We start from the raw sequence: 57,671 nt of genomic DNA, 5'->3' as shown, positions 1-57,671 counted from the left end.
GCGTTCGTCAGCCGCGCGGAAAACTCGCCGCAAGCCCTTGCCCCCGTCTGCAGCGTAGCCCCCGCCCTCATTCGTGCTGCGGCCCGCTTGTATGCCACGGGCGGCAACGCGGCGATCTACTATGGCCTGGGCGTCACCGAGCACAGCCAGGGCAGTACCGCGGTCATGGGCATCGCCAACCTGGCCATGGCCACTGGCAACATCGGCCGCGAAGGCGTGGGGGTGAACCCGTTGCGTGGCCAAAACAACGTTCAGGGCTCCTGCGACATGGGCTCCTTCCCCCACGAACTGCCCGGTTACCGGCACGTCTCCAACGAGGTGGTACGCACGCAGTTCGAACAGGCCTGGAACGTCACCCTGCAACCCGACCCGGGCCTGCGCATCCCCAACATGTTCGAGTCTGCACTGGACGGCCGCTTCAAGGGCCTGTACTGCCAGGGCGAAGACATCGCCCAGAGCGATCCCAATACCCAACACGTCACCGCAGCGTTGTCAGCCATGGAATGCGTGGTGGTGCAGGATATTTTCCTCAACGAAACCGCCAAGTTCGCCCATGTGTTCCTGCCGGGGGCCTCGTTCCTGGAAAAGGATGGCACCTTCACCAACGCGGAGCGGCGGATCTCCCGGGTCCGCAAAGTCATGGACCCCCTGGGCGGCAAGGCCGACTGGGAAGGTACGGTGGCCCTGGCCAACGCCTTGGGCTATCCGATGAACTACGAGCACCCGTCGCAAATCATGGATGAAATTGCCAGCCTGACGCCGACGTTCAGCAACGTCAGCTACGCCTCACTGGATCGCCATGGCAGCCTGCAGTGGCCATGCAACGCCGCGGCACCGGACGGCACTCCAATCATGCACGTCGAGGAATTCGTGCGTGGCAAGGGGCGCTTCATGCTCACCGGCTACGTGCCCACCGAGGAAAAGGTCAACAGTCGCTATCCACTGTTGCTGACCACCGGCCGCATTCTCAGCCAGTACAACGTCGGTGCCCAGACCCGGCGTACCGACAACGTCGCCTGGCACGATGAGGACCGCCTGGAAATCCACCCGACCGACGCCGAGAGCCGCGGCATCAGCGAAGGTGACTGGGTCGGCATCGGCAGCCGCGCCGGACAGACCGTACTGCGTGCGCGGGTCACCGAACGGGTTGCCCCAGGGGTGGTGTACACCACCTTCCACTTCCCTGAGTCGGGTGCCAACGTCATCACCACCGACAACTCCGACTGGGCTACCAACTGTCCGGAGTACAAGGTCACCGCCGTGGAGGTCAGCCGCGTCTATCACCCTTCCGAATGGCAAAAACGCTATCAGGCATTCAGCGACGAACAACGACGCCTACTCGACGAACGTCGCCATGAGCGTAGCGTCGGGACAAAGACACAGGTACGGCGATGAGTACGAACAACCTGATCAAGATGGCCAACCAGATTGCCCAATACTTCGCCAGCGAACCGGATCAACAACAGGCCGTGCTCGGTGTGCGTAATCATCTGCAGATGTACTGGACGCCCAGCATGCGCAAGGAGCTGCTGGCCTGGCAGATAGCACATAAGGGGGCAGACCTGCACCCGTTAGTGCAAGCTGCGGTAAAGGGGGCAGGCTGGGAAGCGTAGGTCCACGAAATCGCTTGGAATGCCCCCTTCCTGTAGGGGTAAGCCAAGGGGTTCATTCATCGCCCTCCCATGGGCTCAAGCCTCGAAACACGCCTATACGCCCGTCTGGTCAGGTCGCTCCTTCTGCCAGGCGCGGTGCAGCAGATCCATGACTTCATCATCTGTGGTCTGCGAAAAATCCACATACCAATAGCCGATTGAAACCAACCATTGGGGGCTTAGCGGACAAATCACCTCTTCGACTTCCCCCCCCAGCTGCTCCAGCGTCTCAAGCGGCGCCACCGGAACAGCGACGACAATTCGAGACGGTGCATGGGTACGCACTGCATGAACCGCGGCGAGCATCGAGGCGCCGGTTGCCAGTCCGTCGTCAATCAGGATCACGACCTGGTCCTTGAGGTACAAAGGTGATCGGTTACCGCGATACACCCGCTCGCGACGCAACAACTCTTGTTGTTCGCGGGCAAGGACAGCATCAAAACTGGCTTTGTCGGTCGGATGGGCACGTAGTGCTTCTTCATTCATGATCCGCACTCCGCCACTGGCAATCGCCCCCATCGCGTACTCTGGCTGCGATGGAAAGCCCAGCTTGCGGACCAGCATCAAGTCCAGGCGAACATTCAGTGCGCAGGCGACCTCGTATGCCACCGGCACACCGCCACGAGGCAACGCCAGGATAATCACGTCGTCTCGATTGGCGTACTTGTTCAGAGGCGCAACCAGACGGCGCCCGGCCTCGGGCCGATTGATAAAGAGGCTTTGGGGAGAGGGGCTAGTCGTCATAGAAATCTCCTGACTCGATACGGTGGCGACTCAACTGACGTCAGCACAGCACAATGGCTTTCGCCATGCTTACCCTTATCTGTGCGTCAGAGGCGCTCAGTTACGTCATTCGGGAAACGAGGGTGGCTGGGGCAGCGGGTTCTTTTCCGGCATATCGGTTATCGTCGCTTCTGTAAGCAGTAGGATGCCGGCGACAGAAACAGCATTTTCCAAGGCGATGCGCACGACCTTGGTGGGGTCTATGATGCCGGCGTCATACATGTCCACGTAGTCAATGGCGGCGGCGTCGAAGCCGATGCTACCTGACTCGGCAAGCATGCGAGCGACCACCACCCCCGAGTCCACCGCTGAATTCTCGGCGATCACCCACGCAGGGGCCTCCAGGGCCCGGCGCAATATTTGCAGTCCGGTCTTGAAATCACCCTCGTTGGCGACCTCCTCGGCCAGGATGTCGGGTACTGCCTTGAGCAACGCGAGGCCACCACCGGGCACGATACCTTCGGCAATGGCCGCACGGGTGGCCGCGATCGCGTCATCCAGCGCCTCTTTGCGGGCCTTCATTTCTGCTTCCGAAGGCGCACCCACCCGAATGACCGCAACGCCCCCGACAACCTGGCCAAGCGTTCCTTCAATTTCTCGCGGTCATAATCGCTCGTGATGGTTTCAATTTGCACCCGGATCTGCTGCAGGCGTGCCTGGATAGCGTCTTGCGTGCCTTTTCCACCAATCAATGCCGTACTGTCTTTGAGTACGACGACTCGATGAATTTGCCCCAGCTGGGCAAGCTCCAGTGTTTCAAGATCAACCCCCAACTCGGCGGACACCAGCGTTGCCCCGGTCAACACAGCGATGTCCTGGAGGATCTCCTTGCGGCGATCACCGAAGCCTGGCGCTTTGACCGCCACAGCACGCAACACGCCGCGGATATGATTGAGGACCAGTGTGGTCAGCGCTTCGCCATCGATTTCGTCGGCGATCACCACCAGTGGCTGGCCACTTTTGGCCACCTGCTCGAGCAAGGGCAGCAGGTCCTTGAGCACACCAATCTTGTGATCGCATAACAATACAAGGGCCTCGCTGAGCTCGACCTGCATTTTCTCGGTATCCGTAACGAAGTAAGGCGATACGTACCCGCGATCGAAACGCATGCCATCCATGATATCGACGACGGTTTCCGTGGTTTTGGACTCTTCGACGCTGACCACGCCTTCGACCCCCACTTTTTCCAGTGCATCGGCAACCAATTGACCGATCAAGGGATCGTTATGCGCTGACAACGTAGCCACCTGGGCTTTTTCCTTCAGCGTACTGACTGCGCGCGACTGTGCCTGCAGTGATTGCATGACCAATGCCAGCCCACGGTCCAGGCCACGTTTGAGGTCAATTGCGCTCGCCCCCGCGACGACATTGCGTACACCATCAGACAGAATTGCATGGGCCAGCACCGTCGAGGTGCTGGTGCCATCGCCGACGGCATCGCCCGTGCGCTCCGCAGCCTGGCGCAGCATCTGTGCGCCGAGGTTCTCTTCCGGGTCGGGCAGATCAACGCGCTTGGCAATGGAGACACCATCGTTGCATACCGTTGGCCTGCCCCACGCACTTTGCATCAACACCGACTTGGACTTCGGCCCCAAAGTCACGCGGACTGCCTCTGCCAATTGGGTGGCACCCTTGAGGATTTTTTCGCGCGCAGCGGATCGAAAGAGGATATGGCTGTGGGGCATTGCTTTGCACTCCTGACCGGCTCACTGAATACCCATGTATTCAGCTTCGCGCCGATGCCGCTCAGGAGTTTGATATTTATCAACTGAGGCGACAGTGCCGAGCGTCCCCTTGTGGAATAAAGCCTGGCTAACGTCGGTCCAGGGAACGGAACAGTTCTTCCTCTTGGTTGAAATGCAGGCTGACCAACGTGTCCAGGCGGATCAATTGATGCTGGATGTGATCGGCCGTCACGGTCGGAGGGATGGCGCTGAAATCATTGCTCATGCGAACCAGCAACTGGATCAGGCGGAAGATCTCCCGATGGGTGCTGCTCATGGCGAACAGCGGATCCTCCCCCGCCAGGCTGCGGCTCAGCAGCGGGTACAAGGTGCGTTCATCGTCGCGCTCGTGGCGGGCCAACAATGTCTGCAGTGCATCGACCAGCTTGCGCAGGTCAGCCTGCGCCTGGTCGCAAGGACGGAGGGCGAAGTCGCGGGCCATTTGTCGAAGATTGCTCAGTACCCCTGCCAACTGCTGGTGTTCGTTCTGCAACTGGTCGATGTGCTCCATGGCGATCCCTGCGCGCCTGGGTCCCAGGTGGGGCCCTAGGGCGCGCAAGGCATTGAGGATGATCGCCACATCGATGCCTTCCTGTAACATCGCACCGATCAATGGAGGCAGGTAGCCCAGCGCCGCCACGACCATGGCCAGCGCTGACAGGCCCATGCCCACCCACACCCCTTGCCGCGCGATGTGAACAGCATGACGGGCGATATCCAGCGCCTCGATCAGCCGATCCAGACGATCCACAAGCAACACCACCCCTGCTGCCTGCACAGAGGCCGTTACCCCGCTTGCACCCATGGCGATACCCACATTCGCGGCCGCTAACGCCGGGGCATCGTTGATGCCATCGCCGATCATCGCTGTGCTGCCATATCGACAACCTTCCTGCACGAGCCGAACCTTGTCTTCAGGGGTTAAACCAGCGCGAAGCTCGTCAATCCCGGCTGACAGGGCGACCATCTCGGCCGTTTGCAAACGATCTCCAGTGAGCATCACGATCCTTTCGATGCCACGGTTGCGCAGGCGCCGCAACGTCTGGGGCGTTTCCCTGCGCACCTCGTCGACAAACCTCAGTAAACCCGCCAGCCGCCCCTGGACAGCGACAAAACTGCCGCTGCAGGCCAGGTAATCCATCTGGCGCAAGTTGGCCAATGCCCAGTCGCTGACCGCTGCCTGCTCATGCACGTACGGCAAAGCCCCCAAGCGCACCGCCTGGCCGTCTACCTCACCGGATAACCCCTCCCCCGGGGTTTCCTGCACCCGTTGAGGTTTGCTCAGCGATAAATGATGCTGATGAGCGACATCGACAATAGCCCTGGCAATCGGATGGGTGGATGCCTGGGCCAGCGAAGCGGCTAGCCCCAGCAGGTGGAGTGGCTCATCCTGGCCATTTACCTCGATCGAAAGCAGGCTGGCATGGCCGCTGGTCAGCGTACCGGTCTTGTCGAGAAACACCTGCTTGATACCGGCCAGTGACTCCAGCGTCAGGCCATCCCTGACCAGTATCCCGCGCCGCGCCGCACGGGATATACCTGACAAAATGGCAACCGGCACAGCCAGGATCAGGGGGCATGGAGTGGCCACCACCAGTACCGCAAGCACACGTAAAGGGTCGTCACTCAAAAACCAGGCGAACCCGGCGGTCAGCACGGTCAGTGGGATAAACGCCAATGCATACCGGTCAGCCATGCGCACGAAGGGCGCGCGCGACTGACGCGCAGCTTCGGCCAGGCGTACGATACCGGCATAGGTGCTTTGGGCTGCGGTATGCGTGGCGACCAGCAGGATGGGGGCACCAGCGTTAGTGACCCCACTACGCAGTTGCTCACCGGCATGCTGCGTGACGGGCAACGATTCACCCGTGAGCGCAGACTCGTTCAGGTTGGCGACAGGGCTCTGCAAACGGCCATCCACCGGCAGCACCTCCCCCAGCCGTACCAGTACAATCTGTTCTGGCTTGACCTGCTCCACTGGAACCTCGCGCAGCCCATTGGCTTCCTGAATCGAGGCGTATCACGGTGCCCGCTCAATCAGCGCCCGCAGTTCACGCTCTGCGTACTGCTTGCTGAAGGATTCCAAGGTCCTTCCCGTGGCCAGCATGAGCGCCACAACCGCCGCCACGAGCATCTGTTCCAGCACGAGTGCGGCGCCGATCGACAACAAAGCAATCAGGTCCACACCGGCCTCTTTTCGGGCCAGGCGCTGGATGATTTCCATCATCAGCACCGCCCCCATTAAAAAGCTACCGGCCGCCCAACTGATGGAAGCCCATTCATACACGCGCGTGAGGTATGCGATCCCCCCCGTCACCAGGGTCAAGCCACAACACGCCAACAGCACAGGGTTGTGCCACGTGTCGAACCCAACTCGCCAGCGTTGCACTGTCATCGCGCAGCCTCCAACCGCAGAGTGTCCACTGCTTGCGCGTCAGCTCCTGCAGTAATGGCCCCGAGTATCTGACACTGCAAGCCCACCCATCTGATTTTTGTCAACCTTGCAAGCCCTGGGACCGCTCAGTACTGGGCCAATACCGACTTTGACTTAAGTCAATCGCGGCACGGTATTCAAGGGTAAACACTAAAGCGAGAGCCGTATTCCCCTCCCCCTTTTCCAGGCAGCAGGGCACCATCATGAAAGACCTGAACCTTCGCAAACTCGTTTTCGAAGAGCTGGAGTTTCAGCCTGACATCAACGCCGCCAACATAGGTGTAACGGTAGACAATGGCGTTGTCACGTTGTCAGGACATGTCAGCAGTTATGCCCAGAAAATCAGCGCCGAACGCACAGTCAAAGCGATCAAAGGCGTACGTGCACTCGCTGGAGAAATCGAGGTCAGGCTGAACAAAGGTGAAGGCACGGCAGATGACACTATTGCAAGCCGCGCGTTGAAAATCATCGCCTGGAGCTCGGACGCCGACAGGGATGCAATCAAAATCACCGTACGTAACGGCAGGATCACCCTTGAAGGCGAAGTGGACTGGCAGTATCAGAAAGAAGTGATGGAACGCGCCGTATGGCGCTTGTCAGGGGTGGTTGGAGTGGACAACCTGATCACATTGCGCCCGCGTGTGAGTGTGGCCGATATTCAGCAGCGTATCGAGGATGCGCTCAAGCGCCGTGCCGAGGTCGACGCCAACCGCATTCGAGTCATAGTCAATGGCGGTGAGGTTCGACTCGAAGGCAAGGTTCCCCTTTTGCGTGAGCGGCAAATCGCGCAGCGCGCGGCCTGGTCGGTACCCGGGGTCAGGAAAGTCGATGATTATCTACTGATTGCCTGACATGAAGGCTGTGCGCGCCAACAGACAAGCCCTTCTACCGGGCCTTTTTGCGTCAGGAACACGGTCATGAACAAAGATCAGCCATGGAAGTTGTACTACCTGGCGATCGCGCTTGCCGTGCTCGCGTTCATCCAGTTTGGCTTGTTTACCCGTCCGGCGGCGCAGGTCATACCGTACAGTCAGTTCCTGCAATTGCTAGACGAGCAGAAAGTCAGCGATCTACGGGTCGAGCAGAATCACATCGTTGGAAAACTGCTAGTGCCCATCGATGGTCATGATCAGTTTTCCACGGTGCGCGTCGCCCCGGCATTGTCAGAGCAACTCGGGCGCGCAGGCGTCACCTTCACTGGCGTCGCCGATCAATCTACCGCAGGGCCGCTGCTGGAGTGGTTGTTGCCCTTCATCATGGTGCTGGTGATTTGGCATTTCCTGCTGCGTGGGCTGGCCGATAAGCAAGGGTTGGGGGGCTTCATGACGGCGGGCAAGTCAAGGGCCAAGGTCTACGTATCGCACGATACCAAGGTGACGTTCGCTAACGTGGCAGGCATCGACGACGTCAGGGCCGAGCTGACTGAAATCGTCGCGTTTTTGAAAAACCAAGCATGGTACTCGCGCCTTGGTGCCCATGTCCCCAAGGGCACGCTGCTGGTCGGCCCTCCTGGTACCGGCAAGACCCTGGTTGCAAAAGCAATCGCTGGCGAAGCGGCCGTACCATTTTTTTCAATTTCTGGCTCCGAATTCGTCGAAATGTTCGTTGGCGTCGGTGCCGCCCGTGTACGCGATCTTTTCGATCAAGCGAGGAAGGCCGCGCCCTGCATCATCTTCATCGATGAACTGGATGCTCTGGGAAAAATGCGCGGCATCGGTGTTCTGGGAGGCAATGACGAGAAAGAACAGACACTCAATCAGCTCTTGGCGGAGCTGGATGGCTTCGACCCGCGGGAGGGGGTGGTTTTGCTGGCGGCGACCAATCGACCCGAGGTGCTGGACCCCGCGTTGCTGCGCGCGGGGCGCTTCGACCGGCAGATCTTGATCGACCGTCCTGACCGAAACGGTCGCCAAGCGATTCTCAAGGTTCATCTACGCAAGATCGTCTATGACCCTAGCCTCGATTGTGAGCGTATCGCAGAAATCACCCCCGGCTTGACGGGGGCCGACCTGGCCAATCTGGTGAATGAAGCCGCAATTGTCGCCACTCGCCGCGGGGCTCACAGCGTTGTGCTTGATGACTTCACCGTCGCAATCGAGCGACTGGTCGCCGGAATAGAACGCAAAAGCAATGTGTTGCGCGCCGATGAGCGTCAGATGGTGGCATACCATGAAATGGGGCACGCCCTGGCAGCAAGCAGCCTGCCGGCGATGGACCCGGTTCATAAAGTATCAATCATTCCCCGCGCCGCCGGCTCGCTAGGCTACACCCTGCAACGCCCCACCGACGACCGTTTCCTGATCAGTTGCCAAATGCTCAAGGATCGCATTGCCGTGCTGATGGCCGGGCGTGCCGCCGAGCACCTGGTCTTCGGCCAGATATCCACCGGCGCAGCCGACGACCTTGGCCGCGCCACCGATGTTGCCCGCCAACTGATCACACGGTTTGGCATGAGCGCTGAACTCGGACAGTCAGTCCTAGAACGTCAACAAGCCACTTACCTTGGCGAACCAGTCCACAGGCATGTGGACAAAGACTATTCGGAACAAACCGCCAGGGAGATCGACCTGGGCATCCGAGCGCTGCTTGACGAGGCCTACGCCAGAGCCACAACGCTGCTGGCACAACGGCGCGCGGATCTGGATGCCGGTGCCCAACTACTACTGACAAAAGAAACCATCACCCCCGAAGAGTTTCCCGCACTTTTGCCCACGACCCCGGAAACGACTGAGCATCGACTTCTGGATAAGCCAACGTGACCCGCCGCCGGACCAGTCCCCCCCACCGGTGAGCTACCGGGCAAAGAGGCATATATGGTTTCTGTCGCACTGATCAATACAGCGGTGGTCATTGGTGTCGTGATCATTCACTACGAATGCCTGCTGCGTTTGAACGACTGGTTGCCACGGCTCAGGCTCTGGAGCCGATTTCGGATCGTCGTGGGCGTCTTCGGCGCCCTGGTAGCACATGCGCTGGAGGTCTGGTGCTTCGCGCTGGCGTATTACCTCATGGCCAACGCGGCGGGTTGGGGGACGCTGAGCGGAAACTTCGACGGCTCGCTCATGGACTGCGTTTACTTTTCCTTCACGACCTACACGACGATTGGTTTCGGCGACATTGCGCCCAACGGTAACCTGAAGTACCTGACGGGGCTTGAGGCGTTGACCGGCTTAGTGCTGATCACCTGGACGGCGTCTTTCCTGTTTCTTGAAATGCAGAAATACTGGAAAGCCAAATAGCGTTAGCCCCGGGCATCTGCGCCATAGCCCTAAACTAAAGGTCCTGGGCGCGAACGTCGTGTTCAGCATGGCTTTTTGGCGAGTCAGCAGCGTCAGCTTATTCAGGTGCTGGGAGCGTCCTGCTCCCAGAACGACCTGCAATCGGTCTGTTATTTGCCGCTCTTGATCGGAATCACTTTTTCCGGCTGAATCGCTTCGGAGCGTTTGGGTAGACGCACCTGCAACACGCCCTTGGCAAACTGGGCGTTGATCTTTTCGGCATCGACCTCGCGCGGCAACTGGAATACGCGCTCGAAGCTGCCGTAGTGGCGCTCGGAGAGGTGATACTCCTTGCGCTTCTCATCGACTTCTTCGTGCTTTTCACCGCGGATAACCAGGTTGCCATTGATGAGTTTGATCTCAATATCCTTGTCTTCCACACCCGGCAGTTCAGCACTGATGCGGTACTCATCAGCCAGTTCACAAATATCCAGCGCCGGTAGGCCATGAGTGAACAGATCTCGTCGCCAGAATGGCTCGACATCGAATGGCGTGTGGCTGAAAGGCATACGCAACGGCCGCCGTCCGAAGTCCTCGAACAGACTATCGATCTGACGCCGTAACTGCTGAAACGGGCGCCACAGTTCGGGCTCGGTGCTTGATGGCACTGTCTTCGCAGAAGGGCTGGAAACTGACGTCACGGGTACTTTTTTGGCTACTTCGGACATGGTGACCTCCTCGGCTCGGTAAAGGCTGTCTCCCTTGGAGACAGCTTGATGTTGCGCCAGGCCCCTGCCCCGTGCTTGATCTTTATCAACTACGTTTACGTCATCATCGATAGCTGCGATCGCACCCTTTATTGATAAAACTCAATCGACGCTGTTGGCTGCGGTGTAGGAATAATCAGGCAGGAGAACACCACATGTTCAAAGCATTAACTCAGCGAGTCGAGAACCGGCACAACGATCCACCCGTTGGGGATGACGATCATGAACGCTCCTTCGCGCAATATGCTGGAGAAACTCTACGGCCAGCAGCATCACGTTGACAGGGCGCACATAGCCCCGTTGTTACGTCAATACGCCGAGCCGTTGCCGGCGCTGGACGCCCCCGCCTTTGGCGAAATGTTCGATCGCTACGCCGATGCGCGCATTGTGATGATCGGCGAGGCGAGCCATGGAACCCGCGAGTTCTATCGAGCCCGGGCCGCGATTACCCAACGGCTGATTGAGCAGCACGGCTTCAGTATCGTGGCGGTTGAAGCAGACTGGCCAGACGCCGGTCATGTCGACCAGTACGTCCGAGGACTGGCGCATTCAGCGTGGAAGCGCCATATCTTCAGTCGATTTCCGACCTGGATGTGGCGCAATAGCGAGGTGAAGGCATTCGCCCACTGGCTGCATCGACATAATCACTTGCAACCGCCTGATCGTCGCGTCGAGTTTCGCGGCCTGGACGTCTATAGCTTGCGTAATTCCATTCATGAAGTACTGGCTTATCTGGACCGGGTCGATCCGCATCTGGCCCATGAAGCCCGACGGCGCTATGGCTGCTTGACCCCCTGGCAGGATGATCCTGCGCTGTACGGCCATTTCGTCGAGCGTGGCGGTATAATGCCTTGTGAACAGCTGGTGGTCGAGCAGCTCAATATCATGCTGGCTGAGCAACTGACCGGGCTCATTCGCAACGACGAAGCGTTCTTCAATGCCACGCAGAACGCCCGGGTGGTCATGGCAGCGGAACAGTACTACCGCGCGATTTATAGAGGGTCGACAGCCTCTTGGAACCTACGTGACCGCCACATGTTCGATACGTTGCGTGCCCTGCTCGAACACCGGGGCCCACACGCCAAGGCGGTGGTCTGGGCACACAACTCCCATATCGGCAACGCGGGCGCCACGGAAATGGGCTGGAAGGGTCAGTTCAATATCGGTCAACTGTGTCGTCATGCATTCGGACGCGATGTTGCATTGATCGGCATGGCCACCGACCGAGGCAAAGTGGCGGCCGCCGATGATTGGGACGGCGAGATGTTGATCAAAGACATTCGCCATTCGCGGTCGGACAGCTGGGAGCATCAGTTCTTAACCGCCGGGGTTGCGGCCTCCTTGACCGATTGGCGAGACCCGCAGCGAAAAGATCTGCGCAGAGTGCTGTCCATCCCCTTGCTGGAGCGGGCGATTGGAGTGATTTACCGCCCCGAAAGCGAGCGTCTCAGCCACTACTTCGAGTCAGTGCTGGCTGACCAATTCGATGCCATGCTCTGGCTCGAGCAAACCAGCCCAGTCACCGCGCTGCCACTCCCGAAAACCCAGCAGCTGGAACCGGAAGACGAAACCTATCCGTTTGGCGTATGACGATGAGTGCTGGCCGTTGACTAAGACGTGCGGGGCTGGAGGTATCTTTCAGACCAGTCGCTGGCCAGTCTGGCGACTTCCTCCAAGGTTCCGGGCTCTTCGAAAAGATGCGTGGCGTCTGTCACCACCGCCAGTCGTTGCTCGCACCGCAGGGCCCGACTACTCTGGCGATTCAAATCTAACACCACAGGATCCTGTGCGCCGACCATCTGCAAGGTCGGTGCCTTCACCCGGGCCAGCGCTGGCCCTGCCAGGTCGGTTCGCCCTCCCCGACTGACCACCGCCCCTACCATGTCAGCGCGCTCGGCTGCCGCCACCAGTGCCGCGCCAGCACCGGTACTGGCGCCGAACAGACCGATGCGCAGCAAGCGCAATTAGCGGTCCCGGCCGACCCAGTCGATCACATCAATCAATCGCTTGGTCAGCAGCGGGATATCGAAACGCAACGCCCGGGTCTGGTTATCCAGGCGCTGCTCCGGTGCCGTGAGCAGGTCGAACAACAGCGAGCCCAGTCCCCGCTGGGCCAGGGCATCGGCCACATATTGATTACGCGGGCTTGAACGACCGCTGCCACTGCCATGTACGAAGATCACCAGGGCGCGAGTGTTCGCCGGCAAACGCAAGTCGGCGGATAATTCAACGCCCACCAGGTCGATGAATCGAGACTGAGGTTCAAACATCGAGAGTCTCCGGCGCGGCGATAAAGCCTGTCGCTTGGTAAGGTCAGGTCCCGGCTGCAACCTGATGCAGGACCTGCTCGGTCGTGCCGCCCAAACGCTGGTCCAAGCCATGCGCAGGTGGGTGGCTTGGGTTTTACGCAAGGCCACGTTGATGAGCGGGCGCCGGATCAAGCACCTTCTTTATCGATTCAGAATCCTCTGTCGCGTTGGCCTGTGCGTTGATTTTTATCAACCTGCACGATCAGGACCGAGCGTTGAGTTGCGCGCGATTGATCAATATCAATCACGCCAGTGCGAACCGGCCTACATTGATCAAAAACGCACTCGCAATGGTGGTGCCGAGGATGTCGAGGCTCGTCGGCTGCAGAAGGGGGACGCGGCCGGCGTCCGCCACAGCCTTGGGCAACACGTATTGATGGGTTACGGGCAGGAGAAGGCAATGACGATCCTACTGGCAAGTCAGCGGTTATGCCTGTATGACAGCAATGAGCTCGATAACGTGCTCCAAGCGATGGCGCGCAAGGCCGCGACCTTGCTACCCCCGGCTCATGCCGCACTGATTGGCATCCAACGCCGGGGGGAGCCTTTGGCGCAACGTTTACGCGGTTACATTGCGCGTCAGACCGCCCAACCAGAACTCCCTCTTTTCCCCTTGCGGGTCAAGCGCTACGCCGACGACTTGCAAGTGCTGCATACCTTTACGCAATTGACCGAGAACCCGGCGCTGGCAAGGTTGGACCTGGCCAATACCACCTTGCTGGTTGTCGATGATGTGCTGTTCGAAGGCCATTCGCTCCTACGTACTTGCGCGTACCTGGCACAACTGGGGGCACGTCGGGTGCATACCGCGGTACTGGTCGACCGGCACATCTGTCAGCAGCCAATCCGGGCCGACATCGTTGGCGTGCATCTGCAAGTCGCCGACACTGACATCGTCGAATGTCACGTGCCGCCCTTCGAACAGGAGTTTTGCATTGAAGTTGTGCGACATGGCGCCGCCCGCTGACGGCCCTCCCATCAGTTGCCGCCGCCAAGCCGCACGGTTGTGCGCGCTGATTAGGGGCGCAGTTTCCAGGCTGAGGGCAAGTTCCCGATCATACGCGCATGCCCACATTAGCCTTGGGGCTTGTCGACCTCGACACAACGGCCCAGTGCACCACTGAAGTCGGCATGATAATGCTCTGCGCCGAGCGCCTGAAGAATCCCCGCCCTGTCGAGCTTGCCGAGGACTTTCTCGTTGGCTTCACACAACTTCACGAGGATGTTGCGCTGACGCAGTTGCTCAATGACTTCGAGCAGCGTTTGTAAACCCGTGATGTCCATGAATGGCACTCGCTTTAATCGAATAATTAAAGTCCCAGGATCGGTGTGTGTGTGGGCCAGAACGCGCTCAAAGGTTTCTGCGGCACCAAAAAAGAGAGGCCCCTCAATGGTATAAACCAAAGTCCCGTGGGGAAGTTGCACGTGCCCATTCAGACGCAACTCTGTCTCTAGTTCTTTTTCAACCATTAGCTGAACCTCCACCGAGGAGGCCATGCGACGCATGAACTGAAGCATGGCAAGAATGACCCCAATGTTGACCGCCATCACCAGATCACTGAATACGGTCAGGCTGAAAGTAATGAGCAGGATGGCAACGTCGGCGTTGGGGGCTCGTTTGACCATGCGCGTGAAGTGTTTCAGTTCACTCATATTGTAAGCGACCACGAACAGGATCGCCGCCAGCACGCACAGCGGGATATCCGAAGCCAGAGGAGCCAAAAAAAAGATCAATACCACTAATGTGAGGGCGTGGATACAACCCGCAATCGGGCTGTTGCCACCATTACGGATGTTGGTCGCTGTTCGCGCAATCGCACCTGTTGCAGCAAAGCCACCCAACAAAGGCGTGACCAGGTTGGCAAGGCCTTGTCCGATTAACTCCTGGTTGGAGTCATGTTTGGTACCGGCCATCCCGTCCGCCACAACAGCCGATAGCAGCGACTCAATTGCCCCGAGCATCGCGATCGCAAACGCCGGGCCAATCAACTCGATGACCTGGGGTAGCGTGATTGCAGGCAGCCCCAGGCTGGGAAGACCTTGAGGGATACCGCCAAAGGCACTCCCGATGGTGGCCACGCCCTCGAACTGAAAGTAGTCATGCAACGCCGTGACAACCACCATGGCGATCAGGGGGCCTGGAACACGCTTGATACCGGGTAATCTAGGAGCGAGTATCATCAGCGCCAGGCTCAATAGCGCTAACAGGGTGGTGGCCACATGCAGGCTGGGCAGTGCCTGGATGAGGTTCCACAGCCGCTCGTGGAAATGATTGCCGTTAGTGTGCGGCAAACCCAAAAAGTCTTTCCATTGCCCGACCCAAATGATCACCCCGATGCCGGCGGTGAATCCCACAATGACGGGGTCAGGGATGAACTTGATGAGGACGCCCAGCTTGGTGAGACCAAGCAGTAATAAAATTGCCCCGGCCATCAATGTCGCGATCTGTAAGCCATCAACGCCGTACTTGGCTGTCACACTGGCCAGTATGACAATGAACGCCCCAGTGGGGCCAGCAATCTGAAGCCGGCTACCGCCGAACAGCGAAACCAGCGCTCCCCCGACAATGGCCGTGTAGACCCCCTGTTCCGGCTTGACGCCCGAGGCGATGGCAAATGCCATGGCCAAGGGCAGCGCCACGACGCCGACGATGACCCCTGAGACGATATTTCGAAGCCAATGCTCACGTCCTAACAAGCCCGCTTTCCAGGCCTCTCGTATGGCAATCATGACTAGACTCGCTCCGGCAGCGTGTGCAGGCGATTCACACTTAGTGATGATAGGAGTCTTTTTCAGCGTTTCCTTAGCGGTGCGTCAATACATCTACACGCCAGCTGGTGGAGAGCCACCGCAGCCGCAGTATCAGCCAAGTGCTGGCTTCGCAGGCTTGACAGCTAGCACGCTGCACATGGCCTGACCGACGACCCGCTCCGTGGTGTCGCCAATCAGCTTTGCCCAGCGTTTGGGCTGCACCGCCCCCATGACCAGCACATCGATCGCCAACACAGGCACTTGCTCTGCAATGATCAGAACAGGGGCACCTTGCAGAAAATACCGATGAGCCAGGGGAACGCCATGTGCGTGCGCCAATGCATCAAACGGGGCTTGCAGTGCTTCGCGCAATGCGTCGATCCAGGGTTTGGCGAGGCTGGCATTGGCCATGAGCGGTGCGGGCAGGTCATACACGGACAACAGGGAAAGTTGCGCGTTGCACTGCAATGCCAGGCCCTGGGCAGTGCCAATCAGCTGCTGATTGAATGCCTGCTGCTCCGGGCCAGGGTCCGATACATCCACCGCGATCACAATGTGTCGAGGCATGACCGGAGCATTGGCGGTAACGAAATGGATCAGCCCTTCGTAATGGCGCAATAGTGCATGATCAAGCGAAGAATGGAAGGCCCGTGCGAGCAACGAGGTTGGCTCGCAACGCTTGATCACCATGTCTGGATTGAACGCGGTGATGTAGTCCAACACCGGGCGATGCGAATCCTCGGCCTGTATCACCTCGTAGGTCAATTGCACGCTATGGTCTTGCTCCTCCATCAAGTCGTTGAAGGACGTCTTGAAATGCCCGAATGCAGCATCAACGACGTGGGTGGCTCCGCGCTCATGGGGCAGGCGCAGTTCAGAGGGCTCAAATACGCCCAACACATGCAAGGTCGCAGCGCAGGCCTTGGCCAGCGATACAGCTCGATGCAGCGCTGCTGATCTCGGATCGACCGCGTTGAGGATCAACAACAGCTGGCGGTATTGGCTCATTCGCTCTCTCCTGCATCGGACATCGCTGGGCCATGCAATTATCGAAGCTTGCCCAGCGCTTCTCTTGATAAAAATCAAGGCTTGGCAAGCCGACAACGTCAGGCTTGACGCATACCCCCGGCATGCCCGCCAGCGTCCTGCTCGCTACTTCGGCTAGCGCTTATGTTGGCATGAAACCCGCCAGTGGAGCCCCGTCATGCACAGCCACCGTCCACTCCTGTTTGCCCTGCGAGGCAGTGAAGCCTATGCGACTGGCGTGGCCAAGCGGCTGGGGTGGCAACTGGCGCCGCATGCAGAACGCAACTATGAAGACGGCGAGCATAAATGCTGGCCAACAGTGACGGTCAATGGCTGCCAGGTCGTAGTGATTCATTCGCTCTATGGCGATGACCAACAGAGTGCCCATGACAAGCTCTGTCGCCTTTTGTTCTTTTGCAACGCACTCAAGGACGCCGGTGCCTGCCAGGTAAAGGTGGTTACCCCTTACCTGTGCTATGGGCGCAAGGATCGCCGGGTCGAAACGCAGGACGCCACCATCACTCGCTACATCGCGGCCATGATGGAGGCCTGCGGCGTGGACCAGTTGATTGCGCTGGATGTGCATAATCCGGCCGCATTTGACAATGCTTTTCGCATCCCGACGTGGAGTTTGCAGTGCACAGCGTTGTTCGCTGAGTACTTCGCGCCGATTGTCGCCGACGGACCTGTGGTGGTGGCCTCACCAGACTCTGGAGGCATCAAGCGCACCGAACAGTTTCGCCAGGCACTTGAGCAACAACTGCGCCACCCCGTAGGCAGCGCACTGATCGAGAAGCATCGCGAACAGGCGATCCTCACAGGCACGCATCTGGTTGGCGACGTATCAGGCAGGACCGCCATTATTTTTGACGACCTGATCAGCACCGGCCAAACCCTCATCCATGCCGGCCACGCCTGCCGTAAAGCAGGCGCCACTCGCCTGTTCGCGGCGGCAACCCATGGTTTGTTCACCACAGGCCGCCAACTGTTCGATACCTCGCTGTTCGAACGCATCGTGATCGCCGACAGTGTACCGCCATTTCGTCTACCCACCGACTACGTGAACGGTCAGTTGCAAGTGCTCGACAGCACCGCACTGGTGGCAAACCTGCTGGTGTAAAGCCGCCCCTGCTTCACCTGGTGAGCGCCGGCGTCCATTGCCAATTCGACACTTCAGGCATGTCTTGACCATGCTCGATCAGGTAGAGCTTGTGTTTTTCCAGGGTGGACCAATAACGTGCCCTCGCCTGTTCCACGCGATCCTGCAACCGCGGTACCCGTTCGAAAACATCCAGCGCCAACTGAAAACGATCCAGGTTATTGATAACCGCCATGTCGAACGGCGTGGTGGTCGCCCCTTCTTCGCGAAAGCCGCGCACATGAAAGTGCTCGTGATTGGCGCGCTTGTACACCAGCCTGTGTATCAGCGCCGGATAACCGTGAAAGGCAAAAATAACCGGTTTGTCCTGGGTAAACAGCTCAGTGAATTGGTTGTCAGGCAACCCATGAGGGTGTTGCTGGGACGGTTGCAGCACCATCAGGTCGACAACATTGACCACCCTGATACGCAAATCCGCAACGTGCTCGCGTAACAAGGTCACGGCGGCCAGCGTTTCCAGCGTCGGCACGTCGCCTGCGCACGCCATCACCACATCAGGGTCGTCATCGTCCTGGCAGGCCCAGGCCCAACGGCCAATGCCGCGTTGGCAGTGACGGGCCGCCGCGTCGATGTCAAGCCATTGCCATTGCGGTTGTTTGCCCGCCACGACGAGGTTGATGTAGTTGCGACTGCGCAGGCAGTGATCGACCACAGAGAGCAAGCAATTGGCGTCCGGCGGCAGATAGATCCTCGCTACATCGGCCTTCTTGTTGGCCAGCAGATCGAGGAAACCCGGATCTTGGTGCGAGAAACCGTTGTGATCCTGACGCCAGACATGGGACGTCAGCAAGCAGTTGAGCGAGGCAACGGGTTTGCGCCATGGCACTTGAGCCGCTATTTTCAGCCACTTGGCATGTTGAATGATCATCGAGTCGACAATATGCATGAAGGCCTCATAGCAGGACAGCAATCCATGCCTGCCGGACAAGATGTAGCCTTCGAGCCAACCTTCACAGACCTGTTCGCTCAGTATTTCCATGACCCGGCCGTCGGCGGCCAGATGATTGTCGTCCGGAGATAGCAGGTCGATCCACACCTTGCCCGTGACTTCATAAACGGCATCCAAACGATTGGACGCGGTTTCGTCCGGGCCGAACAGGCGAAAATTATGCGATACCAGGTTGTTTTTCATCACATCGCGCAGGTATGTACCCAGTACACGCGTGGCCTCTGCCTGTAGGCGCCCCGGTGCGTCGAGACGCACCGCATAGTCGGTGACATAGGGCAGGTCCAAGGCGCGAAGCAACACGCCCCCATTGGCGTGGGAATTGGCGCTCATGCGCCGATGCCCTGTGGGGGCAAGCGCTGCGATCTCAGGCAGCAGCGCGCCATCAGTGTCGAACAGCTCGCCGGGGTGGTAGCTCTCCAGCCAATTCTGAAGCTGTAAAAGGTGCTGTGGCTTGTCGAGTTCGGCGAGCGGCAACTGATGTGCGCGCCAGGTGCCTTCCACCTGGTGACCATCGACGAACTTTGGCCCTGTCCAGCCCTTTGGCGTGCGCAGCACCAACATGGGCCAGGCAGGTCGCTCCATCTGCTGTCCCGTACTGGCTTTGCGCGCCACGCGCTGGATTTCCCGAATATTCTCAAGGATTGTATCCAATGCCCTGGCCAAGGTCCGATGGACCTCCAAAGGCTCATCGCCCTCGACGAAATAGGGGTCGTAACCATATCCGTACAATAAGCTGGACAGCTCGTCTTCACTGATTCTGGACAGCACCGTCGGGTTGGCAATCTTGTAGCCATTAAGGTGCAGAACAGGCAAGACCGCGCCATCCCTGGCCGCATTGAGAAATTTGTTGGAGTGCCAACTGGCCGCCAGTGCACCCGTTTCGGCTTCGCCATCGCCAATAACACACGCCACGATCAGGTCAGGATTGTCGAATGCGGCACCGTATGCATGGGCCAGTGCGTAGCCCAGCTCACCGCCTTCGTGAATGGACCCCGGAATCTGTGCAGAAACATGGCTGCCGATCCCGTACGGCCAGGAAAACTGCCGGAACAACCGATTCAAACCCAGGGTGTTGCGCTCCACTGCCGGATATAGCTCTGTATAGGTACCTTCCAGATAAGTCTGGGCGACGATTGCCGGGCCGCCGTGGCCTGGGCCAGCGATAAACATGATGTTCAAGTCGTGTTGCCTGATCAGGCGATTCAAATGTGTGTAGATCAGGTTCAACCCGGGCGCGGTACCCCAGTGCCCCAATAGCCTGGGCTTTATGTGCTCAAGGGTTAGCGGGACGCTCAACAAAGGATTGTCCTTGAGGTAGATTTGCCCGACCGTAAGGTAGTTTGCCGCACGCCAGTAGGCGTCCAGCAATTCCAGCTCTTCAGTGCTCAGAAAATCGCTCATGATCAACCTCTATGCGCCAGGAGTGCTGCCAATGCTCCAGAACGGTGGGAGCGTCCCGCTCCCAGCGTGACCGGTGATCCGCCTGCTATTTGCCGCTCTTGATTGGAATGACCTTTTCCGGATGGATCGCTTCGGCGCGCTTGGCTAGACGCACCTGCATGGCAGCAGACGTCACAGGTACCTGTATTGGGGTTACTTCGGACATGGGGACCTCCTCGGCACGGTAAAAGCCGTCTCCCATCGAGACAGTTCGATACTGCGCCGGGGTCCCTCCCTGTGTTTGACCTTTATCAACTAAGGCACCGTGGACATCGATTAGTCTGAACACACAGTCGGTGCGATTAGTGATGCCGCGTCCGAGGGTACCATGGCATGTAATGAACTTGGCCGGGTTCGGCTGGTGCAAAAACTGCCTGACGAAGGGGCGATTCAATACCTTCGTCTTGAGCTCCCGTACCGGGAAGAGACAGCAGCGATGCCCGGCCAATATTGCCTGTTGAGCAACCACGACAGCACACAACCCTGCAGTTATATCAGTCTTCCGGGCAGAGACCGGCGGTTTTGGGTAGCAACCGCCAAGGCGCGTCCACTCGATATCGAAGGCCAATGGCTGTCCTATTCCGGCCCGCTCGGCTCGGGATGGCCGGTCCCACTGCTGGGAAAACGACTGCTGGTGGCCACGCGCGGATACGGCATACTGCCGCTGCTGTGCGCGCTCGACGAGATCATGTGCTGGCTACCTTGGGTAGACATCCACCTACTGCACCAAGGGACCCGCTTGGCGCACCTGCCTGAGGAATGCAAGCATCTGCTGGCCCGTGTGAAGGCGTTCAACAGGAGCCTCTACCCGTTCCACTCGCAAGCAGACCTTAAACTGCACCTGCAAACGTTCAACCCCGAAATGGTTTATTGCTGCGCCCCTGCCCAACTGGCTTGCCAGATGGCTCGGCTCTGTACCGAACACGGTATCCGCGCTCAGCGCATCTGGATACGCGCCGATCATGTGCTATCGACTACAGGCGAATGGATTACATCATTGGACGGTCCGGTACACCGCTTCGATAGGATTCTGGCGGCACGGGGGGGGCCGGTCATGAGGATGAACTAACGCTCCAGGTGGCAAAGGCTGACCAGGCCTTGCTGGCTAAGCAAGCGTACTTCCCGCCCCCGGCACGCTATTAATTGGTCCCGGTTGAACCGGCTGAATAACCGGCTGACCGTTTCCAGCGTCAGGTCCAGGTAATTGGCGATGTCGCCTCGGGACATGGGCAAGTTGAAAAAGTCCGCGCGCAGGCCGCGTTCATGATAACGAGCAGATAACCCCAGCAGAAATAATGCAAGACGTTTTTCCGCACTTCCCTGGCAGCAGTCCAGGTGAGCCTCTTTGCCCTGAATACCCAAGCTGAGCATGTGCAGAAGTTGATAGCGCAACCCTGGAATTTGCCCTGACAGCTCCATCAGTTGATCGAGCTTGATTGAGCACACCATTGAGACGTCCAGCGCCACTGCAAAGCTTCGATAGTGACTCTCGCCAATAGCGTCCAACCCGAGCATTTCTCCCGGCAAGACAAACCCGGTAACCCTTTCGCAACCCTCGGTATCAAGCAGATAGTTTTTGATGGCGCCGGAACGAAGGGAAAACACCTGTTTCATCGGTTCATCGGCCTTAAAGAGATACTCGCCCTTCTTCAAAGGGCGATTGCGTCGAACAATGCACTCCAGCTTATCCACCTCGTCCACTGAAAGACTGGCTGGGAGACAGAGCCGACTGAGGGAGCAGGCAAGGCACTTTACCTGTGGTCTCGCGGTCGGAATTGGCTCTCCGGGCATGATGCCAACTCCCTACTCGCTGTACGGTAGTCTTTAAAGCATAGGTGTTTGGGTTCGTCAGATCGTAACGGCCCGACTAAAGGAGGGGCGCTTATCTAAGGTTTTGTTATTGCGGCGGTTTCTTCGGGCAACATGTCCAGTTGTTCGAGGCACCGCTGCTCATCCGCTTCGGTCACCTCGTTGAACTGCCCCACTTCAAGCAATGGTGTATCGAACAATGCCAGCCGTACCACACCATTGCGATCAAGGAAGACTTGGGCCAGGCACTGGCAGACGGGCTTGGCGATCACCGCAGCCAATGGCCCCCCACCGGGCACATCGACTTGAGCCTGAACATTCGCCTCGCAGGCTCTGACGATGTTATCTACCGAGCGCCCGGCTAACCACAGCAGGGATGTACCGAGCACGACCAGAAGCACCAGCATGCCCAGGAGGATATTCGACTCCCGCGCTGCGGCGTTGAGGAGTGCAAACTTGCGCTGCCAGCCTGAGGCATTCCTGGCAAAGATCGTTGCGCCGACACTGCGCATGAACCTTCGTTGCACGACCAGGCCCACCGCCGCACTGAACACCGTCAATGCCAGCAGGACCAAGGGCTCACGAATGGTCAGCAGCGACGCATGATTGAATGTCCTGTAAAGGGATGCCGATGCCACGAAGGCTGCAATAGCGGCCACCCACCCGAAGCTGCCGCCAGGGCGCCTCAGCCAGGCCCTCAGTTTTGCCCGTGCTTGAGTGTTCATCGGCACCCTCCTCAGGGTCGCACTATTCTGTTGGATCCAGCGCAACGGTTTCCCGGTACTCGGGGACCCAAACTTGCCAACCAAGCTCAAGGTGGATGCGCCGACGCAGCGCATCCGCCGCATGGGGTTCGCCATGGATGACATAGGTTTTCCGCGGCGGCCTGGTGAAGCCGCGTAGCCACTGCATGATTTCGTCCGCATCGGCGTGCGCAGACAGCGTGTCCATGGCGAAGACTTGGGCACGAACAGGTACATCTTCGCCATGCAGGCGGACGCTACGCGCGCCAGCGACGATATCGGCGCCGCGCGTGCCGCCAGCCTGGAAGCCGGAGAACAGAATGCTGTTGCGGGGATTGGGCGCCAATGCCTTCAAGTGATGAAGCACCCGACCACCCGTCGCCATTCCGCTGGCGGCAATGATGACTGCAGGTTCACGCAACTGGTCCAGACGTCGGGATTCGTCGATCGTGCGTATGATACGGGTATCTCGACAAATGGCTGCGCACTGCGCGGCAGTCAAGCGATGCTCACTTGCAAAGCGCTGGTACAAACTGGTGGCGTCAGTGGCCATCGGGCTGTTGAGGTAAACGGGAACATCGGGGATAAGCCTGTCGCGCTTGAGCTTGTACAGGTAGTACATCAGCAGTTGAGCGCGCCCTACGGCAAACGACGGCACGAGGGTAATACCATGACGCAAAAGGGTTTGATTGATCACCTGGGCCAGGTATTGCTCGGTCGACTCCGTAGGATGCGAACGATCACCATAGGTGGACTCCACCAACAATACATCCGCCGTATAAATCAACTCAGGCGCCCGCATGATTGGGTCCTGGGGGCGTCCAAGGTCCCCCGAACACACCAGGGTCTGGCCCTGGGCCGAAATCTGTACGGTAGCCGCCCCGAGGATATGCCCTGCCGTACGAAACAGAAGGTCCATACCTTCGGCAATTTGTGTGGGCTTGTGCAGTTCCAGCGGTCTAAACAAGGTCAACGCCCGCTTCGCATCCTGTTCGGTATACAACGGTCGGGCTGGCGAGTGCTTGGAATAGCCGTGGCGGTTGGCGTGATCGGCTTGCTCCTCTTGCAGGCGAGCGCTGTCGAGCAGCAGGATTTCGGCCAGGGCACAGGTGGCCGGGGTGGCGTAAATGGGCCCTCGGTAGCCTTCCCGGGCCAACACCGGGAGAAAACCGCTGTGGTCCAGGTGGGCGTGGGTGAGTACTACGGCGTCGAGCGAATGCAGTGCCGGGGGTAGCGGCTCCCAGTTACGCAGGCGCAGTTGCTTGTACCCCTGGAACAGGCCGCAATCGATCAGTATCCGCGTGCGGTCGCGGGTCAGCAGGAACTTACTGCCTGTTACGGTGCCGGTGCCACCCAGAAAGGTCAGCTGCATGATGTCGGCTCCCAGGTCAAGACCAGGTCAGGGTGGACGGCCAGTACGCTGCATGGCAACGTGCTGACGATACGTTCGGTGGTATCGCCCAGCAGCTTGTCCAGCCCCTTGGGCTGCACTACCCCCATCACCACAACGTCAATATCCAGCGCACGAACCTGCTCACCAATGACCTGTACCGGCGACCCACCAACGAAATACCGGCGATTGGGCGGTACACCCTGGCTATCGGCCAACGTTTCAAAGGGTTCCTGCAAGGTCTCGCGTAACTCTTCGACCCATGCCTGGGCGACATTGACATCGGCAACGAAGACCCCGGTCAGGTCGTATGCCGACAATAGATGCAGTTGGGCATCGCATTGCAAGGCCAGTGCCTGGGCGACCTTGATCAGTTCCTTGTTGAATATGTCCTGAAGGGCCTCACTGTCGTGCAGGCTCGTGTCCACTGCCACCATCACATGCTTGGGCAAGCCTGGAGCCGATCGTGGCACAAAATGCGTGAGGCCACGGACACCTCGCATCAACGCGCAATCAAGCGGGGTATTGAACAAACGCGCCAGTGCGGGCACGGCATCACCGTCCTTGATCACCATGTCGGGGGCGAATTCAGCGATATAGTCGATAGCTTGGCCGCGAATGTCGTCCGACTTCACCGTCTCGAATGTCAGGCGAATAGCACTGGGCCGTTGCCGCTCAAGCATCTGTGCTAGCTGCTCGCGAAACTGCGAATACTGGCGCAGTATTTGCTCTTCATTCAGACGTTCTTCCTGCAGCGTGTGCTCCTCGACGGGCTCGAATAGCCCAAGGACATGCACCGCAGCGCCGCTAACCTGCACCAATGCCAGCGCCCTGCGCAACGCGGCCGAATGCCTGTCTACCTCAGTAAGCAGCACGAGTAGCTGTCGATACTGACCCATTGCAAACCTCCGGCCGGACGCGGCGATGATTGTGCCTGCCTTGATCATCGAAGCCTCTGGCCATCGTTGCTTGATGCAGATCAGAAGAATGGCGTCCGTACGCCGATTTGATCAAAGTCAGGTCCCGAATGACGCGGCACGGTACAAAGGCTCCAGGCAGCATTGCCGACGCTCCTGGAGGGCAACATGAACATGCAACCAAGCGACGATGTACTTGTCGGTGAGCATTGGGTGGAACACCTTTCAGACGGTACCGCCGTCTTGATTCGCCCCCTGCGTGAACAGGACCATGAGCGTGACAAGCGTTTTATGGGCGCACTCAACTATGAAGTTCGACGCTTTCGTTTTTTGGCCGGGTTCAGTGGAGGGGTGCCGAACATGGCGGTGCAACTGACGGATGTCGATTACCACCAACGTATGGCCTATGTGGCCCTTACCCATGAGGCGGGTCAGCTATGCCAGATTGGAGTGAGCCGCTACGCGGCAATCTCCGGGAGTTGCAACTGCGAGTGTGCCGTTGCGGTCTGCGAACGGTGGCAACACAAGGGCCTGGGCAGGCTACTGATGGGGCATTTGATCGACGCAGCCCGGCGCAATGGCTATCAACACATGATTTCGCGAGATTTGTCGAACAACTATGCCATGCATCGTTTGGCCAAAACGTTGGGATTTACCTCACGCTACACAGGCGGTGATGTTACCGAGATACTGCACGAACTGGATCTGCAAACATGAATCAAGGCCCCCCCTCAGGGGGCCTTGCTCATCAACCCTGGGAGTGCTCAGGCGAGATAACCAGTGCGCTACTGGGCAACTTGTACAAGACTCGCTCTGCCGTACTACCGATGAACCCACCGATACCACGATGGTGGTAGCGCCCGATGACCACCACATCGATGTCATGATTTTCAGCGAACACGGCCAACACCTTGGCGGGGTCGCCCATGCGCAAGTGTCGGTGCTCGGCAGCTATGCCATTACGCTCGGCCAAGTCCTGAAACGCCTCGCCCTGCGCTTCGTGCAAGGTTCGGGCTAAGCTTGAGTCGAAAAAGAACGAATGCTCCCCATAACCCTCCGCATCCTCATACATGGCGCCAAGGTCATAAACATATAACAACTCCACCTGCCCATTGCACTGCAGGGCCAGCTTCAAGGCTTCACTGATGATCTGATCGTTGAACCCTTCAAATTGGTCTTCAGGTACCGACAGGTCAACCGCCGCCAGTATCTTGCGCGGCAGGGCATAATTGGCTTTTCGCACGAAATGCAGCGGCACCGGACACGCGCGTAATAGCTGGACGTCCAGCGGGGTAAACATTGCCCGCATCCACCACGATTCGTGTTCGAGTTCCTTGATGAGCATGGCAAACGGTTGTTCGCGCAAGTGGATCAATATCTCGTCCAGAGCGTGCTGCACCCAGACCACCTCAGTAGTCACCGTCAGGCCAATGCGTCGCATTGGCACGGCCTGGGTCTCCAGCCACTCGCGATGCTGCTTTACGTACCCCTCGCGCATGACCGCCAGCGCTTGCTCATCGACCAGGCTTGCCGTAGCCAGGCCTTCGAGGTAATCGAAGGCAACAACGTGCAGCGCCATGCCTTTGGCCTTGGCCAGTGCTGCGGCGCGATCATAGGCTGGAGCGTGACGCATCAGCGGGGAAGCAACCAACAAGAGTCTTTGGTTCGTGGCCATCGCACACCTCATCTGCGGGAGTTGGTACCTCGATACTGTTCCCCTACGCACCTGCGTACTTGATCTTTATCAAGACCACGACTGCCGACATGCCAGACATACGGTTGCTGGGTATTTGATCCGAATTTGACGCCGATCAACACTTCGCTGTTTTTCCGGTGCACGCTACTAAAACTGCGACCTGCGGCATCGCTGTCCATAACCTGAGCGCAGGCCGCCCGGTAGCCAAGGGGCCACCCGTCGGTCATGGAGCCGTCGGCATCATCGAGAAGCTCGGAGCGCGAAGGAGGCTTGGGATGTTCGACCGAATCAATGCCACGCTTGTAGAGCAACCCTTGCGGGCGAGCAATGTCACCCCTATTCGCCTGCGACCACCAGGTTCGGCCTGCAATGACTGTCGCGTCAGCGGGTTATGCCTGCCGACCGGGCTGCCGCTACTAGGTCCCAGCTACCTGGGTGCGTTGATCGGCCCGCGCATGCGCATCCGCAAAGGTGCGGCGCTGTTTCATGCCAATGTCCCTCTAAACGCGCTCTATGCCGTACGCTGCGGTAGCTTTAAAACCAGTTTGAACAACGCCGAGGGGCTGGGCGTGGTGATCAACTTCTGGATGCCTGGCGACGTGCTCGGGCTGGATGCGATCGCTACCGAGCACCATGTCTGCGATGCCATCGCGCTGGAGGACAGCGAGGTCTGCCCCATTCCCTATCACCGGCTGCAAACATTGGTGCACGCGTTTCCAGAACTGCAGCAAAGCCTGAACCGTATGATGAGCCGAGAGATCGTACGCGAGCATGAGCGTGTGTTCATGCTCTGCAACCTGAGCGCGGAAGAACGGCTCGCCAGCTTCCTCGTTGGCTTGTCCAGCTGTTACGTCAGGCGCGGCTTTTCCGCCCATGGCTTTGTTTTGCGTATGTCACGCGAGGACATGGCCTCCTACCTGGGGCTGCGGCTGGAAACCATCTGCCGATCGATTGCACGCTTGCGTGCCCTCGGGATTGTGCGACTCAACGGCCGAGTGGTGGAGATTCTGGATTTGCCTGCGCTGCAGGCGCTGGAGCATGGCTATCGCGATCACCATGCTCCAGCGCCTGCAGCGCAGGAACGCTGCTTGACTCCCTGAGCCTGGGGGCCGCAGATACCGAAGGTCAAGCGGGTCGCGGCTGATCTGGCGCATTGAGCTGAGGCGCTTGAGTACAAAACTGTCCAAGCCTTCGACGCGCTAATTCACCTCGGCGCCACGCCCGTCATCAAGGTTGAAGGTCTCGTTGAACAAGCGCAGCAGCGGCCCGAACTCGGTGGACACGTTGTTGTCCTTGGACTTGGACAGCAGCACGGGGCTGCGCCCTTCAAAGTCGCGCAGGTTGACGTCGTTACCGAGGGTGGCGCCATGAATGGTGCCGCGGCTTGACACCGCCAGGGCCAGGAGTCGTAGAAAGGCCCGGTGACAACGGTCTCATAGGTGCTCGTGCACCGCAGCGACGACTTTATTGCGCCCAGCCTGCTTGGCTCGGTAAAGACAGGCATCGGCCTCTTTGAATGTCGCCTCAATGTCATCCTCTGGCGACCAACAGACGACCCCGAGCGAGAGCGTCGTGCAGCCGACCGGGGGGACATCCAGCGCGGCCATTGAGCGTCTGATCCGTTGCGCCACATCGGTGGCATCGGCAAGGGAGGTCAGTGGCAGTAACAGGATGAACTCCTCACCGCCCACCCGGCAGGCAATGTCGCGGTCACGACAGTTTTGCCGCAGCAACCGAGCAAACGCCGTAAGCACCTTGTCGCCGGCATCGTGACCAAAGTTGTCATTGACCTGTTTGAAGTGATCCAGGTCCATGCTGATGACCGCAAATGGCTTGCCCAGTAACTGCCAGTCGCGCAGGCAATCGTCCAGCGCACGCCGATTGGCCAAGCCTGTGAGCGGATCACTCAAGGCCTGATGGTTGAGCGTGCCGATGCGTTCCTGCGTCAGCAATGCTCCCATCAGCATCGCCCGGCGAATGCGCCAGGCTTCGAAGTACCACGCATGTACCGCACGAATACCCTGAATGTTCTCCATCCGCTCGGCAAGATCGGCAAGCCTGCTCAACGGTCGGCTGATGCGCGAAGCCGCCCACCAGATAAGGACAATACCCAACAGGCTCATCGGTATGATGCCGAGCACCACGCGGGTCATCAGTTCTCTCAATGCGCTGGCAGGAATACTCATTGGTTGCTGGGAGATCACTCCCCAGCCACTGTGAGCGACCGCCGCGAAGCCCGCGAGCATCTGCGTCCCTTCATCGACAACCTGCAGCGCCCCACTCTCTGCGCCGAGTACAGCATCGACTGCCGCGTTGGCGCCCACTACCTGGCCGACACGATCAGGATCAGGGTGAAACAGCAAATGGCGCTGACCGTCCACTAGGTACACGTCTGAATCTTTCTGGAAATGCTTGCTGACGACTTCATTGAGCGCGTTGGCGTCGCGCAGATAAATGGTCCCCCCCACCAATCCAAGGTACTCCCCTTGGGAGTTCCAGATGGGTTGGGAAACAAACACGATCAGATTCCCGGCAAGCGAGCTGAACGCTGGGCTGATCATCCCCTGCCTGCGCTTGAGCGGCTCCTTTGAGCGCAGTGTTTGCCCCTTTAACCCCAAAACCGGTGGATAGGACGCCAGCACCTCCCCTTGTGCATCGGCAATCACCACAGTGTTGAAACTTTGGTCCTGCTCCACCAGACGCCGGACTTCGTCATTTCGCCGCTGTTGTGACGGGAAGTCCTGGCCCAGGACCTTGGCACTGTAATTGAGCCGGTCAAGATCAGCGCCAAGGCTCTGACCAATCGACAGGGCAACTTTTGCCGCATAGGCGCGATTGGCTTCCAGTACATTGTGCACAAGGATCTCGCGCTGGACACGGTAGGTGACGTATAGATCGTTTAGAAGCGTCGCCAAACTGGCCAACAAGGTGAACAGTAAGAGCAGCGTACGCAGATTCGGTCTGGGAAAGGACCCGGAGGACATTCGAACATTTCCAATTGAACAAGACATTAGCGGCCCGGATATCATCTGGCACGCTCGTATTCTGACGAACGCACCGGCCCGTCAGCGGCTCTTCCATTGGTACGAGTGGGCGGCATCCCTGCGAAACCTTATTTTAGGCGAGAAACGAAGTGGCAGATAGCCATATCCTTGAATGCACGATTGCCCGTTCTAACGACGCAGGTTTCAGGATGCATCCTCACTTGATGTAAATCAAACACGCAGGTTGTGACTGGTGTATAGAGGGGGCTTTGCAACCTCTCGATCGCTTCGGAGATACCCCCATGGCACCCGTTCAGCCCTCTGCGCAAACACCCTCTACCCTCGTCTTTGCGCCTGTGTACAAGGTGAACACTGGATCGAGCCGCTAAAGGAGGATGGACATGTCCTCATCAGGACTTAGTCTAGTAGTCAACTAACCCCGGACACTACATTAAGTCTTTCGCAACTACCGACTCAGCGGGAGAATAGTACTAAATAATTATTAACACATAGGTGGGTGCAGATGAAAACACAACTCTCTAGCCATCCGAAAAGCTTGACGTAACTAGACTCGCTACTACCAACCGCACCGGACAGTTATTTCCTCCCTTAAGTAAAGGTTATTTAGCCGGACGCCTACGCAAAACGAGCCCATTTTGTCAGCCGGCTGAAATTAGATTCTGCATGCGAGAAAGGAACCAAAAACAAAAAACAATGTCATGAAAAAATTGATCCAAAAATCCTATTTTCTGATCTAGAATTTGGTCGAACAAGGGTGGAGGGTGGTTCGCTCGCCTCCGGTTCATGGACGATACTATAGGAGGTCGCTCCATGGTCTAACTACCCCCCTTAGATGCAGCGATTTACTGGTGCGATCTTGCCTCGCACGAAGCGGAAATCATTAAGGATCGCCCGATATTATCCAGATGATAAGCCCGGCTTTTTGCTCAGTAAGTACAATGACCACAGCCAGTGCATCAGTCTCGGTGTCTATTTGGTGCAAAAGGCGGAATTGGAAACTACAAGACGCGATCTAGAAAAGCTCCGTGAAAAGATCTCCTCCCTTCATGCTGAGCTAGCGGCTGAGACGGATGAACGCCAAGCCTTATCAACCCAACTAGATGGATTTTGCATACCCTCAGAACCATCAAACATGGTGTTCTACATGATTGAATGCTAAGGAGTCTGCTCTTGCTCCAGTCGCCGAAGGCTTTCTCCTCCCGCTATCCCCCGAATCACTGCTCGTCGCTGACCACCGGAAAAGGCTGCTGGAGCGCATCTGGCAATGCACTGCCCTCTCCCAGCCCCGGTTCGATAACTCTACCTCGAGCCGATCCGCCGCTACGCCAGCTATGTGCAGCAACTCCCGGCCAGCGAAAGCCATCATCATGCCTATCCAGACGGCATGCTCGACCACGGCCTGGAACTGGTCGCCTGCAGCCTGAAGTTGCGTCAGTCATATCTGCTACCGAACGGTGCCGTCCCAGAAGGCCAGGCCACACTGGCCGACGCCTGGAGCGCTACCATTGCCTACGGCGCCCTGCTCCATGACATCGGCAAGATTGCCGTCGGATTCGGGCTTCGCTGGGTCAATCTGACCTCGCACCAAGCAGAAAACGGCCACAAGTTGCCAGTCAGCAAAGCGCCGCCTAGGTGTTCGATCCCGGAATAACACCTAGCCAGTATTCACCTTACCTAATCGCCGCTCGGCGACCTTTCGTACAAGCCCTAGTCAGCGCGAAACGTAAAAGCAAAGGGGCTTGCAACGAGGAGCAATCGATATATGGAGCACCTGGCCAGTTAATATATTGACACCACGCAATCACTTAGCGAGACAAAGCACTGAATAACAGCCACCTCTTGAAGACGCATGACAAATACCAATTAACGCCATTGACGCTTTATATCTTGCCATTGGGCGTCAGACAGCCACTTAGCTGCCGCCGGGAAGAAAATATTTTCCTCAGCGTCCATATGATCGTAATATTTCTTGATAAAATCATCGATGGTATCAGCGATTACTCTCGCTTCCTTTGTTGTGTCCTCCAACATCTTCAGTTGCCCAGCAATTCGCCCGAATGCCTGATGATCTCGCTCAATATCTTTGACCCGCTGGTGGATCGGTGCCTCAGTCGCTAGCAAGGCCCGTCGGATGAGCTCTTCATTTTCATGATGGTGCCGCTCTGCATCACCATGCAAGGCTTCCAGCTTCTTGAACAAAAGACTGCAATCATCACCCGCATCGGGTTCATGCCTAATTCTCCTCAGCAACTCCTTGATCTGAGTGATATTTTTAGCCACATCATGATGATAGGCGTGAAGTTCGTTTAATAAGGCATTCATTACAGATCCTCTTCACGACACCAAGCATTATAGATAAATATTCCCGCAGAAACCTCCAAGAGCGCCTTCACCATTAGCAACTTAATTTCAATATTCCACCAGCGCACTCACCAATATTATTTACCTTTTCAGTATAGGGCGAGCACAAAGCTCTCACCCCAGAAAACTAGCTGCCCTTGGAAGAATTTGAAATATCCAGCGAATTTCCTTATACACTATTGCACCTACCGGATGTTCAGTAGCGTGGACCAGCATTGGTTGGGGTACAAGATTCGCCCTCCCCTAAATCGAACAGCTCATCGCCTAGTGAATTGCCTCCAATTGCGTACAAAATTCCGTAAGGCCGCTTTGGGTTGTGGATTCAACCGGTCGAAAGCAGCTGCCTGAGCTTACCTTTTTCCAGCTCACCGCTCGATGTCTCGGACGTAGGTCTGGCACGCCCGCAAGGCAATTAATCCTTGGTCGCCGGCATCGGTGATGGCGGCAATTCGTTGAGCCGTCGCTGGGGCAGGTTCGCCTAGCGCGGCTCCATAAACCACTCCGCCGGTACCAGACTATTTAATGAAGGGAGCGCGCAGACTCACCCAGCGATCGCAGTTGGTATTCGGTGACAGCCTGATACAGCGACTCAGCCTCCAGGCGCAGGCGCTCGACTTCCTTAGCCGACTGGCCGGCGTCCTGGGCTGCATGGTAGCGGCGCTGCGCATCGATAGCCTGTTGAATCAGCGGCTCGCCAGCCTCAATAACTCCCGCCAGGGTCTTCTTCACGCTGCTGCTCCGGTTATTTGACCAGAGCAGTATAGGACGCCTCGAACGCCAGGCCTGCTATTCGGGCTTGGCCATACGCTTTCGCCAGTTCTCCCGTGCGAGCAGGTCGGAGAGCACAAAGGCAGCATAGTGGGAGTACACCGCCGGAGTTATGAGAGTTTTAAGAGCGAGAAGATCAATACTTAATCAGTGCTTGTAGCGCGATATTGCGTGGCCGCGAGACGCCTGAGTAACTGCGGTCGCCGGCGAGACCCGGTAATGCATAATTGGCTGTCACATCGACTCCACCGGCGGTAACAGTCGGGTAATCAATGGTCGAATACGGGTCTACACCCATTGCTACTTGCGATGCTGCACCAGAGTTTTGTGTGGTTGAAGCACTCCAGATGCCGTTGGCTTTATTGTCAGTGGTACCGTAGGGGTGCAGGGTGCCCTTTTGCGACGATCCAAACGTACACCCAGCATCTACCCCCTGCCGCCATCAAAGCCGCGGATGAACTCACCTCGCAAGTCAGGCAATACGAATGTGGTCGAACCGTCCCCGGTACCATAGGTCGTTCCAATTGCCGCAAAGAGCGCAGAAAATGTGCTACGTGAAACCTAAGCGCCATCTGCGTTGAGCCAACCTCCAGGGGGTCGAACGCGTCAAAACGGCCCAAAGATACGCATACGGATCCAGCCCATTCATGCGTGCCGACTGGATAAGGCTCATGATCGCCGCCGCCCGTTTACCGCTACGCAGAGATCCGGCGGACACCCAGTTGGAACGTCCAGCGCCTACGGCCTGACCTGGTTGTTGCCAACAGGCACAGCACCATCAGCCAGGTAGCGCGTCAGCACGACCCAGCGTTTCAGGCGTTATCCAGAACCTTGGCCGCGCCAAGTCAGTAGCCATTTGCGAGTCACGTTGACGTTGAGCCTTGGTTGATGGCAACGCTGGCAACCGTGGTGCCCAGTTGCAAGCATTTCTGGACGGCCTGCTGTGAGGTAGTAATGGCCATCATGGATTGGAAACACTGGATTGTAGTTTGGGTAGTCGTTGTGCTCGTTTTCGGCACCAAGAAACTCAAAGGACTCGGCGCAGACGTTGGCGAAGCCATTAAAGGATTCTGCAACGCTATGAAGGATGACGAGATCAAGCCACCTCAACCCGCACTTTCGGTCGTAACATCAGCGCTGGGGCGGCAGCCTGTAAGTGTACCAACTAACTCTGCCGCTGATATTTCATTACGAACTCCAGCTCAATAGCGGTACGACCCTCAACCGGCGCTAGTTCGTCAAAAGCTCAGGGAGCAACTGATTGCTAACACTGATTGCTAACTATGTCAGTTTGCCGATCACATCATTCGGCATGGGTATTGGCAACCAGGCAAATGGAGTAAAATTTCACCTTGGAGTAGCGCTTCGCGAAATACGATATGGCAGACACAACTAATCAAAAAAGGCATGCCCACGGCGGGCTTACACACAAGCAACCTCAGTAGGCCCAACGCACAGGCTGTCAGCATGAGGAACGATTTGTCCAGGTGCTCCAGGTCGGTCCGCTCGCTAGCAGTTGCACAGACTCGCGCCGAGGCTGAAGCCGTGAGCTGCCAGTACCTGCCAAGCAAGCACCGGATTACCCGCAGCGGACGCTGGCCGTTAGATCGAAGTGAAAGCACCTATGCTTACTGATCGTTTCCTGGACAGGGTGAAAGACACACAATTTGTTGGAGGTAGCTCAAGCGCGTGAGACAAGTTGAATAGCAGAGAGGCAACACCTACGTGCAAAGCACCCCTTGACTCCAAAGGAGATCCCCCAGATTTAGAACGTCAAAATCTGTCGCAGCGACCTCAGCAACACCGAACCAATCGTCCACAGCACTGTCACCAGCATTGGATCCGAAAAGGATTATCAGAAATGGCTCGCTCGACTGAGGCCCATGACTGCAGCCCCGCCAGCGACCAGTTTTTTCAGCAGGAGGCTGCTCGGCATGGACCCGATCAAGAGCTGCTACCACCCCATCGATGCCGCGATCCTTTGGTGCGATCTCGCCGACCACACGGCGGAAATCTTGCAGGTCGAGATTACCCATTCAGGTGAGCTGCTCAAGTATTTTCCACAGTGGCCCTACCTACACTTTCATGTTGAGCGGATCTACGAGGCTATAACCTGTGGCGAGCTACCGGCCTCCTTCCTTGGTGGGCCCATTACACTCAACGACCACGCCGAACGTGTCTACTGGTCGATTCGCCGTGCCGACCTGCGGGGTTGGTTTGCTCAGAACTACCCGGAAGAGAAACCCGCGTTCCTGTTCCCCAAGAACACTGACCATCTCGAGTGCGTGAATCTGAACGCATATTTGGCTGTGCAAGCGGAACGAGACTTCCACATGCGTGAATGCGAAAAATTGCGTCAGGCCTACGACTCCGTTGTCGAAGAAATGGAGGCCTATAAGCGACAAGAGCACGAGTGCGCAGTACAACTCGACGCAGTTGGGCCCGCTTCCGAGGCTTCCGCCAGCGTGCACCACACGATTATTGGCGCACTGCTAGTGGTCATGCTAGACAAGTCAAGAAGCGGTCAACCACGGTCGATTTATAAAACCCAGGCTGCAGTGGTCGATGCCATCACCACGCTTTTCCCAAATATGCCTGGGTTGAGCAAACGCACCCTTGATCGGAAATTTGCGCTGGCTCGCCGTCTGTTTGCCCAGGCGGTAGGGGCCTAGCGCTGAATTGCCAGGCAATGGCGGCCATTGCCTGGCAATGACTTCTCGCCCCAGCAGGCCTTCACTGACTGTCACATCCCACTGCGCGCCACATGGCACTATGGAGTGACATCATGCAACCGACCAGTCCTACCCCTCTGCCTGCCGACCGCCACATCATGCGTCGTGATGAAGTAGAACAAAAAACCGGTTTCAAGCGCTCGCACATCTACAACCTGATGAAGGTCGGCCAGTTTCCACAATGCCGGCGCATCGGTACCCGCGCCGTCGGCTGGGATTCGCTGGAAATCGAACAGTGGGTCCAGGATCGACTGTCAGCCAGGGAGTAGCGCCATGAACGTCCTCTCGTTGATCTCGACCAAGGGCGGCGTGGGCAAGACCACGGTCGCCGCCAACCTGGGCGGAGTCCTCGTCGATGCGGGCTTGCGTGTATTACTGCTGGACCTGGACAGCCAACCGGCGCTCTCCAGCTACTACGCCTTGTGCGCATCCCGTGAGGCCGGCAGCTACGAGCTCATCGCCCAGCGGCTCACCACACCTGGGCAGGTGATCTCTACCACCGTCATTCAACACCTGGATCTGATCGTATCCAACGACCGTGCCGGCAATATCAGTACCCTGCTGTTGCATGCAGCCGATGGCCGCTTGCGCCTGCGCAACCTTCTCCCTGCCTTCCAGGATCAGCTAGCCCATTCGTGCGGTCAGGGTTCGAGCATTTATGCCCTGGGCCTCGCGCGCTTCCTTCAGGGCGACATGATGTCCGCCTGCCATCTGCTGTTCCCACAGCTCGAAAACTCGCTACGCCATGTGCTCAGTGACTCTGGCATCGATACATCGAAACTGGACGAAGAGATGCTGCAAGAAGACCGGTCGCTCAGTGGGCTGCTGAGTAACCGACGAGAGCAGTTGGAGTCGGTTTTTGGCATTGACCTGATCTACACGATTGACCTGCTGTTCAATCTCAAAGGCAGCCCTTGCCTGCGCCACGAGCTAGCACACGGCAAGCTGGCATCCGGTACCTGCTACCTGCATTCCAGCATCTATGCGTGCTGGCTCATGTACTACCTGGTGTGCTTGCCGCTGCAGCGGTTTTGGAGCACACATGTCGCCCCGCAGCTAGAACGGATTTCACTCTAGGCTCTGTACGAAATGTATTCGAGCGAACGCCAAGCAAGGCGACAACAGTCGAAGGCCAAGCAAGACGACAACAGGGGAAGGCCATCCGGAACCCCATGCGTCGCAGCGCACTGTTGAGTGTGTTTTCACTAATGCGTTTGTTGAGATCGCTTCGGTGAGTAAGCAGATACCGTTGAGCAGGCACCACCTGGTCGAGCAGTAATCGCACCACCTCGGTCGCTTGGATGGACAGTGGAACGATGTAGGGAGGCACCTTGGAAGCATGACGACGTGTTTTGCGCATCTTGAGCTGGAGCTGCTTGACCACTTCCGGCGGAATAATCCAAAGCCGCCGCTCGAGATCAAACTGGTCAGGGGTCGCCAACCGCAATTCACCGGTACGCACCCCGGTCAGTAGCAACAGCCGGATACCGAGTTGCGCCTGCTGCGATCCGCGAAACGCACGCAGCTTGACCAGGAAGTGCGGAAGCTCGTCCATGCGCAAGAACGGGTTGTGCTCCACAGGCGGCTTGGGCACTGCCACCACATCGAGGTCCGCGGCTGGATTGTGCTCAAGCCCCGGCACTCGCACGAGCGCATAACGAAACAGCTGGTTTAGCCAGGTCCGGCACTTCTCTGCAGTCGTGAAGGCTTTTCTGCACTCGATACGACTGAGCAGATCCATGAGCACATGACGGTTGATCTCATGGATCGAGTGCTCACCGATGTAGGGCTGGATGTCTTTGGCAAAGATACGCAGGATTTGCGACAGCGTGCTCTGCCGCCCCTCTTTCAGGCTAAGCCTGCGAAAGGCAATCCACTGGTTGAAGACTGCATCGAAGGTTTGATCGCTGGAAAGACGTACAGCAAGACGCTGTTGCTTGCGTTGCTCGCAGGGATTGCATCCCTGGGCAATTAGCGCTCGTGCTTCATCTCGCCGCTCCCGCGCATCACGCAGACCAACCTGCGGGTAGCTACCGAATGACATGCGCTTCTGCTTGCCCTCCCAGTAGTACCGGAAATGCCAGATCTTGCTGCCTTGGGCAGTGACATTGAGGAACAAGCCATCACTGTCAGCGAGCGTGAACTCCTTGGCGGTGACTCGAGCATGCCGAATCGCCATTTCCGTGAGTGCCATGGTGACCTCCTGAATCTGTCAGAGGCCAAATGCTCGTCTCGTTATCTGCGCTGCTCCACCGGAAAACCGAATGAGCCGATTTCCAATTCTGGACTCATTTCTGGACTCATTTTGTCCGGCTACCCCCGGTTTTCGGTGGTTTTCGCTGGAACGAAAAAAGGGCCTTTCGGCCCTTTTTTCAACGACTTACAGACTTCCATGGAACTCTGTAGATCTATAACTGGAGCGGGAAACGAGACTCGAACTCGCGACCCCGACCTTGGCAAGGTCGTGCTCTACCAACTGAGCTATTCCCGCGTCGTGATGGGGGCTATTGTAACGATTCAATAAATCTCGTCAAGCCCTTGATTCAAAAAAGCTTTATTTCTGCTCCGAGCCTTCGCGCAGGTGCGGCCAGGCGGCGCGCAGGTAGTGCACCATCGACCACAGGGTCAGGCCGGCCGAGATCATCAGCAAGGCGTAGCCGAGGATCACCCAGAAGGTCAGCACCGGCGGGTTGGCCAGCAAAATCACCAGGGCGAGCATCTGCGCCGCGGTCTTCCACTTGCCCAGGTTCGACACCGCGACGTGCGCCCTGGCCCCCAGCTCCGCCATCCACTCGCGCAGGGCCGAGACCACGATCTCGCGGCCGATGATCACCGCCGCCGGCAGGGTCAGCCAGAAGTTGGCGTGCACTTGCACCAGCAGGACCAGGGCCACGGCCACCATCAGCTTGTCGGCCACAGGGTCCAGGAAGGCACCGAACGGCGTGCTCTGCTGCAGGCGACGGGCCAGGTAACCGTCCAGCCAGTCAGTGGCCGCGGCGATGGCGAAGACACTGCTCGCTGCGATATAGCTCCAGTGATACGGAACATAGAACAGCAAAATGAAGATCGGAATGAGCAGGACGCGAAGAACGGTAAGCAGATTTGGAATATTCATCGGCACAACTGGCTGCAAAGTGAGCGAGCATTCTACTCGCTATGCAGGTTGGCATAAATCGACTCGGCAAGCTTTTTACTGATTCCCGGTGCCTTGGCGATTTCTTCGACGCTGGCGCGGGTCAGTTCCTGCAGGCCACCGAAGTGCTTGAGCAGGTCGCGGCGGCGTTTCGGGCCGACGCCAGCGACACCTTCGAGGGTCGAGGTGCGGCGGGTCTTGCCACGGCGGGCACGGTGGCCAGTGATGGCAAAACGGTGCGCTTCGTCGCGAATCTGCTGGATCAGGTGCAGCGCCGGTGAGTCGCCCTTGAGGGTGAACTCGTGGGCCACGTCATTGAGGTACAGGGTTTCGAAACCGGCCTTGCGCGTGGTGCCCTTGGCCACCCCGAGCAGGATCAGGTCGGGCACCGCCAGTTCCTGCAGCACTTCCCGGGCCATGTTCAACTGGCCCTTGCCGCCGTCCACCAGCAGCACGTCGGGCAGCTTGCCCTCGCCGTCCTTGAGCCGGCCAAAGCGCCGGGTCAGGGCCTGGTGCATGGCCGCGTAGTCGTCGCCCGGGGTCACGCCTTCGATGTTGTAGCGCCGGTAGTCGGACTTGAGCGGCCCTTCCGGGCCAAACACCACGCACGAGGCCACGGTGGCTTCGCCGCTGGAATGGCTGATATCGTAGCATTCCAGGCGCTGCGGGGTTTCGTCCAGGGCCAGGACCTGGGCCAGCGCCTCGAAGCGCGAAGCCATGTGCTGGCGGTTGGCCAGGCGTGCACCCAGCGCCTGTTCGGCGTTGGTCACCGCCAGTTGCTGCCAGCGCGCACGGGTGCCCCGCACCCGGTGGCTGATGGTCAGCTCACGGCCGCGCAGGGTTTCGATGGCGGCAGTGATGGCCGCGAAGTCCTCGTGCACCACGTTGACGATCAGTTCGCCGGGCAGCTCGCGCTCGGCGTTGCCCACGTAATATTGCGAGAGGAACGCGGCCATGACCTCAGCCACCTCCTCCTCGATGCCCACCTGGGGGAAGAAGTTCTTGCTGCCCAGCACCCGCCCGCCGCGCACGCTGATCAGGTGCACGCAGGCGCCGCCGGGGTTGACGAACGCCGCGACAACATCGACGTCGCCGCTGCCGCCTTCCATGCTCTGCTGGTCCTGGACCCGGCGCAACAAGGCGATCTGATCGCGCAGTTCGGCGGCCTTCTCGAACTCCAGGGCCATGGCCGCCTGTTCCATCTCGGCGTTCAGCTCGTTGGTCAGCTGGTGGCTGCGGCCCTCAAGAAACATCACCGAGTGGCGCACATCGACCGCGTACTCCTCAGGCTCGACCAGGCCGACACAGGGCGCCTTGCAGCGCTTGATCTGGTATTGCAGGCACGGCCGGGTGCGGTTGCTGTAATAGCTGTCTTCGCACTGACGGACGAAAAAGGTCTTCTGCAGCAGGCTCAGGCTTTCGCGGATGGCGCCGGCGCTGGGGTAAGGGCCGAAATACTTGCCTTTTTGCTTCTTGGCCCCGCGATGAATGCCCAGGCGCGGGTAGTCGCCATCGGAGAGGAAGACATAAGGATAGGATTTGTCGTCGCGCAGCAGGATGTTGTACGGCGGCCGCCATTCCTTGATCAGGGTCTGCTCAAGCAGCAGCGCCTCGGTCTCGTTGGCGGTGATGGTGGTCTCGACCTGGGCGATGCGCGCCACCAGGGCAGCCGTCTTCGGCGCCAGGCCAGTCTTGCGAAAGTAGCTGGCGAGGCGCTTCTTGAGGTTCTTGGCCTTGCCCACATACAGCAGCCGGGCCTCACCGTCGAACATCCGGTAGACGCCCGGGCGACCGCTGCAGGTCGCCAGGAATGCGCTTGAATCGAACACAGCTGTCATGAATGCGCTCAGAGACTGGCGTCAACCATGCCGTGGCGGACCGCCAGCAGCGTCAGCTCGACGTCGCTGGTGACCGAGAGTTTTTCGAAGATCCGGTAACGGTAAGTATTGACCGTTTTCGGTGACAGGCACAGTTTGTCGGAGATGATCTGCACCTTCTGGCAGCCAACGATCATCAGGGCAATCTGGATTTCCCGCTCCGACAGGGCGTCAAACGGCGAGCCTTGCGGCTGGAACGACTTGAGCGCCAGCTGCTGAGCAATTTGCGGGCTGATGTAGCGCTGCCCGGCAAACACCAGGCGGATGGCCTGGACCATTTCATCCAGCCCTGCACCCTTGGTCAGGTAACCCGCGGCGCCGGCCTGCAACAGCCGAGTGGGGAACGGGTCTTCTTCACAGACGGTCACCGCCACCACTTTCACGTCCGGGTGGCTGCGCAGCAGTTTGCGCGTCGCCTCCAGGCCGCCAATACCGGGCATTTTCACATCCATCAGGACCACGTCGGGCTTGAGTTCGCGCGCAACCTTCAGCGATGCCTCGCCAGAGTCGGCTTCGCCCACCACCTGCAGACCGTCGATATCGGCCAGCATGCGCGTGATGCCCGTACGCACCAGATCGTGGTCATCGACCACCAGCACCCTAATCAAGCAGACACCTCGCACTGCGGCGGTAATTGGATCCCGCCACCTTAGCAAAAAATAGAGCCGTAGACCTAACGGAACAGGTCATTTGCCTGACGTCATTTTTCATTTGCCAGACAACCGCCCATAGATACCCCGCTCATGGCCGCCAACCCTCAGCGGCGGGCGCTGTACACGCTCGGCAAGGCTGCCCAGCAATTGCTGGACGGCAGCCTGGTCGGCTGCTTGCAGCAGGCGAAAGCTGCCGAGCAGCTGTTCTTCTTCGGCGTTCAGGCTGCCGTGCGCAACCGGAGTATGTACCCCGCTCAACACATACAGCGCATCGACCCCGCGCGCCGCCACCGCCGCCAGGTAGTCGGCCTTGGGCGTACGCTCGCCGCTTTCATATTTGCCCTGGGCGTTGGGCTCGACCCCGCCGATGTCGCCAAATACCCGCTGGGTCAGGCCCAGCCGTTCTCTTTCTTCCCTGATACGCGAACCGATTCCGTTCATTTGCTTGGCGTCCCTTATCCAGCATCCGGATGGATGAGCACACAACCTTCAATGGCGTGCCTCGAACGAAGCCAGAACTATGCCGCGATCAGCTCCGCTGCACAAGTCGACGCCCGCTCTACCTGTCCACAGTTGTCAGGACAAGCGCCGCAAACCCTGTAATTCACGCCTGAACTTCACGCACAAGGCATTAATAATTCCGGACAACTTCCCTTGCTAGCCAAAATGCCATCACCCGGGGAATTTCAACGCTCTACTACAACAGCGCGCAGAGAATAAAGAAGTTCAAGAGGACACCGGAAAAGCCCGTCAAAAAAACCTTGAAAAACGCCGAAAGCCGTCGAAGCAACGGCTTTCTGACGTCATTTTAACGGCAAAAAGACGATATCGGTTTTTTGACGCCCAACTAATATCAAACTTTAAATTGTTGATTTATAAGGGTTTTTAACCTTTAACAAAACATTTTTAAACTTTATCCAACTCAGAGTTAGAGACAGCTTGCCGAAGTTAAAAAAACTCCCTTAGGATGTAATAAGACAACGAAAACGCCTGCATCGCCTCCTGTTAGCGCGCTGCTTTTTCTTGCGCGTCTGCCGCGTCAACCATGCCGTTTAACTGAGTATCTCGGTCAGCTTTTGCTGAACCTTGGGAGAGGGAACTATGAATATCAGCATCTTTGGATTGGGTTATGTAGGCGCTGTCTGTGCCGGTTGTTTGTCCGCGCGTGGGCACCAGGTGCTGGGCGTGGATATCTCGCCAGCCAAGATCGACATGATCAACCAGGGCAAGTCACCCATCGTCGAACCCGGCCTGGAACAACTGCTGCTCGATGGCGTGCGCCACGGCCGCCTGCGTGGCACCACGGATGTCCAGGCCGCGGTGCTGGCCACCGAGATGTCGCTGCTGTGCGTCGGTACCCCAAGCAAGAAGAACGGCGACCTGGACCTGGTCTACATGGAGGCGGTGTGCCGCGAAATCGGTACCGCCATGCGCGACAAGGCCAGCCGCCACACCGTGGTGGTGCGCAGTACCGTGCTGCCCGGCACGGTGAAGAACGTGGTGATCCCGATCCTGGAAAAATACGCCGGCAAGCGCGCCGGCATTGACTTCGGCGTGGCGGTCAACCCCGAGTTCCTGCGTGAAAGCACCGCGATCCAGGACTACGACTTCCCGGCCATGACCGTGATCGGCGAGCTGGACACGCAATCGGGCGACTTGCTGCAGTCGCTGTACCAGGGCCTGGACGCGCCGGTGATCCGCAAGTCGATCGAAGTCGCCGAGATGATCAAGTACACCTGCAACGTCTGGCACGCGACCAAGGTCAGTTTTGCCAACGAGATCGGCAACATTGCCAAGGCTTCCGGCGTCGATGGCCGCGAGGTGATGGACGTGGTCTGCCAGGACTACAAGCTCAACCTGTCGCGCTACTACCTGCGCCCGGGTTTTGCCTTCGGTGGCTCGTGCCTGCCCAAGGACGTGCGCGCCCTCACCTACCGCGCCGGCCAGCTGGACGTCGAGCACCCGCTGCTGGCCTCGATCATGGCCAGCAACCGCAACCAGGTGAAGAACGCCTTCGAGCTGATCACCCGCCAGGACAAACGCCGCATCGGCCTCCTGGGCTTGAGCTTCAAGGCCGGCAGCGACGACCTGCGCGAGAGCCCGCTGGTGGAGCTGGCGGAAATGCTCATCGGCAAGGGTTACGAGTTGAGTATCTACGACGCCAACGTCGAGTACGCACGGGTGTTCGGCGCCAACCGCGAGTACATCGAGTCGAAGATCCCTCACGTTTCGTCGCTGCTGTGCAACGACCTGCAGCAGGTGATCCGCGAAGCCGAGGTGGTGGTGCTGGGCAACAACGATGACCGTTTCGCCCAGGCCCTGGATGCCAGCGGCGGCAAGCAGATCATCGACCTGGTCGGCTTCATGGCCCACGGCAGCGATGCCCAGCGTGAAGGTATCTGCTGGTAAGGCCCCAGTACTCCATCCAGAGAGTACCCGGCGATTCACCCAGGCGCCCCGCCTGACTGACTGCCCACCTGCCTCCTGCCCGGCCGACCTTGTCTTGGCCCGGCGCGAAAAGTGCGCATGTCATTCAGCCGGGCGTGGCCCGAACACAGGAGCAACGACTACATGGAACGACAGCAACAGCCGCCCTCGGGCCGGCCGGACTACCTGCAGGCAGGCGCGCGGTTTTGCGCCTGGGCCTGCCTGTTCGGCCTGATCGCGCTGGCGTCGGAGATGGTCGCACCGCAGTACCTCGACCCTGCGCACCATAAGTTCATCTTCATCATCGGTGCACTGGGCATGTGGCGCTACGGCAACGCCATCGTCCACTACCTGCGCGGCATGTACTTTCTGCACTGGAAGTTCCCGCGCATGCGCAAGGCGGTCGAGCGCATGGGCGATGCGGCGCTGCCGGCGCACATGTTCATGGTGGTGACCAGTTTTCGCATCCCCACCCACACCACCTTCAAGGTCTACCAGTCGGTGTTCCAGGAGGTGCAGCGGCTGAAGGTGCCGTGCACGGTGATTGCCTCGATCGTCGAGAAAGGCGACGAGCAGTTCATCAAAGAGATCATGCGCAACGAGGTCAAGGATCGCGACGACATCAAGCTGGTCATCGTCCGCGCCCGCGGCACCGGCAAGCGTGACGGCCTGGCCCATGCCTTTCGCGCCCTGTCACGGCAGATGCCGCTGGAAGATTCGGTGGTCGGCGTGGTCGACGGCGACACCATGATGCTGCCCGGTTGCGTCGAGAGCGCGGTCAAGCTGTTTGCCTACCTGCCCAACGTCGGCGGCCTGACCACCAACGAGTTCTGCGAAGTCGAAGGCAGCAACCTGATGCGCCAGTGGCACTCGATGCGCTTCGTCCAGCGGCACATCAACATGTGCTCGATGGCCCTGTCGCACCGGGTGCTGACCCTGACCGGGCGGCTGTCGTTCTTTCGCGCCAGCGTCATGACCGACCCGGACTTCATCCGCGACGTCGAGGCGGATTTTCTCCAGCACTGGCGCCTTGGGCGGTTTCAGTTTCTCACCGGTGACGACAAGTCGTCGTGGCTGAGCCTGATGCGCGCCGGCTGGGACACCTTCTACGTGCCCGACAGCAACACCCTGACCGTCGAGCATCCGCCAGACAACAGCTTCTGGCGTGCCACCCGTCAGCTGATGTTCCGCTGGTACGGCAACTCGCTGCGCCAGAACTTCCGTGCCACCGCCCTGCTCGGCCGCGCCCGCCTGGGCCTGTTCACCCTGTACGTGCTGCTCGATCAGCGGGTGTCGATGTGGACCTGCCTGATGGGCCTGAGCGCCTCGGTGGTCGCCGGCATCGTGTTCGGCATCCAGTACCTGCTGGTGTACCTGTTCTGGGTACTGCTGTCGCGCAGCCTCGTCACCGTGCTGTTTCTGTTCGCCGGCCACCCGGTCAGCCCGGTGTACCCGTTCGTTCTTTATTACAACCAGATCATCGGCTCGCTGATGAAAGTCTATGCCCTGTTCCACATGGACCAGCAGAGCTGGACCCGGCAAAAAACCACATTAAGCAACGGCGCCGTCAACTTCGATGCCGCTCTGAACCGCTGGTCCTCCAAGGCGATGCTGTTTTCTTCCATCGCGATTTTCTTCGGGGTCATCTCGGTTCTTCTCGAACTCACGCAACGTTAAGGAAAGGCGCCTGCCATGAGTAGCTCAAGCACACCCGCAGTACCCGCGAACGTAGTCCACGAAGCGATCGACGAACGCCAGTACGTGCGCACCAAACTCAATGCCCGGGTCACGCTCAGCGCGACCGGCCAGCCGCCGTTCGACAGCACCCTGCAGGATATCTCCCTGGGCGGTATCGGCCTGGTTCACCCCGAGCCGCTGAAGATCGGCAGCCTGTACCACGCCTCGATCCAGCTGCGCCTGAACCAGGTCGACCTGAACATCGACAGCCAGATCAAGATCGTCTCCCAGCGCGGCCAGGAAGTCGGCGCCCAGTTCGTCGAGCTCGACTCGCAAAAACGCGACATCCTGCGCTACATCATCAGCGCCTACCTGTCGGGCGAGATCGCCGACATCAATGGCCTGTTCAACGTGATGCAGCGGGAAAACTACATCAAGGAGCGCAAGCACAAGTACGCCAGCGCGCGCAGCTCGGGCGAGCGCCTCAAGGCCACCCTCGGCACCCTGCTGTACGCCGCCGCCGGCCTCGCCGCACTGGGCTTTGTCGCCTACAAGTGCTACTTGCTGTTCTTTCGCATCCCCGCGGTGCAGGCCCAGGTCTCGGCCAACGCTCAGGTCATCAGCATGCCCGACAACGGCTATGTGAAGTTCCTCCTGGCGCCGGGGCAGACCGAGGTCAAGGCCGGCACGCCGGTGGCGAGCATCTCCACCCAGCTGGCCACCAGTTTCACCAGCCCGGCCGACATGAAAGCGGTCGCCGACCTCTCGCCGGGCGACCTGCAGACCCTGCTCGGGCGCGCCACCATCGAGACCGTGATCAACAGCCCGTGCGACTGCGAGGTGTACTTCCCAAGCAAACCCCTGGACGGCTACGGCTACAAGCAAGCACCGCTGGTGCATCTGCTGCCCAGGGATGAAGGCCTGTTCGTCACCGCCAACGTGCCGTTCGACAAGCTCGCCGACATCGGCCGGGTGACCTCGGTGGACCTCAAGGTGTTCGGGCTGGATGAGACCTTCAGCGGCAAGGTCATTGACTCCCATGTCGATGAAGCCAACAAGAACCTGGCCCTGACCATCGCCCCCGACAGCCCGCTGCCCCGCGCCGCGTACCAGAAGCCGGTGGCGGTGGACCTGTACCTGGGCCTGCCGTTCACGGCTTCGCGCTAAGCACCCGCAAGGAAGGAATAGGCAATGAATGCGAAGACGCCCTCCCGCCTGCTGCTGGCCAGCATCGGCCTGGCCTGCGCCAGCAGCGCCCTGGCCGGACAAAGCCTGGAGCAGATCCGCTACGCGCTGTACAAGGACCCGAGCGCCAATGTCAGTGACGACCTGCGCGCCCTGGCCGACCGCGGTGACCTGGCGTCCAAGCTGCTGCTCGGTGATGTGCTGGCCAACAGCGATGGCGCCAGCCGCCCGGAAATCATCGGCCTGTATAAAGAGGCGTTTGCCGATGGCCGTGGCCAGGTCCCGGCGCTGGCCTCGCTGGCGCGCCTGCTGGACCGCACCCCGAGCCTGCAAAACAGTCAGCGCGAGTGGATGGCCCAGGCCCTGACGCGCTATCCGGCGACCCTCGACCCGCGCAATGCCAGCACCACCCTGGAGGTGTTCCTGGTTTACCCGCAACTGGTCTCCACCGAACAGGCCGGGCAGTTGCTGGCGCTGTACCAGCAGTCGTGCCTGCTCAACTGCCGCCCCGAGCTGTACCAGGCCGTGCTGGCCGAGCGCCAGGGTGACCGCGCCGGCGCCGAGCGCTGGTACCAGCAGGCGGTGCGGGTGGATGTGCGGGCGATTGATCGCTACTACCGCTTCCTCGGCGACGATCAGGACCGCGCCTTCGCGGCCTTTGCCCGCAGCCTCGAACCCCTGCGCCCGACCCTGGCCGTGGAGATCGTGCATCGCATCGGCTCGTTGCTCGACAGCATCAACAGCGTGCAGCGCGCCGAGCAGGAAGCCGACCGCTACGAGCGTCAGGCCAGCGCCATGGGCCCGGCGCGGGTGCCACCGGACGCCGCGCAACTGGCCCTGGAGAAACAGCGCAGCGATGCCCTGGACCTGGCCCGCGCCGAAGCCCACCGCTGGCGCGACAACGCCGTCGAACGCGGTTTTGTGCCGGCGATGGTGTCCAAGGCCAACTTCATGATCTCCAACCCCACCGAGCACAACGCCGAAGAGACCCAGGCGCTGATCGACCAGGTCCAGGCTCGCGAAGCGACCCGGGCCAAGGCGCTGCAGGCCTCGTTCTACATGGTCAACAACTGGCTGACCCTGGACCCGGACAAGGCCCGCGCGCTGATCGACGAGCTGCTCGCCAACCGCTACCCCGACGCCGAGCTGCTGCTGGCCGAGTACTACAGCAAGGGCGTGGCCGACCAGCCCGACCAGGACAGGGCCCTGGAGATTTTCCAGGCCCAGGCCCGGGCAGGCTCCACCGCCGCCTGGTACCGCATGGCCACCTTGCACGCTTACGGGCGTGCCATCTGCCACGACCCGGTCAAGGCCTACACCTATGCCCAGGTGGCCCTGGCACTGGGCGAGAACGGTGCCCGCAGCCTGGTCAAGCGCCTGGAAAAGACCCTGAAAAAGGATGACATCGTGCGCGCCCTGGCGGCACGCAACGATCTGTTGAAGGAGGCAACCCTGTGAAAGCCCACCACCCCTTGTTCGGCGCCCTGCTGGCCCTGGCACCGCTGTACCCGGCACACGCCCTGGAAGAAGTCACCGGCCCCGAGGCCGACAGCAGCGAGCCGGTGATCACCTCGGAGTTCTTCAACAAGCTCACCGTGCAAACCGGCTACGGCCCAGAGAACTCCGAAGTCGGCCGCAGCCGCGAGATGTTCTACAGCTTGCGCTACGAGCCGTCGTTCGCCTGGTACTCGCCGGAAAAACGCTGGGCCAAGTGGATGGTCTACGGCCGCGTCTGGCTGAACTATGACTCCAGCGAGTCGGCCAGCGTGCAGAACGAAAACGCCAACAACCTCGACCGCGACCAGCCCGAAGGCTGGTACGCCGAACTGCGCGAACTGTATGTGAAACGCAACCTGCTCGGCGACGACCCGCGCTTCTCGCTGTCGGCCGGGCGCCAGCGCTATTTCGACGACTACGGCATCTGGTGGGACGACAGCATCGAGTCGCTGCGTTTCAACTACAACGACACCTTCTCCCGTGGCTTCGTGGCCGTGGCGCAGAAGTTCTACAACTACAACAGCGACGTCAACCGCCTGGCCGACAGCGAGGAGCGCACCACCTACCTGATGGGCGAATACGCCTACCGCTGGAGCGAGCACAACTGGGCTGGCGTGCGCCTGATGCACGAGAACGACCACAGCGGCCACGACGCCGAAGACCGCTACGACTTCAAGGGCATGCGCTACGGGCTGTTCTTCAAGGCAGACGATCTTGACGTGACGCCGCTGTTCAGCGACTACCACCTGGAACTCGCGGGCCTGGACGGCAAAGTCGACAACACCGACGTCAACGGCGTCACCAGCAGCGGCCACAACGCCAGCGGCTGGGCGGCCCTGGGCGAAATCGGCAAACGCTTTCACGACCTGCCGTGGACACCACGGGTGGCCTTGCGCGGCGGCCTGACCGACAAGCCGAGCAACGACAACGACGGCTTTCGCCTCAATGCCATCCAGTCCGACCGCATCACCCGCCAGGGTAGCTACAGCACGCGCCTGGCCAGCTCCTTCGTCAGCCTCGACCTGCGCAACCTGAGCTACTACGGCATCGCCCTGGAAACCAACCCGACGCCGCGCAGCGCCCTCGATTTTCGCCTGACCGAACTCAAGCTGCGCGACGCCAACGGCACCCTGCCGATCCGCCTCGACGGCGACCAGCGCAGCGAGCGCAACCGCGCCATCGCCCAGGGCAGCCACGGCAACGGCAAGGACGTCGGGCAGATGCTCGACCTCAACTACTACTGGAAGATGTTTCCGGTGGCCATCGACGGCAAGCACCTGGACGTCAACGCCCTGGTCAGCGCCAGCTACCTCAATGCCGGCAACGCCCTGGACAGTGGTGATGACTACCAGCTGACCTTCGGCGTCGTGGTCAGCTACTAAGGACGGAACCCGAGATGATCTTCGCCTCCAACGTGTTCCTGTTCCTCTACCTGCCGCTGTTCCTGGCCGTGTACTTTCTCGCCCGGACGCCGTGGCGCTCGACGGTGATCGTCGCCGCCAGCTACATCTTCTATGCCTGGTGGCGGCCGGACTTTCTCCTGTTGTTCGTGGCCATTACCTACTGGAACTACTGGTTCGGCCTGCGCATCAAGGCGCGCCTGGATGCCGGCGACAAGCGCTGGGCCTTTCGCCTGCTGTGGATCGGCATCATCGGCAACCTGTCGACCCTGGGCTATTTCAAGTACGCTAACTTCGGCGCCGAGGTGCTGGCCGCCCTGCTCGCGCCGCTGGGCATCAACACCTTCACCCTGGAAACGATCTTCCTGCCGCTGGGCATCTCGTTCTATGTGTTTCATGCCCTGAGCTACATCGTCGACATCTACCGCAAGGACGCCACGCCAACCAACAACTTCATCGACTTCGCCGCCTTCGTCGCGCTGTTCCCGCACCTGGTCGCCGGCCCGATCCTGCGCTACAGCCAACTGGCGCCGCAGCTGCGCCAGCGCAGCCACTCGCTGGAGCTGTTTTCCCTGGGCGTGTGCCGTTTCATGCTCGGCTTCATCATGAAGGTGCTGATCGCCGACCAACTGGCGCCGATCAACGTGCTGTTCATCAGCGAAGGCACCCTGCAGTTGAGCGATGCCTGGTTCGGCCTGGTGGTCTCGACCCTGCAGCTGTACTTCGACTTCGCCGGCTACAGCCACATGGCCCTGGGCCTGGCCTTGATGATGGGTTTTCGCTTTCCGGAGAACTTCAACCAGCCCTATGTGTCGCAGAGCATCACCGAGTTCTGGGCCCGCTGGCACATGACCCTGGCGCACTTTCTGCGCGACTACGTGTACATGCCGCTGGTGCGCAAGCGCATCGCCGGGGCGCTGCCGGCGCTGGTCTACACCATGCTGCTGTCGGGCCTGTGGCATGGCGCCAGTTTCGCCTTTATCTGCTGGGGGCTGTTCTTCGGTTTCGGCATGGTCATCGAGCGCAAGTTCAACCTCGCCACCAAGATCACCACGCCCTACCACCTGGGCCGCAACCTGCGCACCTTCGTGCTGATCATCCTGAGCATGCCGCTGTTCTTCACCAACGACCTGCGCCACAGCATCGACATCTACCAGGCGCTGTTCGGCCTCAACGGCCTGGGCTCGCTGGACCTGTACGTGCTCGGCGCCTCGAAGATGGCCATGTCGTTCGCCGCCATTGCCCTGTGCTGGCTGGTGCTGGCCGGCAACAACAACGTGCGCTTCTACGCCGGCCACAAGGAGCAGTACTTCATGCGCCATGTCGGCGGTCTCAAGGCGCTGCTGCTGTGGGCAGGCTTTACCCTGGCGCTGAGCAGCCTGGCGGCGCATTCGTTCTCGCCCTTTTTGTACTTTCAGTTCTAGGAGAGCGCCATGTACCCGGTCATGAATTCAGCCAGCAAGGTCAACGGCATTGCCTTCGGCGTCCTGCTGGCGGGCATGTTCGTCTACTCGCTGCCGCCAGTGTTCAGTTTTGCCCGCAACCAGACCGACGCCTGGAACCTGTTCGTCGACGGCAAGCTGCTGCGCAAGTTCGAGCAAGTCTACGAGAAGCGCTTTTTCCTGCGTGAGCCGTCGGTCGAGCTGTGGGCCAACGCCCAGTACCGGCTGTTCGACGAAGGCACCAAAGGCGTGGTGCTGGGCAAGGACGGCTGGCTCTACACCAACCAGGAGTACCGCGTGCCGAATGATCTGCAGGCCAATCTGGACGGCCAGCTCAAGCAGATCGCCGAGATCGGGCAGCAGCTCAAGGCCCACAACAAGCGCCTGATCCTGCTGCCGCTGCCGATGAAAGCCGACGTGTACGCCGCCCACGCCGAACGCGCGATCGACCCGCGGGCAATCAGCCTGTACGACCGTTTCGTCGAACGCCTGCAGGCGCAGAACATTGCCGTCACGCCGCTGCGTTCGGCGTTTCTGGCCAACCTCGCCGGCCCCGGGCTGTTCCTCAAGTCCGACACCCACTGGAGCCCGGAAGGCGCGCGCCTGAGCGCCTACGAGCTGGCCCGCCAGCACCCGGAACTGCTTGGCGACGAGCGCTACCTGTCGCACAAGGTCGCCGACAAGACGGTCAAGGGCGACCTGATGAACTACATCCAGTTCAACCATGCGCAACTGGCGCCGCAGTTCGGCCCCAGCCAGATCGCCCTGTACGAAACCCTCAAGGCCGAACAGAACGCCGGCGACCTGTTCGCCAGCGAAAACCAGAGCCTGATGCTGGTCGGCACCAGTTACAGCAAGATCGATGACTGGAACTTCGTCGGCTTTCTCAAGGAGGCGCTCAACCGCGACCTGCTCAGTGTTTCGGTGGAAGCCCGCGGGCCGTTCGAGGCCATGAGCCAGTTCCTTGCCAGCGACCAGCTGAGCAACCCCGAGATCGACACCGTGGTCTGGGAGTTCCCCCTGCGCACCCTGCTCGCCCACCGCCTCGGCTCCCTGAGCCGCCCCGGCCAGACCCAACATTTCTAAGGAGAGACTGATGAACATTGCACTGCAACGCCTGCTCGCCACTTCCGCCCTGCTGCTGGGCAGCGCCGCTGCCCATGGCGCCGAAGGCAATGCCGACCTGTACGACGCCGTGGCCCCGGCCGACTCGGCCTTCGTCCGCGTGCTCAACCTGTCCAACGCCAACATCGACGTGACCCTGAGCGGCAAGATCAGCCCGCAACGGGTCGCCGCCGGCCAGCTCAGCGGCTACCGTTTCACCCCGGCCGGCGCGCACAAGATCGCCGTCGGCGCTACCGCCATCGAGCCGCAGCTCAAGGCCAATGCCGCCAGCACCGTGGTCTTTGATGGCAGCAAGCTGACCCTGATCGCCGACAAATACGTCAACGAACCGAAGAAAGCCCAGGTCGCCTTCTACAACCTGACCGCGGCCCAGGCGGCGCTGAAAACCGTCGACGGCAAGCACGTGATCGTCGAGCCGCTGGGCAAGGACCAGACCGGCAGCCGCATGGTCAACGAGATCAAGATCGGCTTTGCCGCCTACGTCGATGAGCAGAACGTGGCCAGGTTCGATGAGCTGTTCCTGAAAAAAGGCCGCTCCTACAGCTACGTGCTGCTGCCCCAGGGCGCCGGCTATCGCAGCATGAGCCTGGCCAACAGCATCGACCCGAGCGAGTGATCCATGGCCATGAAGCGCATTCTTCCCCTTGGCCTGGCCGCACTGCTGAGCCCTCTGCTGAGCACCCCAGGCGTAGCCGCAGAGCCAGGCAAGGCCGCCTGCAGCAGCCTTGAGTGCATGGTCTGCCCGGGCTTGAGCAACCCACAGAACTACGCCGAAGGGCGCATGAAGCTGATGCGTGAAATCGTCCCGGCCAAGGACCGCTGGCTGTTTCGCTCGGCGGTCGACCTGACCAATGATTTTGGCATCCCGGCGCCAATGCGCGCGGAATTCGCCCGTTTGATGGCCGCCTTCCGCCAGCAGGGCATCCACGTGGCCATGGCGGTACAACCGACCCGCGGCCTGATGCACCGCGACAAACTCTACGCCGACAAGCTGCACGGCTTCGACTTTGCCCGCGCCAGCAGCAACCTCGAAAGCTACCTGCAACAACTGCGCGCCGCTGGCGCGGTGGTGCCGCCATTGATGCAACTGGTGCACACCCCGCCCAAGGGCGAGTTCTTCTTTCGCCGTGACCACCACTGGACCCCCGCCGGTGCCGAAGCCACGGCACGCCTGGTAGCCGAGGAAGTGCGGCGCCAGCCGTTCTATGCCGAGCTGAGCAAGAAGCGCTACCGCACCGAGCCCGGGGTCATGGTGCCCAAGGACGGCACGCTGAACCTGGCGTTGAGTTATATCTGCGGCAACAACTATGGTTTCCAGTATGTGCGTGGCTACCAGACCATCCCCGAAGCCGACGGCGCCGATGCACTGTTCGACGACGCGCCGGACCCTGAAGTGATCCTGGTCGGCGACAGTAACGCCGCCGCCCGTGAGGACGAGAGCAAGCAGTTCAACTTCGACGGCTACCTGAAACAGTACCTGGAGGTCGACATCCTCAACTACGCCCTGCCCGGTGTTGGCCAGGACGGCTCGCTGCTCGAATACCTGCTGTCGGAGAACTACAAGCCCAAGGCGCCGCCGAAGCTGATCATCTGGGAGCTGCCGGCCAACTACCAGTTGGAATCCGAGTCGATGTACCGCCAACTGATCCCGGCGGTCAAAGGCGGTTGCCCGGTGTCCACCGAGGTCCTGGCCAACCGTGTGCAGCGCCCGCCGCTGCGGGTCAACGAGCGCATCGAGCTGCTCAGCAACGCAGGTGATGGCCGCAAGCAGCTCGGCAACGGCCAGGGCTTTCTCGATATCCGTATCAGCGACAAGAACGTCAAGGACTTCTACCTGATCGTCTATTACGACAACGGTGCCCGCGACAAAGTCTGGTTCCGCCGCGAAGCGGTGGTCACCGGCGGCCAGTACTACCTTGAGTTGAGCCGCGCCAAGGAATTTGCCGGCGCCAACCTGCTGTCGGTGTTCATGGAACCGACCAAGCCCGGCACTGCCGCCACCCAAGTGGAAACCCGCGTATGCCTGTAAAGACCTGGACCGCGCTGGGCCTGGGCCTGTGCGCCAGCCTGCAGTTGAGCAACAGCCTGGCGGCCAGCTCGATCTGGCCGCCGCGGGCCACCGCGCAGTCGGCGATGATTGCCGACTACCGGACCCTGAGCTGCAGCAAGCAAGTACCAGCGCCCTACACCGGCAGCTTGCAGTTGCAAAGCAAGTACGACCAGCGCGACGCCAGCAAGTCGACCCTGCGCAGCAGCCCGGACGCCAACAGCGAACAGATCGGCAAGCAGGTCAAACAGTTCATCGGCGGCCTGATCTACGCCAGCAAGCGCTTCCAGCGGGCCAAGAATCCGCAGGAGGCGAACATGGCCCTGGCCTGCCAGGACCAGTGGCTGGAGCGCTGGGCCCAGGCCGGTGCACTGCTCAACCCCGACGCCAGCAGCACCGGCATGGCCGCACGCAAATGGGCGGTGGCGGCCATGGCCTCGACCCTGCTGATGACCCAGGCCGCCAGCGACGCCAAGCTGCAATTGTCGCCGGCCCAGAAGGCCTGGTTCAGCCAGCTCGGCGAACGCATCATCGCCGAGTACCAGCCGCGCCGCACGCCGGGCTTTACCTGGTTCAACAACCATGACTACTGGGCGGCCTGGGCCGTGGCCGCCACCGGCATGCTGGTGCAGCGCGACGACTTCATCCAGTGGGCCGACGGCAACCTGCGTCGCGGCCTGCAGCAAGCGGTGAAATCCAGCGATGGCAACTACGCCTACCTGCCGCTGGAAGTGGCGCGCAGCAAGCTGGCCGCCACCTACAGCCAGTACGCCCTGGTGCCACTGGTACTGCTGGCGGAATCGGCGCGGGCCAATGGCCTGCCGTGGAGCAGCGACGATCAGCAGACCCTGGAACTGCTGGCCAACTTCGCCGCCCGCAGCATCCTCGACCCCGACGGCCTGCCCGAGCTCAAGGGCCAGTCGCAGACCGACGTCGCCCCATACAAGCTGGCCTGGCTGATCCCCTTCCTGCAGCGCGCCCCCGGCAACCGCCTGGCTCGCCAGCTGTATGACAGCGAGGACGGCGAGGTCGACAACTACAGCCAGATCGGCGGCCCGCTCAAGCCGTTCTATCCCAAACTGCCGTAACCCAAGGACGAACCGTCATGGCCATGCTTGCCCGCCCGCTTACCCTTTCCTGCCTGGCGCTGCTGTTCAGCGCCATGGCCCAGGCCGCCAGCCAGAGCCTGCCACTGCAGCAAACACTGAGCGCGGTAAACAGCGCCGAACACCAGCGCGACCTGCAGCAGTTGCAGCAACAAGTCAGCCAGGCCGTGCAGCTGCAGGTCGACGAACGCCCGCGCCCGGCTGGCCGCGCCAGTGTCAGCCTGCAACCGATGTTCTCGTCCCAGGCTGGCAGCTGGCCGTTCGAGCCGTTCGTCAACAACGGCCTGTTCCGCGCCATTGCCGGCTACCAGGCGCATCACCCGCAAGCGGTAATGGTGCGCGGCGGCAGCATTACCCTCGCGCAGTTGCACGATGCCCTGAACAACCCGAAGATCATCAAGCGCTACAAGGACGGCTATCTGCTCAGCTACCCGCTGCTGATCGCCAACGACGGCGGCCTGTTGCTTGAGGGCACCAGCCTGTACCTGTACAGCTACTCCGGCACGGCGTTGATCAACCAGGGCTGGCTGGGCCTGAACCAGTCACGCCTGGAAAGCGTCGCCGGCGACAAACCGGGCAGCACCGACCGCGCCTGGCGGCCGTTCGTGGTGGCCTGGGCCGGCAGCCATACCCAGGTGCTGGGCTCGACCCTCAACCGCCTGGGCTACAACGCCAACCTCTCGCGCGGCCTGACCACCGCCTTGAGCAGCCAGCAGGCAGCGTCAACCCGCCCGGCCACGCTGCTGATCCGCGACAGCCAGTTCACTGAACTGGCCAGCGCCGTGGAGCTGCAACACAGTCAGGCGCAGATCGACAACAGCCAGTTCGGCCAGTCTCGGCAGTACGCCATCGACGTGCGCGACAGCCAAGTGACAGTGCGCAACAACCAGCTGCGCGGCATCGACAACAACAGCGGCATCCGCCTGCGCGGCCAGACCCGCGCACGCATTGAGCACAACCTGATCCTCGGCGCGCACAAGGCGGCCATCGAGGTCAGCGAGCAACAGGGCGCCCTGCTGCTCACTGGCAACCTGATCGGCGACAGCCGTGGCAACGGCATCCAGCTACGCAACCTGGCGCCGACGGCTGGCGCGCCGCTGCTGATCAGCGACAACCTGATCGGCAACAGCCGGGGCAGCGCCGTGGATGCCAGCGAGGTCGGCGCCGTGAGCCTGATCGGCAACCGCATCGGCAACAGCCCGGAGTACGCCGTCAGCCTGCGCAACGCCGCGCCGCTGGCCGGGCCGCTGACCTTGAGCGGCAACACCCTGGGCAAGGTCGGCAAGGCTGTGGTGCGAGTCGAAGGCTTGCAGCGGGTGGTGCTGGGGCCGAACACCTTCGAGGGCAAGCCGATTTTGCAGAACCTGCTGATTGGTGACTTGTTGCCGGTGCAGGGCCTGTTGCTGCAGGCGACCCAGCGTCAGGGCTGCGTGGTGCGGGTCGAGCTAAGCGAACGCCCGTTGCATGCGCAAAAAGCACTCGTCCTCGCCCATGCAGACGAAGCCCTCGCGCTCGTACAGGCGCCGTGCCGGGTTGCTCTTGAACACCATCAGGCGCAGCAGCGGCAATTGCCGTTGGCGGGTCCAGTCGGCCAGTTGCGTTAACACCCAGCGGCCGATACCGCGGTCGCGAAAGCCTTCGAGCAGGTGCAGTTCACGGATGAACAGGGCCTGGCGGTCCTGGCTGAGGCTGAAGTAACCCAACGGCTGCCGGGCTTCGCTGATCAGCCACTGCTCGCGCCACGTCCAGGCCTGGTCGAAGGCTTCTTCCTGCCAGAGCAGGTCGAACTCGCGGTAATAAGGCAGCATGGCCCGGCGGGTGAGGTCGCGGGCGAAGGTGCGGTGCTGGTCGGTGGCGGGGGTTAGTTGCACAGTCATAAGGGCCAGGATATGTGGGAGCCGGCGTTGCCGGCGATGGGCTGCAAAGCAGCCCCATTGACTCAAGGTTTGAACTCATCGGCATAACACACCGGCGAACTGCCCGGCCCCTGGCGCTCCAGCTCATCCTCGAGCCATTGCGCCAACACCGTAGCATTGTTGTGCTCAGTGTCCTTGCCAGCATACAGCAAGGTCACATCGCCCTGCCCGGCCATGCCCAGCAACTTCCACCAATGCTCGGGCCGCGCCGTCAGTTCCTCGCGGTAGCGCTCGGCAAACCCGGCAAAATCCACTTCACCGGCATGAAAAGCCTGACGCAACGCCGTTGAAGGCGCCACCTCCGGCAACCACAAGGCTTGCAGCTGGTCCTTGCGCCGGTTGCGCGGCCACAGCCGGTCGACCAGCACCCGCTGGCCATCGCCAGGCTCCAGCGGATCGTAGACGCGTTTGCAGCGGATCATCGCTTCACTCCATCGAATGCTCTGTTGATCCTAGGACTTTCCTTGACCGAGGTCACGGTGCTGTCAGCGATTGTTTTTATCATGGCCGGGCAAGGCTAGACCCTTCCTGGTAACCCGGACCCGTCATCATG

At 59.8% G+C, this 57,671-nt stretch carries 45 protein-coding genes, 1 tRNA gene and 10 pseudogenes (2 of these 56 cut by a window edge); 28 read left to right on the top strand and 28 right to left on the bottom strand.

All coding sequences use genetic code 11. The features are described 5' to 3' along the window. Positions 1-1,395, top strand: the final stretch of a protein-coding gene (gene fdhF / locus KHO53_RS22075; protein WP_213570851.1) for a formate dehydrogenase subunit alpha. The gene continues 1,509 nt to the left of window position 1, outside the view; 1,395 of the gene's 2,904 nt are visible here — the last part of the coding sequence; its start codon lies beyond the left edge, outside the window; the stop codon is at positions 1,393-1,395. Continuing rightward, positions 1,392-1,613 carry a formate dehydrogenase subunit delta gene (locus KHO53_RS22070; protein ID WP_213570850.1) on the top strand — a complete coding sequence of 74 codons (222 nt, stop codon included), beginning with the start codon at positions 1,392-1,394 and terminating at the stop codon, positions 1,611-1,613. Before fdhF ends, KHO53_RS22070 begins: the two co-directional genes overlap by 4 nt. A gap of 93 nt (positions 1,614-1,706) precedes the next feature. On the opposite strand, the gene KHO53_RS22065 is transcribed toward KHO53_RS22070, so the two are convergent. The 3 genes and pseudogenes from KHO53_RS22065 to KHO53_RS22055 all read right to left on the bottom strand — a co-directional run bounded on the left by KHO53_RS22065 (position 1,707) and on the right by KHO53_RS22055 (position 6,554). Continuing rightward, positions 1,707-2,396 carry a phosphoribosyltransferase gene (locus KHO53_RS22065; RefSeq protein ID WP_213570849.1) on the bottom strand — a complete coding sequence of 230 codons (690 nt, stop codon included), beginning with the start codon at positions 2,394-2,396 and terminating at the stop codon, positions 1,707-1,709. A 105-nt stretch (positions 2,397-2,501) separates the two neighbouring features. Next, a pseudogene (gene groL, locus KHO53_RS22060) lies at positions 2,502-4,120 on the bottom strand (chaperonin GroEL). A 127-nt stretch (positions 4,121-4,247) separates the two neighbouring features. After that, positions 4,248-6,554, bottom strand: a pseudogene (locus KHO53_RS22055) (heavy metal translocating P-type ATPase). 242 nt (positions 6,555-6,796) lie between these two features. Between KHO53_RS22055 and KHO53_RS22050 the strand changes: the two are divergent. From KHO53_RS22050 to KHO53_RS22040, 3 genes are all read left to right on the top strand, one after another. After that, positions 6,797-7,444, top strand: a complete 648-nt coding sequence (locus KHO53_RS22050; protein WP_213570848.1) for a BON domain-containing protein — start codon at positions 6,797-6,799, stop codon at positions 7,442-7,444. Between the two features lie 66 nt (positions 7,445-7,510). Further along, positions 7,511-9,352: an ATP-dependent zinc metalloprotease FtsH gene (ftsH, locus tag KHO53_RS22045; protein WP_213570847.1), complete on the top strand. Its 1,842-nt coding sequence runs from the start codon at positions 7,511-7,513 to the stop codon at positions 9,350-9,352. Positions 9,353-9,406: 54 nt separating this feature from the next. Beyond that, positions 9,407-9,832: a potassium channel family protein gene (locus KHO53_RS22040; RefSeq protein WP_213570846.1), complete on the top strand. Its 426-nt coding sequence runs from the start codon at positions 9,407-9,409 to the stop codon at positions 9,830-9,832. Between the two features lie 149 nt (positions 9,833-9,981). Here the strand turns inward: KHO53_RS22040 and KHO53_RS22035 are convergent, their stop codons facing one another. After that, positions 9,982-10,539, bottom strand: a complete 558-nt coding sequence (locus KHO53_RS22035; RefSeq protein WP_213570845.1) for an Hsp20/alpha crystallin family protein — start codon at positions 10,537-10,539, stop codon at positions 9,982-9,984. A gap of 261 nt (positions 10,540-10,800) precedes the next feature. Here KHO53_RS22035 and KHO53_RS22030 point away from each other — a divergent pair, with 261 nt between their 5' ends. Continuing rightward, complete coding sequence (locus KHO53_RS22030; RefSeq protein WP_213570844.1) at positions 10,801-12,168, top strand: erythromycin esterase family protein; 1,368 nt, start codon at positions 10,801-10,803, stop codon at positions 12,166-12,168. A gap of 20 nt (positions 12,169-12,188) precedes the next feature. Here KHO53_RS22030 and KHO53_RS22025 read toward each other — a convergent pair. Beyond that, positions 12,189-12,848 (bottom strand): annotated as a pseudogene (locus tag KHO53_RS22025) (dienelactone hydrolase family protein). A 439-nt stretch (positions 12,849-13,287) separates the two neighbouring features. Between KHO53_RS22025 and KHO53_RS22020 the strand changes: the two are divergent. Next, the gene (locus KHO53_RS22020) at positions 13,288-13,854 is read left to right on the top strand and encodes a phosphoribosyltransferase family protein (protein ID WP_213571256.1); all 567 of its coding nucleotides are present in this window, start codon (positions 13,288-13,290) and stop codon (positions 13,852-13,854) included. 107 nt (positions 13,855-13,961) lie between these two features. Here KHO53_RS22020 and KHO53_RS22015 read toward each other — a convergent pair whose 3' ends face one another. Then, the gene (locus KHO53_RS22015) at positions 13,962-15,617 is read right to left on the bottom strand and encodes a SulP family inorganic anion transporter (protein WP_213570843.1); all 1,656 of its coding nucleotides are present in this window, start codon (positions 15,615-15,617) and stop codon (positions 13,962-13,964) included. 132 nt (positions 15,618-15,749) lie between these two features. After that, positions 15,750-16,646 (bottom strand): universal stress protein, encoded by an 897-nt coding sequence (locus KHO53_RS22010; RefSeq protein ID WP_213570842.1) that lies wholly within the window; start codon positions 16,644-16,646, stop codon positions 15,750-15,752. 196 nt (positions 16,647-16,842) lie between these two features. Between KHO53_RS22010 and KHO53_RS22005 the strand changes: the two genes are divergently transcribed. Then, positions 16,843-17,784: a ribose-phosphate diphosphokinase gene (locus KHO53_RS22005; protein ID WP_213570841.1), complete on the top strand. Its 942-nt coding sequence runs from the start codon at positions 16,843-16,845 to the stop codon at positions 17,782-17,784. Positions 17,785-17,797: 13 nt separating this feature from the next. Here KHO53_RS22005 and KHO53_RS22000 read toward each other — a convergent pair whose 3' ends face one another. Continuing rightward, positions 17,798-20,173, bottom strand: coding sequence for a phosphoketolase family protein (locus KHO53_RS22000; protein ID WP_213570840.1), 2,376 nt, complete (start codon positions 20,171-20,173; stop codon positions 17,798-17,800). A 367-nt stretch (positions 20,174-20,540) separates the two neighbouring features. Here KHO53_RS22000 and KHO53_RS21990 point away from each other — a divergent pair, with 367 nt between their 5' ends. After that, the gene (locus KHO53_RS21990) at positions 20,541-21,281 is read left to right on the top strand and encodes a hypothetical protein (RefSeq protein ID WP_213570839.1); all 741 of its coding nucleotides are present in this window, start codon (positions 20,541-20,543) and stop codon (positions 21,279-21,281) included. On the opposite strand, the gene fnr is transcribed toward KHO53_RS21990, so the two are convergent. From fnr to KHO53_RS21970, 4 genes are all read right to left on the bottom strand, one after another. Next, entirely contained in the window at positions 21,278-22,003 is a 726-nt protein-coding gene (fnr, locus tag KHO53_RS21985; protein WP_213570838.1) for a fumarate/nitrate reduction transcriptional regulator Fnr, read from the bottom strand. The genes KHO53_RS21990 and fnr overlap by 4 nt on opposite strands. 95 nt (positions 22,004-22,098) lie before the next feature. After that, positions 22,099-22,746, bottom strand: coding sequence for a hypothetical protein (locus tag KHO53_RS21980; RefSeq protein WP_249684640.1), 648 nt, complete (start codon positions 22,744-22,746; stop codon positions 22,099-22,101). A gap of 22 nt (positions 22,747-22,768) precedes the next feature. After that, positions 22,769-24,136, bottom strand: a complete 1,368-nt coding sequence (locus KHO53_RS21975) for an MBL fold metallo-hydrolase RNA specificity domain-containing protein (protein WP_213570837.1) — start codon at positions 24,134-24,136, stop codon at positions 22,769-22,771. Further along, positions 24,127-25,053: a universal stress protein gene (locus tag KHO53_RS21970; RefSeq protein WP_213571252.1), complete on the bottom strand. Its 927-nt coding sequence runs from the start codon at positions 25,051-25,053 to the stop codon at positions 24,127-24,129. Before KHO53_RS21970 ends, KHO53_RS21975 begins: the two co-directional genes overlap by 10 nt. A 186-nt stretch (positions 25,054-25,239) precedes the next feature. Between KHO53_RS21970 and KHO53_RS21965 the strand changes: the two genes are divergently transcribed. After that, entirely contained in the window at positions 25,240-25,788 is a 549-nt protein-coding gene (locus tag KHO53_RS21965; RefSeq protein ID WP_213570836.1) for a GNAT family N-acetyltransferase, read from the top strand. 31 nt (positions 25,789-25,819) lie between these two features. Here KHO53_RS21965 and KHO53_RS21960 read toward each other — a convergent pair whose 3' ends face one another. After that, complete coding sequence (locus KHO53_RS21960) at positions 25,820-26,746, bottom strand: universal stress protein (RefSeq protein WP_213570835.1); 927 nt, start codon at positions 26,744-26,746, stop codon at positions 25,820-25,822. Between the two features lie 296 nt (positions 26,747-27,042). On the opposite strand from KHO53_RS21960, the gene KHO53_RS21955 reads away from it, so the two are divergent. Next, positions 27,043-27,867 carry a helix-turn-helix domain-containing protein gene (locus KHO53_RS21955; protein ID WP_213570834.1) on the top strand — a complete coding sequence of 275 codons (825 nt, stop codon included), beginning with the start codon at positions 27,043-27,045 and terminating at the stop codon, positions 27,865-27,867. Between the two features lie 21 nt (positions 27,868-27,888). On the opposite strand, the pseudogene KHO53_RS21950 reads toward KHO53_RS21955, so the two are convergent. Next, positions 27,889-28,170 (bottom strand): annotated as a pseudogene (locus KHO53_RS21950) (fumarylacetoacetate hydrolase); the annotation flags it as partial. 30 nt (positions 28,171-28,200) lie between these two features. Next, positions 28,201-29,751 carry a sensor domain-containing diguanylate cyclase gene (locus KHO53_RS21945; RefSeq protein ID WP_213570832.1) on the bottom strand — a complete coding sequence of 517 codons (1,551 nt, stop codon included), beginning with the start codon at positions 29,749-29,751 and terminating at the stop codon, positions 28,201-28,203. Between the two features lie 1,169 nt (positions 29,752-30,920). On the opposite strand from KHO53_RS21945, the pseudogene KHO53_RS21940 reads away from it, so the two are divergent. Beyond that, positions 30,921-31,321 (top strand): annotated as a pseudogene (locus tag KHO53_RS21940) (TraI domain-containing protein); the annotation flags it as partial. 314 nt (positions 31,322-31,635) lie between these two features. On the opposite strand, the gene KHO53_RS21935 reads toward KHO53_RS21940, so the two are convergent. From KHO53_RS21935 to KHO53_RS21920, 5 genes and pseudogenes are all read right to left on the bottom strand, one after another. Further along, positions 31,636-32,094 carry a hemerythrin domain-containing protein gene (locus KHO53_RS21935; RefSeq protein ID WP_213570831.1) on the bottom strand — a complete coding sequence of 153 codons (459 nt, stop codon included), beginning with the start codon at positions 32,092-32,094 and terminating at the stop codon, positions 31,636-31,638. Between the two features lie 404 nt (positions 32,095-32,498). Further along, a pseudogene (locus KHO53_RS25700) lies at positions 32,499-32,642 on the bottom strand (lysis protein); the annotation flags it as partial. Between the two features lie 10 nt (positions 32,643-32,652). Next, a complete protein-coding gene (locus KHO53_RS21930; protein ID WP_213570830.1) occupies positions 32,653-32,862 on the bottom strand; it encodes a hypothetical protein in 210 nt (69 codons plus the stop codon). Between the two features lie 465 nt (positions 32,863-33,327). After that, positions 33,328-33,450, bottom strand: a pseudogene (locus tag KHO53_RS21925) (phage tail protein); the annotation flags it as partial. Position 33,451: 1 nt separating this feature from the next. Beyond that, positions 33,452-33,717 (bottom strand): annotated as a pseudogene (locus KHO53_RS21920) (transposase domain-containing protein); the annotation flags it as partial. A 138-nt stretch (positions 33,718-33,855) separates the two neighbouring features. Here KHO53_RS21920 and tatA point away from each other — a divergent pair. The 4 genes from tatA to KHO53_RS25695 all read left to right on the top strand — a co-directional run bounded on the left by tatA (position 33,856) and on the right by KHO53_RS25695 (position 36,710). After that, the gene (tatA, locus tag KHO53_RS21915) at positions 33,856-34,110 is read left to right on the top strand and encodes a twin-arginine translocase TatA/TatE family subunit (protein WP_213570829.1); all 255 of its coding nucleotides are present in this window, start codon (positions 33,856-33,858) and stop codon (positions 34,108-34,110) included. Between the two features lie 725 nt (positions 34,111-34,835). Continuing rightward, positions 34,836-35,573, top strand: a complete 738-nt coding sequence (locus KHO53_RS21910; protein WP_213570828.1) for a hypothetical protein — start codon at positions 34,836-34,838, stop codon at positions 35,571-35,573. A gap of 113 nt (positions 35,574-35,686) precedes the next feature. After that, positions 35,687-35,902: an AlpA family transcriptional regulator gene (locus KHO53_RS21905; RefSeq protein ID WP_213570827.1), complete on the top strand. Its 216-nt coding sequence runs from the start codon at positions 35,687-35,689 to the stop codon at positions 35,900-35,902. A 4-nt stretch (positions 35,903-35,906) separates the two neighbouring features. Next, positions 35,907-36,710, top strand: coding sequence for a ParA family protein (locus KHO53_RS25695; RefSeq protein WP_249684638.1), 804 nt, complete (start codon positions 35,907-35,909; stop codon positions 36,708-36,710). A gap of 85 nt (positions 36,711-36,795) precedes the next feature. On the opposite strand, the pseudogene KHO53_RS21890 reads toward KHO53_RS25695, so the two are convergent. From KHO53_RS21890 to KHO53_RS21865, 6 genes and pseudogenes are all read right to left on the bottom strand, one after another. After that, positions 36,796-37,827: pseudogene (locus KHO53_RS21890) on the bottom strand (tyrosine-type recombinase/integrase); the annotation flags it as partial. A gap of 221 nt (positions 37,828-38,048) precedes the next feature. After that, positions 38,049-38,124, bottom strand: a tRNA-Gly gene (locus KHO53_RS21885). A gap of 63 nt (positions 38,125-38,187) precedes the next feature. Further along, positions 38,188-38,748 (bottom strand): CDP-diacylglycerol--glycerol-3-phosphate 3-phosphatidyltransferase, encoded by a 561-nt coding sequence (pgsA, locus tag KHO53_RS21880; protein ID WP_010221879.1) that lies wholly within the window; start codon positions 38,746-38,748, stop codon positions 38,188-38,190. Between the two features lie 32 nt (positions 38,749-38,780). After that, positions 38,781-40,604: an excinuclease ABC subunit UvrC gene (uvrC, locus tag KHO53_RS21875; protein ID WP_036995958.1), complete on the bottom strand. Its 1,824-nt coding sequence runs from the start codon at positions 40,602-40,604 to the stop codon at positions 38,781-38,783. 8 nt (positions 40,605-40,612) lie between these two features. Next, positions 40,613-41,251, bottom strand: coding sequence for a response regulator transcription factor GacA (gene gacA / locus KHO53_RS21870; protein ID WP_010221877.1), 639 nt, complete (start codon positions 41,249-41,251; stop codon positions 40,613-40,615). Positions 41,252-41,350: 99 nt separating this feature from the next. Then, positions 41,351-41,737 (bottom strand): helix-turn-helix domain-containing protein, encoded by a 387-nt coding sequence (locus KHO53_RS21865; RefSeq protein ID WP_010221876.1) that lies wholly within the window; start codon positions 41,735-41,737, stop codon positions 41,351-41,353. A gap of 660 nt (positions 41,738-42,397) precedes the next feature. On the opposite strand from KHO53_RS21865, the gene KHO53_RS21860 reads away from it, so the two are divergent. From KHO53_RS21860 to KHO53_RS25690, 11 genes and pseudogenes are all read left to right on the top strand, one after another. Further along, positions 42,398-43,705, top strand: a complete 1,308-nt coding sequence (locus KHO53_RS21860; RefSeq protein ID WP_010221875.1) for a nucleotide sugar dehydrogenase — start codon at positions 42,398-42,400, stop codon at positions 43,703-43,705. Positions 43,706-43,867: 162 nt separating this feature from the next. Continuing rightward, positions 43,868-45,400, top strand: coding sequence for a glycosyltransferase (locus KHO53_RS21855; protein WP_213570826.1), 1,533 nt, complete (start codon positions 43,868-43,870; stop codon positions 45,398-45,400). 15 nt (positions 45,401-45,415) lie between these two features. Then, positions 45,416-46,567 (top strand): PilZ domain-containing protein, encoded by a 1,152-nt coding sequence (locus KHO53_RS21850; protein ID WP_213570825.1) that lies wholly within the window; start codon positions 45,416-45,418, stop codon positions 46,565-46,567. 24 nt (positions 46,568-46,591) lie between these two features. Then, positions 46,592-48,043 carry an SEL1-like repeat protein gene (locus KHO53_RS21845; RefSeq protein ID WP_036995962.1) on the top strand — a complete coding sequence of 484 codons (1,452 nt, stop codon included), beginning with the start codon at positions 46,592-46,594 and terminating at the stop codon, positions 48,041-48,043. Then, a complete protein-coding gene (locus KHO53_RS21840; RefSeq protein ID WP_213570824.1) occupies positions 48,040-49,464 on the top strand; it encodes an alginate export family protein in 1,425 nt (474 codons plus the stop codon). Before KHO53_RS21845 ends, KHO53_RS21840 begins: the two co-directional genes overlap by 4 nt. A 14-nt stretch (positions 49,465-49,478) precedes the next feature. Then, positions 49,479-50,906 (top strand): MBOAT family O-acyltransferase, encoded by a 1,428-nt coding sequence (locus KHO53_RS21835; RefSeq protein ID WP_213570823.1) that lies wholly within the window; start codon positions 49,479-49,481, stop codon positions 50,904-50,906. A 9-nt stretch (positions 50,907-50,915) separates the two neighbouring features. Continuing rightward, positions 50,916-52,010, top strand: a complete 1,095-nt coding sequence (locus KHO53_RS21830; protein WP_213570822.1) for an alginate O-acetyltransferase — start codon at positions 50,916-50,918, stop codon at positions 52,008-52,010. 10 nt (positions 52,011-52,020) lie between these two features. Then, complete coding sequence (locus KHO53_RS21825; protein WP_010221868.1) at positions 52,021-52,665, top strand: alginate O-acetyltransferase AlgF; 645 nt, start codon at positions 52,021-52,023, stop codon at positions 52,663-52,665. A gap of 3 nt (positions 52,666-52,668) precedes the next feature. Further along, the gene (locus tag KHO53_RS21820; RefSeq protein ID WP_249684637.1) at positions 52,669-54,078 is read left to right on the top strand and encodes an alginate O-acetyltransferase AlgX-related protein; all 1,410 of its coding nucleotides are present in this window, start codon (positions 52,669-52,671) and stop codon (positions 54,076-54,078) included. Then, positions 54,069-55,184, top strand: coding sequence for a polysaccharide lyase (locus tag KHO53_RS21815; RefSeq protein WP_213570821.1), 1,116 nt, complete (start codon positions 54,069-54,071; stop codon positions 55,182-55,184). Before KHO53_RS21820 ends, KHO53_RS21815 begins: the two co-directional genes overlap by 10 nt. A gap of 17 nt (positions 55,185-55,201) precedes the next feature. Then, positions 55,202-56,380, top strand: a pseudogene (locus KHO53_RS25690) (right-handed parallel beta-helix repeat-containing protein); the annotation flags it as partial. Between the two features lie 267 nt (positions 56,381-56,647). On the opposite strand, the gene KHO53_RS21805 reads toward KHO53_RS25690, so the two are convergent. Together KHO53_RS21805 and KHO53_RS21800 are read right to left on the bottom strand one after the other, a co-directional pair. Next, entirely contained in the window at positions 56,648-57,079 is a 432-nt protein-coding gene (locus KHO53_RS21805; protein WP_026001234.1) for a GNAT family N-acetyltransferase, read from the bottom strand. Between the two features lie 62 nt (positions 57,080-57,141). Continuing rightward, the gene (locus KHO53_RS21800) at positions 57,142-57,540 is read right to left on the bottom strand and encodes a DUF488 domain-containing protein (RefSeq protein ID WP_159388490.1); all 399 of its coding nucleotides are present in this window, start codon (positions 57,538-57,540) and stop codon (positions 57,142-57,144) included. Positions 57,541-57,668: 128 nt separating this feature from the next. Between KHO53_RS21800 and KHO53_RS21795 the strand changes: the two genes are divergently transcribed. Next, positions 57,669-57,671, top strand: the 5' portion of a protein-coding gene (locus KHO53_RS21795; RefSeq protein WP_036995976.1) for an inorganic phosphate transporter. Its footprint extends 1,614 nt past the window's final position; 3 of the gene's 1,617 nt are visible here — the first part of the coding sequence; the start codon lies at positions 57,669-57,671; its stop codon lies off the right edge, out of view.

The organism is Pseudomonas sp. RC2C2, assembly GCF_018390435.1.
GTDB lineage: Bacteria > Pseudomonadota > Gammaproteobacteria > Pseudomonadales > Pseudomonadaceae > Aquipseudomonas > Aquipseudomonas donghuensis.
This window is presented reverse-complemented; position numbering and strand designations above follow the sequence as displayed.

What these genes read in the sequence shown, in the direction of transcription:
- KHO53_RS22070 (WP_213570850.1), top strand. Translation starts at nt 1,392, where the DNA reads ATGAGTACGAACAACCTGATCAAGATGGCCAACCAGATTGCCCAATAC.
- KHO53_RS22065 (WP_213570849.1), bottom strand. Translation starts at nt 2,396, where the DNA reads ATGACGACTAGCCCCTCTCCCCAAAGCCTCTTTATCAATCGGCCCGAG.
- KHO53_RS22050 (WP_213570848.1), top strand. Translation starts at nt 6,797, where the DNA reads ATGAAAGACCTGAACCTTCGCAAACTCGTTTTCGAAGAGCTGGAGTTT.
- ftsH (WP_213570847.1), top strand. Translation starts at nt 7,511, where the DNA reads ATGAACAAAGATCAGCCATGGAAGTTGTACTACCTGGCGATCGCGCTT.
- KHO53_RS22040 (WP_213570846.1), top strand. Translation starts at nt 9,407, where the DNA reads ATGGTTTCTGTCGCACTGATCAATACAGCGGTGGTCATTGGTGTCGTG.
- KHO53_RS22035 (WP_213570845.1), bottom strand. Translation starts at nt 10,539, where the DNA reads ATGTCCGAAGTAGCCAAAAAAGTACCCGTGACGTCAGTTTCCAGCCCT.
- KHO53_RS22030 (WP_213570844.1), top strand. Translation starts at nt 10,801, where the DNA reads ATGAACGCTCCTTCGCGCAATATGCTGGAGAAACTCTACGGCCAGCAG.
- KHO53_RS22020 (WP_213571256.1), top strand. Translation starts at nt 13,288, where the DNA reads ATGACGATCCTACTGGCAAGTCAGCGGTTATGCCTGTATGACAGCAAT.
- KHO53_RS22015 (WP_213570843.1), bottom strand. Translation starts at nt 15,617, where the DNA reads ATGATTGCCATACGAGAGGCCTGGAAAGCGGGCTTGTTAGGACGTGAG.
- KHO53_RS22010 (WP_213570842.1), bottom strand. Translation starts at nt 16,646, where the DNA reads ATGAGCCAATACCGCCAGCTGTTGTTGATCCTCAACGCGGTCGATCCG.
- KHO53_RS22005 (WP_213570841.1), top strand. Translation starts at nt 16,843, where the DNA reads ATGCACAGCCACCGTCCACTCCTGTTTGCCCTGCGAGGCAGTGAAGCC.
- KHO53_RS22000 (WP_213570840.1), bottom strand. Translation starts at nt 20,173, where the DNA reads ATGAGCGATTTTCTGAGCACTGAAGAGCTGGAATTGCTGGACGCCTAC.
- KHO53_RS21990 (WP_213570839.1), top strand. Translation starts at nt 20,541, where the DNA reads ATGGCATGTAATGAACTTGGCCGGGTTCGGCTGGTGCAAAAACTGCCT.
- fnr (WP_213570838.1), bottom strand. Translation starts at nt 22,003, where the DNA reads ATGCCCGGAGAGCCAATTCCGACCGCGAGACCACAGGTAAAGTGCCTT.
- KHO53_RS21980 (WP_249684640.1), bottom strand. Translation starts at nt 22,746, where the DNA reads ATGAACACTCAAGCACGGGCAAAACTGAGGGCCTGGCTGAGGCGCCCT.
- KHO53_RS21975 (WP_213570837.1), bottom strand. Translation starts at nt 24,136, where the DNA reads ATGCAGCTGACCTTTCTGGGTGGCACCGGCACCGTAACAGGCAGTAAG.
- KHO53_RS21970 (WP_213571252.1), bottom strand. Translation starts at nt 25,053, where the DNA reads ATGGGTCAGTATCGACAGCTACTCGTGCTGCTTACTGAGGTAGACAGG.
- KHO53_RS21965 (WP_213570836.1), top strand. Translation starts at nt 25,240, where the DNA reads ATGAACATGCAACCAAGCGACGATGTACTTGTCGGTGAGCATTGGGTG.
- KHO53_RS21960 (WP_213570835.1), bottom strand. Translation starts at nt 26,746, where the DNA reads ATGGCCACGAACCAAAGACTCTTGTTGGTTGCTTCCCCGCTGATGCGT.
- KHO53_RS21955 (WP_213570834.1), top strand. Translation starts at nt 27,043, where the DNA reads ATGTTCGACCGAATCAATGCCACGCTTGTAGAGCAACCCTTGCGGGCG.
- KHO53_RS21945 (WP_213570832.1), bottom strand. Translation starts at nt 29,751, where the DNA reads ATGTCCTCCGGGTCCTTTCCCAGACCGAATCTGCGTACGCTGCTCTTA.
- KHO53_RS21935 (WP_213570831.1), bottom strand. Translation starts at nt 32,094, where the DNA reads ATGAATGCCTTATTAAACGAACTTCACGCCTATCATCATGATGTGGCT.
- tatA (WP_213570829.1), top strand. Translation starts at nt 33,856, where the DNA reads ATGGCCATCATGGATTGGAAACACTGGATTGTAGTTTGGGTAGTCGTT.
- KHO53_RS21910 (WP_213570828.1), top strand. Translation starts at nt 34,836, where the DNA reads ATGGACCCGATCAAGAGCTGCTACCACCCCATCGATGCCGCGATCCTT.
- KHO53_RS21905 (WP_213570827.1), top strand. Translation starts at nt 35,687, where the DNA reads ATGCAACCGACCAGTCCTACCCCTCTGCCTGCCGACCGCCACATCATG.
- KHO53_RS25695 (WP_249684638.1), top strand. Translation starts at nt 35,907, where the DNA reads ATGAACGTCCTCTCGTTGATCTCGACCAAGGGCGGCGTGGGCAAGACC.
- pgsA (WP_010221879.1), bottom strand. Translation starts at nt 38,748, where the DNA reads ATGAATATTCCAAATCTGCTTACCGTTCTTCGCGTCCTGCTCATTCCG.
- uvrC (WP_036995958.1), bottom strand. Translation starts at nt 40,604, where the DNA reads ATGACAGCTGTGTTCGATTCAAGCGCATTCCTGGCGACCTGCAGCGGT.
- KHO53_RS21865 (WP_010221876.1), bottom strand. Translation starts at nt 41,737, where the DNA reads ATGAACGGAATCGGTTCGCGTATCAGGGAAGAAAGAGAACGGCTGGGC.
- KHO53_RS21860 (WP_010221875.1), top strand. Translation starts at nt 42,398, where the DNA reads ATGAATATCAGCATCTTTGGATTGGGTTATGTAGGCGCTGTCTGTGCC.
- KHO53_RS21855 (WP_213570826.1), top strand. Translation starts at nt 43,868, where the DNA reads ATGGAACGACAGCAACAGCCGCCCTCGGGCCGGCCGGACTACCTGCAG.
- KHO53_RS21850 (WP_213570825.1), top strand. Translation starts at nt 45,416, where the DNA reads ATGAGTAGCTCAAGCACACCCGCAGTACCCGCGAACGTAGTCCACGAA.
- KHO53_RS21845 (WP_036995962.1), top strand. Translation starts at nt 46,592, where the DNA reads ATGAATGCGAAGACGCCCTCCCGCCTGCTGCTGGCCAGCATCGGCCTG.
- KHO53_RS21835 (WP_213570823.1), top strand. Translation starts at nt 49,479, where the DNA reads ATGATCTTCGCCTCCAACGTGTTCCTGTTCCTCTACCTGCCGCTGTTC.
- KHO53_RS21830 (WP_213570822.1), top strand. Translation starts at nt 50,916, where the DNA reads ATGTACCCGGTCATGAATTCAGCCAGCAAGGTCAACGGCATTGCCTTC.
- KHO53_RS21825 (WP_010221868.1), top strand. Translation starts at nt 52,021, where the DNA reads ATGAACATTGCACTGCAACGCCTGCTCGCCACTTCCGCCCTGCTGCTG.
- KHO53_RS21820 (WP_249684637.1), top strand. Translation starts at nt 52,669, where the DNA reads ATGGCCATGAAGCGCATTCTTCCCCTTGGCCTGGCCGCACTGCTGAGC.
- KHO53_RS21815 (WP_213570821.1), top strand. Translation starts at nt 54,069, where the DNA reads ATGCCTGTAAAGACCTGGACCGCGCTGGGCCTGGGCCTGTGCGCCAGC.
- KHO53_RS21805 (WP_026001234.1), bottom strand. Translation starts at nt 57,079, where the DNA reads ATGACTGTGCAACTAACCCCCGCCACCGACCAGCACCGCACCTTCGCC.
- KHO53_RS21800 (WP_159388490.1), bottom strand. Translation starts at nt 57,540, where the DNA reads ATGATCCGCTGCAAACGCGTCTACGATCCGCTGGAGCCTGGCGATGGC.